The 54,657-nt window shown below is 65.5% G+C and carries 44 protein-coding genes, 2 tRNA genes and 1 pseudogene (1 of these 47 cut by a window edge); 10 read left to right on the top strand and 37 right to left on the bottom strand.

Annotated elements, in window-relative coordinates:
- From K5880_RS09525 to aceE, 3 genes are all read right to left on the bottom strand, one after another.
- Positions 1 to 1,561 (bottom strand): FAD-dependent oxidoreductase (locus tag K5880_RS09525; RefSeq protein WP_297651097.1); only part of this gene is annotated, 1,561 nt, incomplete at its 3' end.
- Positions 1,562 to 1,621: 60 nt separating this feature from the next.
- Positions 1,622 to 3,295 (bottom strand): dihydrolipoyllysine-residue acetyltransferase, encoded by a 1,674-nt coding sequence (gene aceF, locus K5880_RS09520; protein WP_297651095.1) that lies wholly within the window; start codon positions 3,293 to 3,295, stop codon positions 1,622 to 1,624.
- A 15-nt stretch (positions 3,296 to 3,310) separates the two neighbouring features.
- Complete coding sequence (aceE, locus tag K5880_RS09515; protein ID WP_297651094.1) at positions 3,311 to 6,022, bottom strand: pyruvate dehydrogenase (acetyl-transferring), homodimeric type; 2,712 nt, start codon at positions 6,020 to 6,022, stop codon at positions 3,311 to 3,313.
- Between the two features lie 215 nt (positions 6,023 to 6,237).
- Here aceE and K5880_RS09510 point away from each other — a divergent pair, with 215 nt between their 5' ends.
- The 3 genes from K5880_RS09510 (at position 6,238) to folD (ending at position 10,354) form a co-directional block, all read left to right on the top strand.
- A complete protein-coding gene (locus K5880_RS09510) occupies positions 6,238 to 8,793 on the top strand; it encodes a PAS domain-containing sensor histidine kinase (protein ID WP_297651092.1) in 2,556 nt (851 codons plus the stop codon).
- Complete coding sequence (locus K5880_RS09505) at positions 8,790 to 9,416, top strand: response regulator transcription factor (RefSeq protein ID WP_297651090.1); 627 nt, start codon at positions 8,790 to 8,792, stop codon at positions 9,414 to 9,416. Before K5880_RS09510 ends, K5880_RS09505 begins: the two co-directional genes overlap by 4 nt.
- Positions 9,417 to 9,502: 86 nt before the next feature.
- Entirely contained in the window at positions 9,503 to 10,354 is an 852-nt protein-coding gene (gene folD / locus K5880_RS09500; protein WP_297651088.1) for a bifunctional methylenetetrahydrofolate dehydrogenase/methenyltetrahydrofolate cyclohydrolase FolD, read from the top strand.
- On the opposite strand, the gene K5880_RS09495 is transcribed toward folD, so the two are convergent.
- The 22 genes from K5880_RS09495 to rpsB form a co-directional block, all read right to left on the bottom strand.
- Complete coding sequence (locus K5880_RS09495; RefSeq protein ID WP_297651086.1) at positions 10,351 to 10,791, bottom strand: DUF4149 domain-containing protein; 441 nt, start codon at positions 10,789 to 10,791, stop codon at positions 10,351 to 10,353. The two genes, folD and K5880_RS09495, sit on opposite strands and share 4 nt — an antisense overlap.
- Entirely contained in the window at positions 10,791 to 11,267 is a 477-nt protein-coding gene (gene greA, locus K5880_RS09490) for a transcription elongation factor GreA (RefSeq protein ID WP_297651084.1), read from the bottom strand. The genes K5880_RS09495 and greA overlap by 1 nt, the downstream gene beginning before the upstream one ends.
- A gap of 132 nt (positions 11,268 to 11,399) precedes the next feature.
- The gene (locus K5880_RS09485; RefSeq protein ID WP_297651082.1) at positions 11,400 to 12,128 is read right to left on the bottom strand and encodes an alpha/beta hydrolase; all 729 of its coding nucleotides are present in this window, start codon (positions 12,126 to 12,128) and stop codon (positions 11,400 to 11,402) included.
- 129 nt (positions 12,129 to 12,257) lie between these two features.
- Positions 12,258 to 13,232, bottom strand: coding sequence for a helix-turn-helix domain-containing protein (locus tag K5880_RS09480; protein WP_297651080.1), 975 nt, complete (start codon positions 13,230 to 13,232; stop codon positions 12,258 to 12,260).
- Between the two features lie 85 nt (positions 13,233 to 13,317).
- Complete coding sequence (gene carB / locus K5880_RS09475; RefSeq protein WP_297651078.1) at positions 13,318 to 16,575, bottom strand: carbamoyl-phosphate synthase large subunit; 3,258 nt, start codon at positions 16,573 to 16,575, stop codon at positions 13,318 to 13,320.
- Positions 16,576 to 16,599: 24 nt separating this feature from the next.
- Positions 16,600 to 17,766 (bottom strand): glutamine-hydrolyzing carbamoyl-phosphate synthase small subunit, encoded by a 1,167-nt coding sequence (carA, locus tag K5880_RS09470; RefSeq protein WP_297651076.1) that lies wholly within the window; start codon positions 17,764 to 17,766, stop codon positions 16,600 to 16,602.
- A 198-nt stretch (positions 17,767 to 17,964) separates the two neighbouring features.
- Complete coding sequence (locus K5880_RS09465) at positions 17,965 to 18,738, bottom strand: RNA methyltransferase (RefSeq protein ID WP_297651074.1); 774 nt, start codon at positions 18,736 to 18,738, stop codon at positions 17,965 to 17,967.
- Positions 18,738 to 19,385 carry a ribonuclease HII gene (gene rnhB / locus K5880_RS09460; protein ID WP_297651072.1) on the bottom strand — a complete coding sequence of 216 codons (648 nt, stop codon included), beginning with the start codon at positions 19,383 to 19,385 and terminating at the stop codon, positions 18,738 to 18,740. Before rnhB ends, K5880_RS09465 begins: the two co-directional genes overlap by 1 nt.
- Positions 19,357 to 20,502 (bottom strand): lipid-A-disaccharide synthase, encoded by a 1,146-nt coding sequence (gene lpxB, locus K5880_RS09455; protein WP_297651071.1) that lies wholly within the window; start codon positions 20,500 to 20,502, stop codon positions 19,357 to 19,359. Before lpxB ends, rnhB begins: the two co-directional genes overlap by 29 nt.
- Positions 20,503 to 20,509: 7 nt before the next feature.
- Positions 20,510 to 21,304, bottom strand: a complete 795-nt coding sequence (gene lpxA / locus K5880_RS09450) for an acyl-ACP--UDP-N-acetylglucosamine O-acyltransferase (protein ID WP_297651069.1) — start codon at positions 21,302 to 21,304, stop codon at positions 20,510 to 20,512.
- Between the two features lie 19 nt (positions 21,305 to 21,323).
- Complete coding sequence (gene fabZ, locus K5880_RS09445) at positions 21,324 to 21,764, bottom strand: 3-hydroxyacyl-ACP dehydratase FabZ (protein WP_297651068.1); 441 nt, start codon at positions 21,762 to 21,764, stop codon at positions 21,324 to 21,326.
- Positions 21,761 to 22,813: a UDP-3-O-(3-hydroxymyristoyl)glucosamine N-acyltransferase gene (gene lpxD / locus K5880_RS09440; RefSeq protein WP_297651066.1), complete on the bottom strand. Its 1,053-nt coding sequence runs from the start codon at positions 22,811 to 22,813 to the stop codon at positions 21,761 to 21,763. Before lpxD ends, fabZ begins: the two co-directional genes overlap by 4 nt.
- A 14-nt stretch (positions 22,814 to 22,827) precedes the next feature.
- Positions 22,828 to 23,346 (bottom strand): OmpH family outer membrane protein, encoded by a 519-nt coding sequence (locus K5880_RS09435; protein ID WP_297651064.1) that lies wholly within the window; start codon positions 23,344 to 23,346, stop codon positions 22,828 to 22,830.
- Complete coding sequence (gene bamA, locus K5880_RS09430; protein WP_297651062.1) at positions 23,346 to 25,670, bottom strand: outer membrane protein assembly factor BamA; 2,325 nt, start codon at positions 25,668 to 25,670, stop codon at positions 23,346 to 23,348. Before bamA ends, K5880_RS09435 begins: the two co-directional genes overlap by 1 nt.
- A 13-nt stretch (positions 25,671 to 25,683) precedes the next feature.
- Positions 25,684 to 27,048 (bottom strand): RIP metalloprotease RseP, encoded by a 1,365-nt coding sequence (gene rseP, locus K5880_RS09425; protein ID WP_297651060.1) that lies wholly within the window; start codon positions 27,046 to 27,048, stop codon positions 25,684 to 25,686.
- Positions 27,049 to 27,105: 57 nt separating this feature from the next.
- Entirely contained in the window at positions 27,106 to 28,290 is a 1,185-nt protein-coding gene (gene ispC / locus K5880_RS09420) for a 1-deoxy-D-xylulose-5-phosphate reductoisomerase (RefSeq protein ID WP_297651058.1), read from the bottom strand.
- A 10-nt stretch (positions 28,291 to 28,300) separates the two neighbouring features.
- Complete coding sequence (locus K5880_RS09415) at positions 28,301 to 29,122, bottom strand: phosphatidate cytidylyltransferase (RefSeq protein WP_297651056.1); 822 nt, start codon at positions 29,120 to 29,122, stop codon at positions 28,301 to 28,303.
- Positions 29,115 to 29,885: a polyprenyl diphosphate synthase gene (gene uppS / locus K5880_RS09410; protein ID WP_297651054.1), complete on the bottom strand. Its 771-nt coding sequence runs from the start codon at positions 29,883 to 29,885 to the stop codon at positions 29,115 to 29,117. Before uppS ends, K5880_RS09415 begins: the two co-directional genes overlap by 8 nt.
- Before the next feature lie 20 nt (positions 29,886 to 29,905).
- Positions 29,906 to 30,466 (bottom strand): ribosome recycling factor, encoded by a 561-nt coding sequence (gene frr / locus K5880_RS09405; protein WP_297651052.1) that lies wholly within the window; start codon positions 30,464 to 30,466, stop codon positions 29,906 to 29,908.
- 40 nt (positions 30,467 to 30,506) lie between these two features.
- A complete protein-coding gene (gene pyrH, locus K5880_RS09400; RefSeq protein ID WP_297651050.1) occupies positions 30,507 to 31,217 on the bottom strand; it encodes a UMP kinase in 711 nt (236 codons plus the stop codon).
- Between the two features lie 150 nt (positions 31,218 to 31,367).
- The gene (tsf, locus tag K5880_RS09395; protein WP_297651048.1) at positions 31,368 to 32,255 is read right to left on the bottom strand and encodes a translation elongation factor Ts; all 888 of its coding nucleotides are present in this window, start codon (positions 32,253 to 32,255) and stop codon (positions 31,368 to 31,370) included.
- Between the two features lie 115 nt (positions 32,256 to 32,370).
- Positions 32,371 to 33,126, bottom strand: coding sequence for a 30S ribosomal protein S2 (gene rpsB / locus K5880_RS09390; RefSeq protein ID WP_297651046.1), 756 nt, complete (start codon positions 33,124 to 33,126; stop codon positions 32,371 to 32,373).
- A gap of 358 nt (positions 33,127 to 33,484) precedes the next feature.
- Between rpsB and K5880_RS09385 the strand changes: the two genes are divergently transcribed.
- Both K5880_RS09385 and K5880_RS09380 read left to right on the top strand, forming a co-directional pair.
- On the top strand, positions 33,485 to 34,783 hold the full coding sequence (locus K5880_RS09385) for an FAD-dependent oxidoreductase (protein ID WP_297651044.1): 1,299 nt from the start codon (positions 33,485 to 33,487) through the stop codon (positions 34,781 to 34,783).
- Positions 34,784 to 34,892: 109 nt separating this feature from the next.
- Complete coding sequence (locus K5880_RS09380; RefSeq protein WP_297651042.1) at positions 34,893 to 36,488, top strand: NAD(P)H-hydrate dehydratase; 1,596 nt, start codon at positions 34,893 to 34,895, stop codon at positions 36,486 to 36,488.
- Between the two features lie 9 nt (positions 36,489 to 36,497).
- Here the strand turns inward: K5880_RS09380 and K5880_RS09375 are convergent, their stop codons facing one another.
- The 3 genes and pseudogenes from K5880_RS09375 to rnr form a co-directional block, all read right to left on the bottom strand.
- Complete coding sequence (locus K5880_RS09375; protein WP_297651040.1) at positions 36,498 to 37,049, bottom strand: YggT family protein; 552 nt, start codon at positions 37,047 to 37,049, stop codon at positions 36,498 to 36,500.
- 74 nt (positions 37,050 to 37,123) lie between these two features.
- Positions 37,124 to 38,053, bottom strand: a complete 930-nt coding sequence (locus K5880_RS09370) for a gamma-glutamyl-gamma-aminobutyrate hydrolase family protein (protein WP_297651038.1) — start codon at positions 38,051 to 38,053, stop codon at positions 37,124 to 37,126.
- A gap of 23 nt (positions 38,054 to 38,076) precedes the next feature.
- Positions 38,077 to 40,374 (bottom strand): annotated as a pseudogene (gene rnr, locus K5880_RS09365) (ribonuclease R); the annotation flags it as partial.
- 31 nt (positions 40,375 to 40,405) lie between these two features.
- Between rnr and K5880_RS09360 the strand changes: the two are divergent.
- Positions 40,406 to 40,490 (top strand) — tRNA-Leu (locus K5880_RS09360).
- Positions 40,491 to 40,578: 88 nt separating this feature from the next.
- On the opposite strand, the gene rimO is transcribed toward K5880_RS09360, so the two are convergent.
- The 5 genes from rimO to K5880_RS09335 all read right to left on the bottom strand — a co-directional run bounded on the left by rimO (position 40,579) and on the right by K5880_RS09335 (position 46,121).
- Positions 40,579 to 41,964 (bottom strand): 30S ribosomal protein S12 methylthiotransferase RimO, encoded by a 1,386-nt coding sequence (rimO, locus tag K5880_RS09355; RefSeq protein ID WP_297651036.1) that lies wholly within the window; start codon positions 41,962 to 41,964, stop codon positions 40,579 to 40,581.
- A gap of 44 nt (positions 41,965 to 42,008) precedes the next feature.
- On the bottom strand, positions 42,009 to 42,551 hold the full coding sequence (gene phaR, locus K5880_RS09350) for a polyhydroxyalkanoate synthesis repressor PhaR (protein ID WP_297651034.1): 543 nt from the start codon (positions 42,549 to 42,551) through the stop codon (positions 42,009 to 42,011).
- Between the two features lie 216 nt (positions 42,552 to 42,767).
- A tRNA-Val gene (locus K5880_RS09345) sits at positions 42,768 to 42,844 on the bottom strand.
- A gap of 43 nt (positions 42,845 to 42,887) precedes the next feature.
- Entirely contained in the window at positions 42,888 to 45,182 is a 2,295-nt protein-coding gene (locus K5880_RS09340; RefSeq protein ID WP_297651033.1) for a RelA/SpoT family protein, read from the bottom strand.
- A gap of 18 nt (positions 45,183 to 45,200) precedes the next feature.
- Positions 45,201 to 46,121: an alpha/beta hydrolase gene (locus K5880_RS09335; RefSeq protein ID WP_297651032.1), complete on the bottom strand. Its 921-nt coding sequence runs from the start codon at positions 46,119 to 46,121 to the stop codon at positions 45,201 to 45,203.
- A gap of 91 nt (positions 46,122 to 46,212) precedes the next feature.
- On the opposite strand from K5880_RS09335, the gene K5880_RS09330 reads away from it, so the two are divergent.
- Entirely contained in the window at positions 46,213 to 46,983 is a 771-nt protein-coding gene (locus K5880_RS09330; RefSeq protein ID WP_297651031.1) for a 3-hydroxybutyrate dehydrogenase, read from the top strand.
- 18 nt (positions 46,984 to 47,001) lie between these two features.
- On the opposite strand, the gene K5880_RS09325 is transcribed toward K5880_RS09330, so the two are convergent.
- Positions 47,002 to 47,652 (bottom strand): SIMPL domain-containing protein, encoded by a 651-nt coding sequence (locus tag K5880_RS09325; RefSeq protein WP_297651029.1) that lies wholly within the window; start codon positions 47,650 to 47,652, stop codon positions 47,002 to 47,004.
- A 92-nt stretch (positions 47,653 to 47,744) separates the two neighbouring features.
- Entirely contained in the window at positions 47,745 to 48,209 is a 465-nt protein-coding gene (locus K5880_RS09320) for a hypothetical protein (RefSeq protein WP_297651027.1), read from the bottom strand.
- Here K5880_RS09320 and ompR point away from each other — a divergent pair.
- Complete coding sequence (ompR, locus tag K5880_RS09315) at positions 48,208 to 48,939, top strand: two-component system response regulator OmpR (protein ID WP_297651025.1); 732 nt, start codon at positions 48,208 to 48,210, stop codon at positions 48,937 to 48,939. The two genes, K5880_RS09320 and ompR, sit on opposite strands and share 2 nt — an antisense overlap.
- Complete coding sequence (locus K5880_RS09310; protein ID WP_297651023.1) at positions 48,939 to 50,342, top strand: sensor histidine kinase; 1,404 nt, start codon at positions 48,939 to 48,941, stop codon at positions 50,340 to 50,342. Before ompR ends, K5880_RS09310 begins: the two co-directional genes overlap by 1 nt.
- A gap of 17 nt (positions 50,343 to 50,359) precedes the next feature.
- On the opposite strand, the gene ispF is transcribed toward K5880_RS09310, so the two are convergent.
- Both ispF and ispD read right to left on the bottom strand, forming a co-directional pair.
- Positions 50,360 to 50,857, bottom strand: coding sequence for a 2-C-methyl-D-erythritol 2,4-cyclodiphosphate synthase (ispF, locus tag K5880_RS09305; protein WP_297651021.1), 498 nt, complete (start codon positions 50,855 to 50,857; stop codon positions 50,360 to 50,362).
- Positions 50,854 to 51,576, bottom strand: a complete 723-nt coding sequence (gene ispD / locus K5880_RS09300) for a 2-C-methyl-D-erythritol 4-phosphate cytidylyltransferase (protein ID WP_297651019.1) — start codon at positions 51,574 to 51,576, stop codon at positions 50,854 to 50,856. The genes ispF and ispD overlap by 4 nt, the downstream gene beginning before the upstream one ends.
- Before the next feature lie 123 nt (positions 51,577 to 51,699).
- On the opposite strand from ispD, the gene mfd reads away from it, so the two are divergent.
- On the top strand, positions 51,700 to 54,657 hold the 5' portion of the coding sequence (mfd, locus tag K5880_RS09295; protein WP_297651018.1) for a transcription-repair coupling factor. It continues 528 nt past the right edge of the window; the window shows 2,958 of its 3,486 coding nt (coding positions 1–2,958); its start codon is at positions 51,700 to 51,702; the stop codon falls past the right edge of the window.

The raw sequence follows: 54,657 nt of genomic DNA, 5'->3' as shown, positions 1-54,657 counted from the left end.
TCTTCACCTTGATGCCTTGCGCCTTGGCCTGGTCTTCGGTGAGACCCACCCAGGCGACCTCAGGATCGGTGTAGGCCACGCTGGGGATCACGCGCGCGTTGAAAGCAGCCGCGGCCAGTTCCTTGTTGCCCTGCAGCTCGCCGGCGATCACCTCGGCCGCAACATGCGCCTCATGCACCGCCTTGTGCGCCAGCATGGGCTGGCCCACGATGTCGCCGATGGCGAAGATGTGCGGCACGTTGGTGCGCATCTGGATGTCGACGTTGATGAAGCCCCGGTCCGTCACTGCCACGCCGGCCTTGTCGGCTGCGATCTTCTTGCCATTGGGCGTGCGGCCCACGGCCTGCAGCACCAGGTCGTAGGTCTGTGGCGGTGGCGCCGTGCCGCCCTCTTCCGCCGCAGCAAACGTCACCTCGATGCCTTCGGGCGTGGCCTTGGCCCCCACCGTCTTGGTCTTGAGCATGATGTTGTCGAAGCGCTTGGCGTTCATCTTCTGCCAGATCTTGACCAGGTCGCGGTCTGCGCCCTGCATCAGGCCGTCGAGCATCTCCACCACGTCCAGGCGGGCGCCCAGCGTGCTGTAGACGGTGCCCATCTCAAGTCCGATGATGCCGCCGCCCAGAATCAGCATCCGCTTGGGCAGGTCTTTCAGTTCCAGGGCGCCAGTGCTGTCGACCACGCGCGGGTCGTCGGGCATGAAGGGCAGGCGCACGGCCTGCGAGCCGGCGGCGATGATGGCCTTCTTGAAGGCGATCACCTGCTTCTTGCCCGTCTTCTCCTGTGCCGTGCCACTGGTTTCCTCCACCTCCAGGTGGTTGCCGCCGACGAAAGCGCCGTAGCCGCGCACCGTGGTGACCTTGCGCATCTTGGCCATGGCGGCCAGGCCGCCGGTGAGCTTGCCGATCACCTTTTCCTTGTGGCCACGCAGCTTCTCGATGTTGACCACCGGGCGACCGAACTCGACGCCCAGGTCGGCCATGTGGCTGACCTCGTCCATCACGGCGGCCACGTGCAGCAACGCCTTGGACGGGATGCAGCCCACGTTCAGGCACACGCCGCCCAGCGTGGCGTAGCGCTCGACCAGCACGACCTTCAGGCCGAGGTCGGCCGCGCGGAAAGCCGCGCTGTAGCCACCGGGCCCGCCGCCGAGCACGAGCACGTCGCAGTCGAGGTCGGCGCTGCCGGCGAAGCTGGTCGCTGCGGGAGCTGCAACTTCGCTCCCTCTCCCGCTGGCGGGCGAGGGTTGGGGTGAGGGCTTGGGCGCCGAGGCTCCCTCACCCCGGCCCTCTCCCGCCGGGACGGGAGAGGGGGAAGGAGAAGAGACAGCCACCTCCAAGGTCAGCACCACGCTGCCCTGCCTGACCTTGTCACCCAATTTGACCTTGAGCTCCTTCACCACGCCGGCGGCACTCGATGGAATCTCCATCGAAGCCTTGTCGGACTCCACGGTGATGAGCGATTGCTCGGCCTTGACGGTGTCGCCCGGCTTCACCAGCAGTTCGATCACCGCCACTTCGTCGAAGTCGCCAATATCGGGAACCTGAATGTCGATCAGTGCCATAAATTTCCTTATTCGGTTGGGGTCAGAGCACCGCTACGCGGTGGTCTGACCCGCAAGGCTTCAGAGGAGCACACGACGGAAGTCGCCGAGGATCTGGCCCAGGTAGGCGTTGAAGCGCGCCGCGGCGGCCCCATCGATCACCCGGTGGTCCCAGGTCAGGGACAGCGGCAGCATCAGGCGCGGCACAAAGGCCTTGCCATCCCACACCGGCTCCATCTGGCTCTTGCACACGCCCAGGATGGCCACCTCGGGCGCGTTGATGATGGGTGTGAAGTAGCGCCCGCCGATGCCGCCCAGGCTGGAGATGGTGAAGGTCGCCCCGCTCATCTCGGCCGGGCTGAGCTTGCCTTCGCGCGCCTTCTTCGCCAGTTCGCCCATTTCCTGGCTGATCTGCAGCACGCCCTTCTTGTCCGCGTCCTTGAGCACCGGCACCATCAGGCCATTGGGCGTGTCGGCGGCGAAGCCGATGTGCCAGTAGTTCTTCAGGACCAGCGCGTCGCCGTCGAGCGAGCTGTTGAACTCGGGAAACTTCTTGAGTGCGGCCACGCAGGCCTTGATCAGGAAAGCCAGCATGGTCACCTTGACGCCGCTCTTCTCGTTCTCCTTGTTGGTGGCAACGCGGAAGGCTTCGAGATCGGTAATGTCGGCATCGTCGTGGTTGGTGACGGCCGGGATCATGACCGCATTGCGCAGCAGGTTGGCGCCGCTGATCTTCTTGATGCGGCCCATCTCCTTGCGCTCGATCGGACCGAACTTGGCGAAGTCGACCTTGGGCCAGGGGATCAGGCCCAGGCCTGCACCGTCGCCGCCTGCGCTGGCCGGAGCCCTGGCGGCCTGCGCCCGGGTCTGCGTGGCGCCGGACATCACCGCCTTGGTGAAGCCCTGCACATCGTCCAGCACGATGCGGCCCTTGGGCCCGCTGCCCTTGACTTCTTCCAGTGGCACACCGAGTTCGCGCGCGAACTTGCGCACCGAGGGCGAGGCGTGCGGCAGGCCCACAGGGGCCGACGCGGTCGGGTTGTGCGCCGGGGCGGCAGGCGCCGAAACGCTGGCTGCCTGGGGCGCGGCCGCGGCGGGGGCGGCAGGGGTGGCAGCAGCGGCCTTGGCTCCCTCGCCCCCCTGAGGAGAGGGCTGGGGTGAGGGGCTCGCGGCCACGGCGCCTTCCAGGACCGCCAGCAGATCGCCGATGTTGACCGTATCGCCCACCTTGACCTTGAGCTCCTTCAGCACACCGGCGGCCGACGAAGGAATTTCCATCGACGCCTTGTCGGACTCCACGGTGATCAGGCTTTGTTCAATCGCGACTTTGTCGCCCGTCTTGACCAGTACCTCGATCACCGCCACGTCCTTGAAGTCCCCGATGTCGGGCACGCGCACTTCGACCGGGCCTGCCGCAGCAGGTGCTACCACCTGTGCGGGTGCAGCAGCAGGCGCGGTTGCTGGCGCTGCTGCGACGGGCGCAGGAGCCGCTGACGCCGGGGCTGTTGCGGCTTCACCCGCCGCCTCCAGCACCAGCACCACCGACCCCTCCTTCACCTTGTCGCCCAGCGCGACCTTGAGTTCCTTCACCACACCCGCAGTGCTCGATGGAATCTCCATCGAGGCCTTGTCGGATTCGACCGTGATCAGCGACTGCTCGGCCTTGACCGCATCGCCCACCTTCACCAGCAGCTCGATCACCGCCACCTCATCAAAGTCCCCGATATCCGGGACCTTCACATCAATCAGTGCCATGTTGTTGTCTCCGGTTCAAGCGTACAGCGGGTTCACTTTGTCGACATTGATGCCGTACTTTCTGATCGCCTCGGCCACCTTGGCCACGGGCAGCTTGCCGTCTTCGCTCAATGCCTTGAGCGCGGCCACCACGATGTAGTGCCGGTTGATCTCGAAGTGCTCGCGCAGCTTGCCGCGGAAATCGCTGCGGCCGAAGCCATCGGTGCCCAGCACCTTGTACGTCCTGTCCTTCGGGATGAACGGCCGGATCTGCTCGGCGTAGTTCTTCATGTAGTCGGTGGACGCGACCACGGGACCGCTGGTGCTGGCCAGTTGCCGGGCCACGAAGGGCACGCGCGGCGTCTCGGTGGGATGCAGGAGGTTCCAGCGATCGGCGTCCTGGCCGTCGCGCGCCAGTTCGTTGAAGCTCGGGCAGCTCCACACACCGGCACTCACGCCCCAGTCCTTCTCCAGCAGATCCTGCGCGGCAATGCTCTCGCGCAGGATGGTGCCGCTGCCCAGCAGTTGCACGCTGGGCGCGTCCTTCTTCAGGGCTGGCGCCTGCTTGCAGTAGTACATGCCCTTGATGATCTGCTCTTCGGTGCCCGGTTGCAGGCCCGGCATGGCGTAGTTCTCGTTGAGCAGCGTCAGGTAGTAGAAGACGTTGTCCTGCTTCTCCACCATGCGCTTCAAGCCGTGGTGCAGGATCACGCCCACCTCATGCGCGAAGGTCGGGTCGTAGCTGATGCAGTTGGGGATGGTGCCGGCCAGGATGTGGCTGTGGCCGTCTTCGTGCTGCAGGCCTTCGCCGTTGAGCGTGGTGCGCCCGGAGGTGCCGCCCAGCAGGAAGCCGCGCGCCTGCATGTCGCCGGCCGCCCAGGCCAGATCACCGATGCGCTGGAAGCCGAACATCGAGTAGTACACGTAGAACGGCACCATGATGCGGTTGCTGGTGCTGTAGCTCGTTGCGGCCGCGATCCAGCTGCTCATGCCGCCCGCTTCGTTGATGCCTTCCTGCAGGATCTGTCCGGCCTTGTCTTCCTTGTAGTACATGACCTGGTCCTTGTCGACCGGGGTGTACTGCTGGCCTGCGGGGTTGTAGATGCCGACCTGGCGGAACAGCCCTTCCATGCCGAAGGTGCGGGCCTCGTCCACCAGGATGGGCACCACGCGCGGGCCCAGGGCCTGGTCACGCAGCAGTTGCGTCAGGAAGCGCACGTAGGCCTGCGTGGTGGAAATTTCGCGACCCTCTGCGGTCGGGTCCAGCACCGCCTTGAAGGTCTCGAGCGACGGCACCGTGAAGCTCTCGTCGGCCTTCACGCGGCGCTTGGGCAGGTAGCCTCCCAAAGCTTTGCGCCGCTCGTGCAGGTACTTCATCTCCGGTGTGTCGTCCGCCGGCTTGTAGAACGGGATCTTCGCAAGTTCGCTGTCGGGAATCGGCAGGTTGAAGCGGTCCCGGAAGATCTTGATGTCCTCGTCGGTGAGCTTCTTGGTCTGGTGCACCGTGTTCTTGCCCTCGCCCGACTTGCCCATGCCGTACCCCTTGACGGTCTTGATCAGCAGCACCGTGGGCTGGCCCTTGTGGTTCACCGCCTTGTGGTACGCCGCGTAGACCTTCTGCGGGTCGTGACCGCCGCGCTTGAGGTTCCAGATGTCGTTGTCGCTGAGGTGGGCCACCATCTCCAGGGTCTTGGGATCGCGGCCAAAGAAATGCTTGCGCACGTAGGCACCGTCATTGGCCTTGAAGGCCTGGTAGTCGCCGTCGACCGTATCCATCATGATCTTGCGCAACGCGCCATCCTTGTCGCGCGCCAGCAGGTTGTCCCACTCGCTGCCCCACAGCAGCTTGATCACATTCCAGCCGGAACCGCGGAATTCGCCCTCGAGTTCCTGGATGATCTTGCCGTTGCCGCGCACGGGGCCGTCCAGACGCTGCAGGTTGCAGTTCACCACGAAGATCAGGTTGTCCAGGTTCTCGCGTGCGGCCAGGCTGATCGCCCCCAGCGACTCCACCTCGTCCATCTCGCCGTCACCGCAGAAGACCCAGACCTTGCGGTTCTCGGTATTGGCGATGCCGCGGGCATGCAGGTACTTCAGGAAACGGGCCTGGTAGATCGCCATCAGTGGGCCCAGTCCCATGGACACCGTGGGGAATTGCCAGAACTCGGGCATGAGCTTGGGGTGCGGATAGCTCGACAGGCCCTTGCCGCCGACTTCCTGGCGGAAGTTGAGCAACTGCTCTTCGGTCAGGCGGCCTTCCAGGTAGGCACGGGCGTAGACGCCGGGCGAGACATGGCCCTGGATGTACAGGCAGTCGCCGCCGTGGTTTTCGCTTTCGGCATGCCAGAAGTGGTTGAAGCCGGCACCGAACATGTGGGCCAGCGAGGCAAACGAGCCGATGTGACCGCCGAGGTCACCACCGTCTTCGGGGTTGTGGCGGTTGGCCTTGACGACCATGGCCATGGCGTTCCAGCGCATGTAGGCGCGCAGGCGCTCTTCGATCTCGATGTTGCCAGGGCAGCGCTCCTCCTGGTCGGGCTCGATGGTATTGACGTAGCCCGTGGTGGCGGAAAACGGCAGGTCGATGCTGTGCTGGCGCGCCTCTTCGAGCAGTTGCTCCAGCAGGAAGTGCGCCCGTTCCGGACCTTCCCGCTCGATCACGGCGCCCAGCGCCTCCATCCACTCACGGGTTTCCTGTGCGTCCAGATCACCCGCGCCACCACCATTGAGTGCGTCGTTCGCTGACATCGTTGTCTCCTGTTGATTGAATCGAGCTTACGGATGTGTTTCCGCAGTGTCACGGATTCTTCCATAAAAGTTTTCGTTTTTCAACATATGCTTTTTAGTTTCATATTACAAAATTGAAATCAAGTCATGTCGTTGCCACGACGCCATGAAGGCTGCGGTTTTCTCCGCCGTGACAAGGACTTGCGAGGCACCCGCTCACGTAGACTCGTGGTTTCATGATTCCGCAGCCCCACTCCCAGACATCGCCCCCATCGCCCCCGAAGGCGGTGTGGTGGAAACGCTGGTGGCGACGCCTCCCGCCATCGCGTCAGGATCGCTTCGCCACCCTGGGTCCATTGCTGGCGGTTCTGCTCTTTCTTTCTGCCATCGTGGTGGCCATCACCTACCTTCGCTACGAGGAACTGGAGCGCGAGCAGGAGGCGGTGACGCGCGATGTCGAATACGCCCAGCAACGCCTGCGCCTGCGCCTGCTCGAGCGCCAGGAGCAACTCATGCGCCTGGCGCGCGAGGTCGGCAACAAGGACATCGAAGGCGACGAGTTCGAGTTCCAGGTGGAGTCGCTGGTCAGTCAGTTCCCGGAGATGTTCGCCATCAGCTGGATCGACGGGCGGCGCAACGTGTTGGCCAGCTACGCCTCCCCCAGCGCGCCTGCGAGCCTGGTGCGCCCTGTCGGGAGCACGCTCTCACCCGGTGAGACCGATGGTTCGTTTGAGCTCGCACGAGACCTGCGCCAGCCCATCTATTCCCGACCGCTGGGGGAGGAACCCCGCAACGCCACGCTGATGCTGCATGTGCCGTTCACCGAGCAAGGGCGATTCGCCGGCACGATCATGGGGGAGTATTCGGTCGATGGACTGATGCGCTTCGGCATCCCTCCCGAGATCATGGCCCGCTACGCCGTGGCCTTGATGGATGATCGTGGCCACGTTCTCGCGGGCAACCTGCAGACGCCCACCCCCGTGCTGCGCCTGCTGCCCTGGTCCAATCCGCCGCTGGAGCACGAAGCACCGGTCTCACCTGTGGGCAACGGCCTGATCCTCAAAGCCCAGGGCTACCGCACCTCGCAGGACATCGTGGGCAGTGGCTTCTTCTGGGTCATCGGTGCGCTGTCCGCGCTCACCGTCTGGATGCTGCTCGGAACCTGGCGGCACACCCGTCGGCGCGTGCAGGCCCAGCAGGCGCTGGTGGCCGAGACCAACTTCAGGCGCGCCATGGAGAACTCCATGCTCACCGGCATGCGCGCACTCGACATGCAGGGGCGCATCACCTACGTCAACCCGGCCTTCTGCTCCATGACAGGCTGGACCGAAGGCGAGCTTGTGGGCCGCACCGCGCCCTTCCCCTATTGGCCCGAGGAAGAGCACGACCAGCTCGCTGCCCGCCTGGAGGACGAACTGCGCGGCCGTTCCACGCCCGGTGGCTTCGAAGTGCATGTGAAACGCCGCGATGGCAGCATCTTCGACGCCCGCATGTACGTCTCGCCGTTGATCGACCCCAAGGGTCATCAGACCGGCTGGATGACGTCGATGACAGACATCACCGAGCCCAAGCGCATTCGAGAGGAACTCTCGGCCTCCTACGAACGTTTCACCACCGTGCTGGAGAGCCTCGATTCGGCGGTCTCCGTCGCGCCGCTGGGAAGCGACGAGATGTTGTTCGCCAACAAGATGTACCGCCTGTGGTTCGGCACCCGCGGTGCCGGCCACCGGCATCTGGTCGATCTGGCGGGCAATCAGCCCTCTCCCAGCCCGGACGACGGCGACGCGGTCGATTCGTTCGCCGGCATGCCCACCGACACCCTCACCGACGCGGGCGCCGAAAACGCCGAGGTGTTCGTCGAGGAACTCGACCGCTGGCTGGAGGTGCGCACGCGCTACCTGACCTGGGTGGATGGCCGCCTGGCGCAGATGGTGATCGCCAGCGACATCACGCCGCGCCGCTATGCCGAGGCCCAGGCATCGCGTCAGGCCGAGCGCGCGCAGACCGCCAGCCGTCTGATCACGATGGGTGAAATGGCCTCGAGCGTGGCGCACGAACTCAACCAGCCGCTGACCGCCATCACCAACTACTGCAACGGCATGATCACGCGCTTGAGCGAGCAGCGCATCAGCACCGATGAGTTGCTTGGCGCACTGGAGAAGACGTCCCGCCAGGCACAGCGCGCCGGCCAGATCATCCAGCGCATCCGCGCGTTCGTGAAGCGCAGCGAACCCAATCCCAGTCCGTCGGACGTGGCCCAGATGGTGAGCAATGCCATCGAGCTGGCCGACATCGAGTTGCGGCGCCAGCAAGTGAGGCTCTCGCCCTACGTGGCCGCGCGCATGCCCAGCCTCATGGTCGACCCGATCCTGATCGAGCAGGTGCTGATCAACCTGCTGAAGAACGCGGGCGAGGCCATTGCGCAGGCCGGGCGCGCGCCCGGCGAGCGGTACGTCGAGCTGCGCGTGGGTCCACGCCGTCTGGACGAGATCGACGTGGTGGAGTTCTCGGTGCGCGATTCGGGCAACGGCGTGCCCGACGAGATGATCGAGCGCATCTACGAGGCTTTCTACAGCACCAAGAGCGAGGGGATGGGCATCGGTCTCAAGCTGTGCCGCAGCATCGTCGAGTCACACCACGGCAGGATGCAGGTACAGAACATCTACAATGGCGAGGAGGTGGTGGGCTGCTGCTTCAGCTTCTGGATCCCTGTGGTCTCGCGGCTGCAGAACCACAGCGCCGCGGCTGGGCCCGCCACAGAGCCGCTGACGGACACAGAAAGAGCGAGATGAGTTTGATCCCCAAAAAAGGCAGCGTCTACGTGGTCGATGACGACGAGGCGGTGCGCGACTCTCTGCAATGGCTGCTCGAAGGCAAGGACTTCCGGGTCCGCTGCTTCGAATCGGCCGAAGCCTTTCTCAGCCGCTACGACGCACGCGAAGTGGCCTGCCTGATCGCTGACATCCGCATGGGCGGCATGACCGGCATGGAGCTGCAGGAACGCCTGATCGAACGCCAGTCCCCCCTGCCGATCGTATTCATCACAGGCCACGGCGACGTGCCCATGGCGGTGGAATCGATGAAGAAGGGTGCGCTGGACTTCATCCAGAAACCGTTCAAGGAAGACCAGTTGGTGGCCCTGGTCGAGCGCATGCTCGAACATGCGCGCGAGGCCTTCGCCACCCACCAGCAGGCCGTCAGCCGCGATGCCCTGCTCTCCAAACTCACCAGCCGCGAAGCCCAGGTGCTTGAACGCATCGTTGCCGGCCGCCTGAACAAGCAGATCGCCGACGACCTGGGCATCAGCATCAAGACGGTGGAGGCCCACCGGGCCAACATCATGGAAAAGCTCGGCGCCAACACGGTGGCCGACCTGCTCAAGATAGCGCTCGGACAAACGCCAGCCAAAGCCTGAAGCCTCGTCGCCGTTGAGCGTTCGGCGTTGTGCGTTGTGCGTGACCCCGAACACGCTCACCACTCCTTCCTCCACGCCCAACAACCATGACCGCCCAGCTCATCGACGGTAACGCCCTCTCCCGCCAGCTCCGCGCCGACGTCAGTGCGCGTGTCGCCGCGCTCAAGGCCAAGGGAATCACACCGGGCCTTGCGGTGATTCTGGTGGGCGACAACCCCGCGTCGCAGGTCTACGTGCGCAACAAGGTCAAGGCCTGCGAGGACACCGGCATGCACTCGGTGCTTGAGCGCTGGCCGGCCACGTTGAGCGAGAACGAGCTGCTGGCGCGAGTGGACGCGCTGAACCGCGACGCCTCGATCCACGGCATCCTGGTTCAATTGCCCCTGCCCGCGCACATCGATGCGCAGAAGGTCATCGAAGCCATTTCGCCCGCCAAGGACGTGGACGGCTTCCACATCGCCAGCGCTGGCGCCCTCATGACGGGCATGCCGGGCTTCTGGCCTTGCACGCCCTACGGCTGCATGAAGATGCTCGAGAGCGTCGGCTACCAACTCAAGGGCAAACATGCTGTGGTGATCGGGCGCAGCAACATCGTCGGCAAGCCGATGGCGCTGATGCTGCTGCAACAGAACGCCACGGTCACCATCTGCCACAGCGGCACGCGGGACCTGAAGGCCATGACCCTGCAGGCCGACGTCATCGTGGCCGCAGTGGGCAAGCGCAATGTGCTCACGGCCGACATGGTCAAACCCGGTGCGGTGGTGCTCGACGTCGGCATGAACCGCAATGACGAAGGCAAACTCTGCGGCGACGTGGACTTCGACGGCGTGAAGGAAGTGGCCGGCTGGATCTCCCCGGTGCCCGGGGGCGTGGGACCCATGACCATCACCATGCTGATGGTCAATACACTCGAATCGGCAGAGCGGCTCGTCGCCTAGGCCGGGCGCGGCGCGCTCAAACGCCAGAGCACCGCGCCCGCGCACAACCACTGTCCCAGCACCATCGCCGATCCCACGCCATGCCACAGGCGCAGGTTGCCGCCGCTGGCGCGCGCGGTGACGATGTTCTGAGCCACGCCAAACTCCTGCAGCAGGGCAAGCAGCATGGCGAACAGCACAAAGCCCATGGTGGTGAGTGCGGATGCAGAAATGGACGAGCCCGTCTCACCACGCCACCGGCGCAGGATCACCAACAGGGCCATGCCGAGCACCAGCCCCGCCCAGCACTGCAGGCTGAAAATGCGGGCCGCCACAGGCCCGGCAACGGCCGGGCTGCCCAGGCTGGCGAACAGCAGCGGCACGGCCAGAAAACTCAATGCGCTGATGCCGCCCCACCACAGCGCGGCGACGATGACAGCAAGGCGTTGCGACGGCATCAGGCGTAGCGCACTGCCACGATTTCGTAGTGCCGCACGCCGCCCGGCGCCTGCACTTCGGCCACGTCGCCCTCCTCCTTGCCGATCAGCGCGCGCGCAATCGGGCTGCTGATGTTGACGAGGCCCAGCTTGAGGTCGGCCTCGTCCTCGCCCACGATCTGGTAGGTGACGGCGGCGCCGCTGTCCTCGTCCTCCAGCTCCACCGTGGCACCGAACACCACGCGTCCGCCCGCATCCAGCGTTGCGGGGTCGATGATCTGGGCGGCGGAGAGCTTGCCCTCGATCTCGGCAATGCGGCCTTCGATGAAGCCCTGGCGGTCCTTGGCGGCGTCGTATTCGGCGTTCTCGCTCAGGTCCCCCTGCGCGCGCGCCTCGGCGATCGCGTTGATCACCCAGGGGCGGTCCACGGTCTTGAGGCGGTTGAGCTCTTCCTTGAGCTTCTCTGCGCCGCGTTTGGTGATCGGAATGGTGGCCACGGTGACGTTCTCCTACAGACATGCGGCGCTTCGCCGGCACAAAAGCAAACCGCCGGGCGTTGCCGCTCGGCGGTGTTCATGAAAAGCCATTATGCCGCGAAAGAATCCGTCGCCCAAGCCGGCGAAGACGCCTCAATCGCGCCCGGCTTCCTCGATCTTGCGCGCCAGCAATTCGGGGTTGGTGAAACACAGCTCGTGGCTGCCCTGGCAGGCCACCAGGCGGTACAGGCCCAGCCGCTCTGACAACCGCGGGTGCCAGGGATGGCTGTGTGGCATCGCCGTGTCTTCGGTGCACAGCAGATAGCTTTTTCCCATGGGCATGTTCGCCAGCTCGTTCTGCAATCGAACTGGCTCGGTGAAGGTTTTGTAAGGCTGGAGGTTGAGCGAATCGAAGGCGCGTTGCGCAAGGGCCGCGTCGGCGTCGTTGATGAAGGCTTCACGCCAGATCGGGTACGGCAGCATCACCGCGTTCCCGTTCGCCGCGGCAATCCCGTCGAACAGGGCTTTGTAGTGCGGCGGCACCATGTCGTTGAGGCACTCGCCGTTCAGAGGCACGAAGGCGTTCCAGTACACCAGGCGCGCAATGCGCTCGGGCACCACGTCGGCGGCCTTGCTGATGACCATGCCGCCATAGCTGTGACCCGTCAGGCGAACACCGCGCAGGTCGTTTTGCACCAGGTAGTCCACCAGCGACTGGGCGGCCTCGCTCAGGCCGATCGTGGCACGGTCGTCGCCGGCGCGATTGCCAGCCAACGTGGGGCAATGCACAACGTGGCCACGCTCGCGCAGGTGCCGGGCAACCGGCTCCATCTCCGCGCCGGTGTGCCAGGCTCCGTGCACCAGCACATAGGTATCTGCCATGGTTTGTCTCCTCGGGTTGTCGGCCCCGACAGGAGGTCGGGACACCGGGGAAAAGCATATGCAGGCGTAGGCGGGAGAAATGGCCTGCCAGTGCCACCGGGATGGCCCGGGCGTGTCAGGCTCAGGACCTCAGTGCGACAGGCGTTGGCGGCGCCAGCGCGCGGGCGTGGTGCCGAACTGGCGCTGGAACTCGCGCACGAAATGCGAGGCGTCCGCAAAGCCGCAGCGGCGCCCCAGTTCGGCCACCGTGACACCGGACAACCGGGGCTGCGCCAGCAGTTGCGCGGCACGCAACAGCCGCAGCCGCCGCAGTTCCAGCGCGAAACTGGTGGCGCCTGCCGCCAGAGCCCGGTGCAGCGTGCGAGCGGAAACGCCCAATTCTGCGGCCACCCCTGCCGCAGCGAGACCGGGGACGTCAAGGCGCTCCTGCAGCAGGCGCCGTGCCCGCGTCAGCAGGTCGTGCGCAGCCGGCGTGGCCTTGACCTCCTGCGGTTCCATCGCCGCAGCGAGCATGGCACCGAGCTGATCGCTCAGCAGGTCTGCCGGGTAATGCGCCGCCAGCAGCGGCTCGTGCGCAAACTGCAGGGTCAGCCCTGACAGGGCGCGTCCCCAGCCCTGATCGCGCCCCGCCACGCGTGGCAGGGGGTCGTCCACTCTGGCCAGCCATTGCCCGACCCAGGCGCGTGGCAGCTGGATGGACATCACCGTGACCGATTCCGGGAAATGCAGCTCGTACAACTGGGCCGAATCGACCAACACGGCATCACCTGGCCGAAGCCCCACCCGATGGCCACCCTGTCGCACGTGCCAGGGCGTCTCGCGCTGTGTGATCAGGTAGAACGGATGCTGCGCGCTGCGCGCAATGCCGGCACGGGTACGGTAGACGTCCTGTGTCGAAGCCTCGACCTGGTTGAACGAAAGAGCCCCGGCGTCCACACTCGTCAACTGCCCTTCAAAGACTGGGGCCTGCCGGGAGCTGCAGTCCATTTCCAGGAACGCTTCGCAAATGGCACCGACCCAGTAGTCAAGCCGCTGCGACGCGGCCACCCGCTCGGTGGACCAGCTGCGTGCAATGCCGCGATCAGGAAATTGGCCCATGTTCATGGGCCGCAATGTAGCGCGCGCACCTGACGCCCGGCGTTGGAGCAAACCCGCAGACCGGATGGTCGGCGGGCCACCAGGGACAGGCTCAGAGCTGCGCGTGCATCTCCTGCACCGAGATCACGCCCAGGCTGTCCAGGTACTTCATGCCTTCCACCGCGGCTTCCGCGCCGGCGATGGTGGTGAAGGTGGTGACACGCGCCAGCAGCGCAGAGGTGCGGATCGCACGCGAGTCGGCGATGGCGTTGCGGCGCTCCTCCACGGTGTTGATCACCAGCACAATATCGCCGTTCTTGAGCGCGTCGACGATGTGCGGGCGGCCCTCGGTGACCTTGTTGACCGTCTGCACGGCAATGCCGGCGGCGTCGATCGCCGCAGCCGTGCCTCGCGTGGCGACCAGCTCGAAGCCCATGGCAACCAACTCCCGGGCGATCTCGACCGCACGCGGCTTGTCGCCGTTCTTGACGGTAAGGAACACCTTGCCGGACGTGGGCAGGCGCGTGCCCGCGCCCAGCTGACTTTTGACAAAGGCCTCGCCAAAGGTTTTGCCCACGCCCATCACCTCGCCGGTGGACTTCATCTCTGGGCCAAGGATGGTGTCCACGCCCGGGAACTTCACGAACGGGAACACCGCTTCCTTGACGCTGAAGTACGGCGGTGTGACTTCGGCGCCAATGCCTTGCGCGTCGAGCGATTGGCCGGCCATGCAGCGCGCCGCGACCTTGGCGAGTTGAATGCCGGTGGCCTTGGAAACGAAGGGCACCGTGCGCGAGGCGCGCGGATTCACTTCGAGGACGAAGATCAGGTCTTTCTTCACCCCGTTCTCCTCCACCTCCTGGATCGCGAACTGCACGTTCATCAAACCGATAACGTTCAGGCCTTCTGCCATGGCTGCGGTCTGTCGCTTGAGCTCGTCCACCGTGGCCTTGCTCAGGTAATACGGGGGCAGCGAGCACGCGGAGTCACCACTGTGCACGCCAGCCTGCTCGATGTGTTCCATCACGCCGCCGATGAACACACGGCCAGTGTGGTCGCGCACTGCATCCACATCGCACTCGATCGCGTCGTTGAGGAAGCGGTCCAGCAGTACGGGCGAGTCGTGGCTGACCTTGACCGCTTCGCGCATGTAGCGCTCAAGGTCGCGCTGCTCGTGCACGATCTCCATCGCCCGCCCGCCCAGCACATAGCTCGGACGCACCACCAACGGGTAACCCAGTGCGGCGGCTTTCTCCAGCGCTTCGGGCTCGGCGCGCGCGGTGGCGTTGGGCGGCTGGCGCAGGCCCAGCGCGTGCAGCAATTGCTGGAAACGCTCGCGGTCTTCGGCCGCGTCGATCATGTCCGGGCTGGTCCCGATGATGGGAACGCCCGCAGCCTCCAGGCCGAGCGCGAGCTTGAGCGGCGTCTGTCCACCGTACTGCACGATCACGCCCAGGGGCTTTTCCTTGTCGACGATCTCCAGCACGTCTTCCAGGGTGAGCGGCTCGAAGTAAAGGCGGTCGCTGGTGTCGTAGTCGGTCGATACGGTCTCGGGATTGCAGTTGACCATGATGGTCTCGTAGCCATCTTCACGCATGGCGAGCGCGGCGTGCACGCAGCAGTAATCGAACTCGATGCCTTGGCCGATGCGGTTGGGGCCACCGCCCAGCACCATGATCTTCTTGTTGTTCGTCGGCTCGGCTTCGCACTCACCGTCCCCATGGCCTTCGTAGGTGGAGTACAGATAAGCGGTATCGGTGGCGAACTCGGCGGCGCAGGTGTCCACGCGCTTGTAGACCGGACGGATGTTCTCCGCAACGCGGCGCTCGCGCACGGCCTGATCGTTGGTCTTGAGCAGCTTGGCCAGGCGGCGGTCCGAGAAACCTTTTTTCTTCAGGCCACGCAGCGTCTCCGTGTCAATGGCGTCCAGGCTGGTCTTCTCCAGCGCCAGTTCGATCTTCACGATCTCTTCAATCTGCACCAGGAACCAGGGATCGATCTTGGTGAACTGGTGCACCTCCTCCATCGTCCAGCCGGCGGCGAAGGCGTCTCCCACGTACCAGATGCGGTCCGGGCCAGGCTCGCCGAGCTCTCGCTCGAGCGTCTCGCGGTCCTGCGTCTTTTCGTTCATGCCGTCCACGCCGACCTCCAGGCCACGCAGGGCCTTCTGGAAGGACTCCTGGAAGGTGCGCCCCATGGCCATGACCTCGCCCACGCTCTTCATCTGCGTGGTCAGGCGGCTGTCGGCGGTAGGGAATTTCTCGAACGCAAATCGCGGGATCTTGGTGACCACGTAGTCGATGCTCGGCTCGAAGCTCGCCGGCGTGGCGCCCCCGGTGATCTCGTTGCGCAGCTCGTCCAGCGTATAGCCGACGGCCAGCTTGGCCGCGACCTTGGCAATCGGAAAACCCGTGGCTTTGGAAGCCAGCGCCGAGGAGCGCGAGACACGCGGGTTCATCTCGATGACGACCATGCGGCCGTCCTTCGGGTTGATGGAGAACTGAACGTTGGAGCCGCCTGTGTCCACGCCGATCTCGCGCAGCACGGCCAGCGAAGCGTTGCGCAGGATCTGGTATTCCTTGTCGGTCAGCGTCTGGGCCGGCGCCACGGTGATCGAGTCACCGGTATGCACCCCCATCGGGTCCAGGTTCTCGATCGAGCACACGATGATGCAGTTGTCCGCCTTGTCGCGCACCACCTCCATCTCGTACTCTTTCCAGCCCAGCAGCGACTCCTCGATCAGCAGCTCGTTGGTGGGCGAGGCTTCGAGGCCGCGCTTGCAGATGGTCTCGAACTCTTCCGGGTTGTAGGCGATGCCACCACCGGTGCCGCCCAGCGTGAAGCTGGGGCGGATCACCACGGGAAAGCCCACCGTCTTCTGCACACCCCAGGCCTCTTCCATGCTGTGCGCGATGCCCGAGCGCGCCGAGCCCAGACCGATCTTCGTCATGGCGTCCTTGAACTTCAGGCGGTCCTCGGCCTTGTCGATCGCCTCGGGCGTGGCGCCGATCAGCTCCACGTCGTGCTTCTCCAGCACGCCGTGGCGCCACAGATCGAGCGCGCAGTTCAGTGCGGTCTGGCCACCCATGGTGGGCAGGATCGCGAAGCCACCGGGAGTCAGCGGGCGCTCCCTGGCGATGATCTTCTCGACCGTCTGCCAGGTGATGGGTTCGATGTAGGTGACGTCGGCCGTGGCCGGGTCGGTCATGATGGTTGCCGGGTTGCTGTTGATCAGCACCACCCGGTAGCCCTCTTCGCGCAGTGCCTTGCAGGCCTGCACGCCAGAGTAGTCGAACTCGCAGGCCTGACCGATGATGATCGGGCCGGCGCCGATGATGAGGACGGTTTGTATGTCGGTTCTTTTGGGCATGGTTCGCGGTGAGTGTGCGCCGGCTCAGGCGGTGGCGGGCACGCGGGCCTGCATCAAGTCGATGAAACGGTCGAACAGATAACCGATGTCGTGCGGGCCGGGCGAGGCCTCGGGGTGACCCTGGAAGCAGAAGGCAGGCTTGTCAGTGCGGGCAAGACCCTGCAGCGTGCCGTCGAACAGGCTCACGTGCGTGGCGCGCAGCGTGGCCGGCAGGGTTTTCTCGTCCACCGCAAAGCCGTGGTTCTGGCTGGTGATGCTCACACGGCCGTTGTCGAGGTCTTTCACCGGATGGTTGGCGCCGTGGTGGCCAAACTTCATCTTGAAGGTCTTCGCCCCGCTGGCCAGTGCCAGGATCTGGTGGCCCAGGCAGATGCCGAAGGTGGGCACGCCCGCCTCGATGATCTCGCGTGTGGCGGCAATCGCGTAGTCGCATGGCTCGGGATCACCCGGGCCGTTCGAGAGGAACACGCCGTTGGGCTTGAGCTTGAACACATCGGCAGCGGGCGTCTGCGCCGGCACGACGGTGATCTTGCACCCGCGCGCACTGAGCATGCGCAGGATGTTGTGCTTGACGCCGAAGTCGTAGGCCACCACATGGAAACGCGGCGCGATCTGCTCGCCATAGCCGAAGCCGAGCTGCCATTCGGTCTGCGTCCACGCGTAGGGCGCGGTGGCCGAGACCACTTTGGCCAGGTCGGTGCCGGCCATGTTCGGCGCGGCCTTGGCGGCAGCCAGGGCGGTGGCGCGGTGCGCATCGGTGATGGCCTCGCCGGCGGGCAGCGCGAGGATGCAACCGTTCTGCGCGCCGTGCGTGCGCAGACGGCGCGTGAGCGCGCGGGTGTCGAGGTCGGCGATCGCCACCGTGCCCTCGCGCTGCAAGTACTGCGAAAGTGTTTCGCTGCTGCGGAAGTTGGAGGCGAGCAGCGGCAGGTCTTTGATGATCAGGCCGGCGGCGTGAACGCGGCTTGCTTCCACGTCTTCGGCATTGGTGCCGGTGTTGCCGATGTGCGGATACGTGAGCGTCACGATCTGCCGGCAGTAGCTGGGATCGGTGAGGATTTCCTGGTAGCCGGTGAGAGCGGTGTTGAACACCACCTCGCCCGTCGTCTGGCCGGTGGCGCCAATGGAAATGCCTGTAAAGACCGTGCCGTCGGCGAGCGCGAGAAGGGCTTTCGGGTGGACGGGAAGCACGGAATTCTCCAGAGTGGGGCTGCGACGATCTGGCGCCGGCGGCAGGTGCCGCGCAGGCCTCGCGCCCGCCTCGCACCAGGCCTGTGCCGGTCGGAAACGGATCGAGAAACCTGGGGTGAAAAGCCGGGGCGCGCAGGGTTTGCGCCGATTGCGGGTAAACCCCGGAATTATAGCCCGGCGCAAATGCGCAACAGGCGCTCAGGCGCCCCGCGAGGAGGCACTTGCATGCAAACAGATCGCGGCGGCCGCGGCCACGTTGAGTGACTCCTCTCCCCCGGGTTGGGCAATGCGCACGAAGGCGCCAGCGCGCGCCATCAGGGCCTCGCCCACGCCCTGACCTTCGTGCCCGAGCACCCAGGCGCAAGGCCATGGCAGGCGCGCCTGATGCAGCCAGTCGCCCTGGTGCGAGCTGGTCACAAGCAGCGGAAGCTCGAGCGCGGCCAGTTCGTCCGCCGACAGACCTTCGATCAGCCGCAGACCAAAATGCGAGCCCATGCCGGCGCGGACCACCTTGGGCGCCCACAGCGCTGCAGTACCCTTGAGCGCGACCACCTGGCCAAAGCCAAAGGCCGCCGCGCTGCGCAGAATGGAGCCGACATTGCCCGCATCCTGCAGCCGGTCGAGCACGACGGTTGGCGTGCCAGCCTGCATCGCCACTGCGCCGGGCAGATCCCATACGAAGCCCACACCTGCAGGCGATTCGAGCCCGCTGATGCCAGCCATCAGCGCAGCGGACACGGTGACGACGTGGTCGGCCGCATCGCGCAGATCGTGCGGGGCGATGGGCCAGAAGCTTTCCGAGAACACAGCCGTGACGGGCCGGTGTCCGCGCGCCAGCAAGGCGCGGCAGAGGTGGTCGCCCTCCAGCCAGACCTGGCCCTGCTTGCGGTAGGCAGTGCTGTCGTACGCCAGCAGCCGCAAACGCTTGAGCAGCGGGTTGTCGCGCGAGGTGATGGTGTTCGGCGTGCCCATCAAGGTGTGGCGTCCGGGTCGGCCATGGGCGCGGCCAGCGCGCGCGCCACAGGCGCGAACGAGCGGCGGTGCACGGCCAGCGCGCCATGCACCCTGAGCGCCTGCATGTGCTGCGCCGTACCGTAGCCCTTGTGGCGGTCAAAGCCGTATTCGGGATACTGAATGTGCAGTTCGCACAGCATGCGGTCGCGCGTGACCTTGGCCAGAATGGACGCGGCCGAGATCGCAGGCACCAGCGCATCGCCCGAGACGATGGCTTCGGCCAGCACGTCCAGCGGTGGCAGGCGGTTGCCATCGACCAGGACTTTCGTTGGCTTGAGGCGCAGACCGAGTACCGCGCGGCGCATGGCCAGCAGGGTGGCCTGCAGGATGTTGAGCCGGTCGATTTCCTCGACCGAGGCCTGGGCTACGCAGCAGCACAGCGCCTTGGCGCGAATCTCGTCGTACAGACGATCGCGGCGCGCCGCGCTGAGCTGCTTCGAATCGCCAAGGCCCTTGATGGGCGCGCGGTCATCCAGGATCACGGCGGCCGCGACCACCGGTCCCGCCAGGGGCCCTCGCCCGGCCTCATCCACGCCCGCCAGCAACCCGGGCGCATCCCAGACCAGGGGCGCCTGCTCAGCCTTCAAGAACTTGTTCGATCGCATCGGTCGCCAGTTGAGCGGTGTCGCGTCGCAGCGTGTGGTGCAACTCGGTGAAACGCTGCTGCAATGCATTGATTTTCGCAGGCGCGCCGAGCCAGTCGGCCACAGCCCGGGCCATGGCCTGTGGCGTGGCCTGGTCCTGCAACAGCTCGGGCACCACGAACTCACCGCACAGGATGTTGGGCAGGCCGACCCAGGGCTGCAACTGCTTGCGCCGCATGATCTGCCACGAGAGCCAGTTCATGTTATAGGCGATCACCATCGGCCGTTTGAACAGCGCGGCCTCCAGCGTCGCCGTGCCACTGGCGATCAGGGTCACGTCGCAAGCGGCCAGCGCCGTGTGTGATTGCCCGCCCAGCACCACGAGCGACCCGCCCAGCCCCGCGGAGCGGGCTTCGGCTTCGATGCGCGCGCGCAGCGCCGGCACCGCCGGCACGACGAATCGCAAGTGAGGGCGCTCGCTCAGCAACAGCATCGCCGCCTTGAAAAAGCGCTGCGCCAGGTAATGCACCTCGGACGCCCGGCTGCCCGGAAGAATCGCCACCACCGTGTCTTCGTCACGCAGCCCCAGTGCGGCCCGCGCAAGGGCACGGTCTGGCATCAGGGGAATCACGTTCGCAAGGGGATGCCCTACGTAGGTGGATGCAATGCCGTGCAGCGCCAGCAACTCCGGCTCGAACGGGAAGATGCACAGCACATGATCGACGCTGCGGCGGATCTTCTCCACGCGCTCGGCACGCCAGGCCCAGATGGACGGGCACACAAAATGCACGGTGCGCACGCCACCCGCCTTCAGGCCCGCTTCGAGGTCGAGGTTGAAGTCAGGCGCATCCACGCCAATGAATACGTCAGGACGCGATGGACCCAGCAGGCGCTCCTGCAGCCGTGCGCGGATGCCGACGATCTCGCGGTAGTGTCGCAGCACCTCGACGTAGCCGCGCACGGCCAGCTTCTCGCTGGGCCACCAGGCGTCGAATCCCTGCGCGGCCATCCGGGACCCACCAATGCCGAACGACTGCAGATCGGGCCAGCGCTGCCTCATGCCACCAAGCAGCAAGCCTGCCAGCAGATCGCCCGACGTCTCGCCCGCTACCAGGGCAAAACGCTTGGGAGGGTTCATGCCGGGCCTAGCGGACGATGCCGCGCTGGGGCGACACCTGCCCGAGGAAGTCCAGCATCATGCTCACGTCCGGCGCGACCTCGGAGGACCTTTCACCCAGCCCGCGAATGCGCTCGAGCGACTGTTCCAGAGTGAGATCGTCCCGGTAGAGCGCCTTGTGCATGGCTTTCACAGCGGAGATGCGCTCGGGCGTAAAGCCCCGGCGGCGCAGACCTTCGAAATTCATCGAGCGTGCCTGGGCGGGCTGGCCCTGGCACATCACGAAGGGCGGAAGATCGGCGAACAGCAGCGAGCACATGGCCGTCATGGCATGGGCGCCGATGCGCACAAACTGGTGCACCACGGTGAAACCGCCCAGGATCACCCAGTCGTCCACCACGACGTGGCCCGCCAGTTGCGAGTTGTTGGCGAAGATGGTGTGGTTGCCAACCACGCAGTCGTGTGCCAGATGCACGTAGGCCATGATCCAGTTGTCATTGCCCACTCGCGTCACGCCGCGGTCACCGGGCGACCCGATGTTGAGGGTACAGAACTCGCGGATGGTGTTGCGGTCACCGATGACCAGCTCGCAGGGCTCGCCCGCGTACTTCTTGTCCTGCGGTATGGCGCCGAGCGAATTGAACTGGAAGATGCGATTGTCACGGCCAATGGTGGTGTGGCCCTCGATCACACAGTGAGCACCGACGCTCGTGCCCGCCCCGATCTTCACATGGGGCCCGATCACCGAGTACGGCCCGACACTCACCGTGCTGTCAAGTTCCGCGGCCGGATCAACCAGCGCAGTGGCATGGATCAGAGACACGATGCGCCCTCCCCCGTGGTCACGCGACGGTGCGCATCGTGCACATCAGCTCGGCCTCGCACGCCACCTGTTCGCCTACCCGGGTGACGCCCCTGAACTTGAAGATGCCGGCCTTCATGCGTTCCAGCGTCACATCCATGACAAGCTGGTCGCCGGGTTCGACTGGTCGCTTGAAGCGCGCCCCATCGATGCCAGCGAAGTAGTACACCGTCTTGTCATCAGGCGTGACTCCCAGCGTATCGAAAGCCAGGAGGGCAGCCGCCTGCGCCATCGCTTCGAGCATCAGAACGCCCGGCATCACGGGGCGGTGCGGAAAATGACCGACAAAGAACGGCTCGTTGATGGTCACGTTCTTCAGCGCCCTGATGCTCTTGCCCTTGTCCAGCTCGAGCACGCGGTCGACCAGCAGGATCGGGTACCGGTGCGGCAACTTCTTGAGAATCTCGTGGATGTCCATCATGGCTTGGAATCGTTTTGAAGGGCCTGTCCGATCGCCTGTTCCGCGGCCTTGAGGCGCTCGCGCAAGCGGTTCAGCTGTTTGAGGGAGGCGGCATTCTTCTCCCAGACCGCATTGTCGTCGATGGGGAACATGCCGGTGTAATGGCCGGGCTTGGGCAGCGAACGCGTAACCACCGACGCTGCCGACACATGCACACCGTCGGCCAGGCTCAGGTGTCCCAGCACCACGGCACCACCTCCGATGGTGCAATGCGCACCGATGGTGGCGCTCCCCGCCACGCCCACGCAGCCGGCCATGGCCGTGTGTGCGCCCACGTGCACGTTGTGACCGATCTGGATCAGATTGTCGAGCTTCACGCCGTCTTCAATCACTGTGTCGTCCAGCGCACCACGGTCAATGCAGGTGTTGGCACCAATCTCCACATCGTCGCCGATCCGCACGGCGCCCAACTGCTCGATCTTGACCCATTCGCCCTGATGCGGCGCAAAGCCGAAGCCGTCGGCGCCGATCACCACCCCGGGGTGGAGCACGCATCGCGCGCCCACCGTGCAGCGGTCCCCGATCGTGACGCGTGGACCCAGCATGGTGTCCACGCCAACACGCGCGTCTGCACCCACCACACTGTGCGCTCCGATGCACGCGCCCCGTGCGATGCGCGCGTTGGCACCCACCACCACGAACGGTCCGATGCTCACGCCCGCCTCCAGCCGGGCGCTGGCGTCAATGCGGGCCGAAGGATCAACGCCCGCTGTTGGCAAGGCCTCGTGCTCGCGACGCCACCACTGCGTCAGGCGCGCGAAGTACAGATACGGGTCGTCGGAAACGATGCAGGCGCCACGCGCGAGGGCCTGGGCCTGAAGAGCAGGCGGGACGATCAGGACGCTCGCGGCTGTGGTCTCGATCTGGCTCGCATAGCGGGCCTGCGCCACAAAGGCCAGTTCCCCGGGGCCGGCGGTGGCCAAGGGTGCCAGCCGCTGGATCAACAGGTCGGCCGCCCCGTGTCGCGTGCCACCGAGGGCTTCAACGATGTCGCCCAGTGGTTTCGACACGTGAGACCCAGGTCCTACTTGGCACCGTTCAAGCCGCTGAGCACCTTGTCGGTGATGTCGTGCTTGGGATTGATGTAGACCGCTTCCTGAATCACGAGATCGTACTTCTCGGCTTCGGCGACCTGCTTGATCACGCGGTTGGCGCGCTCGAGCACACTTTGCAGCTCCTCGTTCTTGCGCAGGTTGAGGTCTTCCTGGAATTCGCGCTGCTTGCGCTGGAAATCGCGGTCCTGCTCCACCAGCTGGCGCTGTCGCGCCACGCGTTGTGTATCCGGCAGCGTGGGCGATTCGCGCTCGAATTTCTCCGATGCGGCCTTGAGCTGGGCTGCCAAACCCTGGATTTCCTTCTCACGACGGGAGAATTCCTGCTCCAGCTTGGTCTGTGCCGCCTTGGCCAGGTTGGCCTCGCGGAAGATGCGGTCGGTGTTCACGAAACCAATCCGCAGATCCTGTGCCGTTGCCACGAGAGCGCTCAGACCCATTCCGGCGGCCAGCAGGACGCGAGGATTGAATAGGCGAAAAAAAGTCTTCATCAAAAGGAGGTTCCGATCTGAAACTGGAATTTCTGGATTCTATCGCCAGGGAACTTGCGAATGGGATTGGCGAGAGCGAAGCGCAGGGGGCCGACGGGTGAGATCCAGCTCAGGCCAACGCCCACCGAAGCGCGCAGATCCGTTGCATAGGGTCGGGTGTCATTTTCGCCGTACACGTTACCGACGTCGACAAAGCCGAACATGCGCAGGGTGCGGTCATTGCCTGCTCCCGGGAAAGGGGTGATGAACTCGGCGCTGAGCGCGATGCTGCGGTTGCCACCGATGTTGACCAGTTCGCCTGCAGAAAGACCGGCAGTGATAGGCGAGGTCGGGCCCAGGGTGCCCTGGTCAAAGCCGCGCACCGACCCCAGGCCACCACCATAGAAGTTCTTGAAGATCGGATACGGTCTGCCGCCCAGACCCTTGCCATAACCCACCTCGGCATTGAATGCCAGGGTGTACTGCTTGCTCAGCGGGTAGTACTGCTGCAGCTGGTAGTTGGCTTTGAGGTAGCGCGTGTCGCCGGCCACACCCAGTTCGGTATTGAAGCGCTGCAGACGCCCCTGCGTTGGCACCAGGGCACTGTCGCGGCCGTCTCGCGCCCAGCCAATGGTCAATGGCACGGACGTGCTGCTCGCGCCGAACGTGTCCGAATACGTCTGATACGCCTGCGGCAGGCCGTTGCCCGGTTCGATCTTGGTCTGCTCGGCACCAATTCCGAAGTAAATCGTATCCTGCTCCGAGAAGGGCACGCCGAACTTCACGCTTGCGCCCGGGGTGACCAGACGGTAGTCGCCGCCCTGCTCGGTGTATGGCGTGGTCGTCCGGTAATAGACGTCAAGGCTGCGCGAGATGCCGTCTGCCGTGAAGTAGGGGTCCACCGTGCTCACGACGATCTGGCGATTGAACTTGCTGGTATTGACGTCGATGCCCAGGTAGTTGCCAGAACCGAACACGTTCTCCTGCCTGATCCCCGCGATGATCGACACCTTCTCGGACTGGGAGTAGCCCGCGCCCAGCGTCAGGTTGCCGGTGGGTTTCTCCGCCACCGTGATGGTCATGTCCACCTGATCGGGTACACCGGGTACCTGCTGGGTGCCCACCTCCACCGACGTGAAAAAGCCAAGGCGGTCCACGCGGTCACGCGAGAGTCGGATGCGGTCACTGTCGTACCAGGCCGATTCGAGCTGCCGGAACTCGCGACGAATCACTTCATCCCTCGTGCGGTTGTTGCCTTCGACGTTGATGCGGCGCACATACACGCGGCGCGCGGGCTGCGACCGGAACACGAAGGAAACCTGCTTGTTCACGCGATCGATGTCGCGCGCCGGCTCTACCTGTGCAAAGGCGTAGCCGAACGCGCCAAAGTAGTCGGTGAAGGCCTTGACGGTGCTCGCCTCGTCCTCCGCGTTGTAGGCCTCCCCAGCGCGCAGCGTCACGAGCGACTTGAACTCCGCCTCCCGGCCCAGGTACTCGCCCTCGAGCGCCACCGACTTCACCACATAGCGATCACCTTCGGTGATGTTGACGGTGATCGACATGTCTTCCTTCTCAGGCGAGATGGCGACTTGCGTGGAGTCGATGCGGAATTCCAGATAGCCGCGTGTCAGGTAGTAGGAACGCAGGGTTTCAAGGTCGGCATTGAGCTTGGCGCGGGCGTATCGGTCGGACTTGGTGTACCAGCTCAGCCAGCCACCGGTGTCCAGGTCGAAAAGGTTGCGCAGGGTCGCTTCGGAAAACGCCTGGTTGCCCACGATGCGGATTTCGCGAATCTTGGCCACATCGCCCTCGACCACGCTGAAGTTGAGGTTGACGCGGTTGCGTTCGCTCGGAGTGACCGTGGTGACCACCTGCGCGGCATACATGCTGCGGTTGATGTACTGGCGCTTGAGCTCCTGCTCGGCGCGGTCCGCCAGCGCCTTGTCGAATGGGCGCCCCTCGGTCAAGCCGATGTCGCGCAGTGCCTTCTTGAGCACCTCCTCCTCGAACTCCTTGATTCCGGAGAAGCTCACATCGGCCACAGTGGGCCGCTCTTCGACAATCACCACCAGCACATCGCCGTTGACCTGCAGGCGCACGTCGCTGAACAGGCCCAGGCCGAAAAGAGAGCGGATGGCGGTCGAGCCCTTGTCGTCGTTGTACTGGTCGCCAATGCGGAACGGCAGTGAGGCGAACACGGTGCCGGGCTCCACGCGCTGCAGGCCTTCGACCCGGATGTCACGCAGGGTGAACGGGTCGACCGCCCACGCAGGCAGGGCCGACAGCAAGGTCGTCGCGAGCACGGAAAGGGTGAGGCCGCGAAGACCGAAGTTGTTTTTTTTCATGGAAAGGAAGCGTTCAGCCAGCCAGGCGGGCCACATCATTGAACAAGGCGATGGACATGAGCGCCATGAGAACCACGACACCCCCTCGCTGCAGGCGCTCCATCCAGGCATCAGACACGCTGCGCCCAGTGACACCCTCCCAAAGATAATACATCAGGTGCCCCCCATCGAGGACCGGCAGCGGCAGCAGGTTCAGCACCCCCAGGCTCACGCTGATCAGGGCGAGAAACAGCAGGTAAGACGTGATACCGAGACTGGCCGATTTGCCCGCGTAGTCGGCAATCGTGAGCGGACCACTGAGGTTCTTGACCGAGGCCTCGCCAATGAGCATGCGCCCCATCATCTTGAGTGTGAGCCAGGAGACCTCCCAGGTCCGCACCACGCCTTGTACCAGTCCGTCCAGCGCGCCCAGACGCACCGTCATCATCTCGGGCATGGCACCGATGTAGGCGCCGACACGTCCAACCCAGACGCCCGCCTGCTGCTCGGGCGCAGGCTTGACCATCAGGGTCATCATCTGTCCATCACGCGCTATCTCCCAGCGCTGCTCGACCGGTTCACCGGCTGCGCCTGCGGCAGCCCGGATGCGGGCCCGAAGGTCCTGGCCATCGCTCACAGGCTTGTCGTCCACGCGGCGCACCACGTCTCCAGCACGCAATCCAGCGGCAGCGGCCGCCCCTCCTTCCATGACCTCGCCCACCACCGGCGCGCTCCAGGGGCCCGTGATGCCGATGCGCTGAAAAAGTGCGGCGTCCGCCTCGCGCACGTCCAGCTCGCTGAGCGCCATCCGCACCGGGCGGGTATTGCCGCCCTCGCGCGCCGCCACCCACAGGGTCATGTCCTCGCTGGACAGCGCAGCCTGGGTCAGGCGCCAGCGCAGGTCCTCGAACGACCCGATCGCACGGGGTTCGGCCTCGGCGGTGGCGGCTTCGGCCACCCATTCGCCCCCTTTCAGGCCGGCGCGCTCGGCCACAGAGCCTGCCACGGGACTGGCCAGCACCGGCTTGGGCTCCTGCACGCCGGTCCAGTTGATCAACGCGTAAATCAGGACCGCCAGCAGCAGATTGGCAGCGGGTCCTGCCGCCACAACGGCCGCACGTGAGCGCAGTGGCTGCGTGTTGAACGCCAGATGGCGCTCGGCCGGGTCTACCGGGGCTTCGCGCTCGTCGAGCATGCGCACGTAGCCACCCAGGGGCAGCACACAAATCACAAACTCCGTGGGACTGCCCTTCTTTCGCCAGCTCAGCAGCGGCTTGCCAAAGCCTACCGAGAAGCGCAGCACCTTCACACCGCACGCCACCGCCACGCGGTAGTGGCCGTATTCGTGCACGGCGATCAACAGGCCCAGGGCCACGACGAAAGCAACAAGTGTGAGCATGACGGATTCGCTTGCCAATGGAAGGACGGTGAGCGCGTGGCCCGACCCCGCCGGGGATCAGACCGCCAGCCGGTCGACACCGGCCTGCGCGACAGCGCGGGCCTCGGCATCAATCGCCAGCAGGTCCTCGAGATCGTGAGGCTTGGAGGGGCTCAACGCCTGCAAAGTTGCAAGATTGACGGCATGGATCTGGTCAAACCGCAGACGGCGGTCCAGAAAGGCTGCCACCGCCACCTCGTTGGCCGCATTGAGCACCGCGGTTGTGCCCACCGGTCCTCCCAACGCGTCCCAGGCCAGGCGCAGGCCCGGAAAGCGCCGGTCATCCGCCTCTTCGAAGCTCAACGCACCGAGTCGGGCGAAGTCCAGCGCAGCGGCACCCGACTCGATGCGCTCTGGCCATGACAGGCCGTACGCGATGGGGCCGCGCATATCCGGCGTGCCCAGTTGCGCAACGACCGAACGGTCGGTGTACTGGACCATCGAGTGGATCACGCTTTGCGGATGGATCACCACCTCGATCCTTTCGGCAGGCAGGCCGAACAGGTAGCTGGCCTCGATGACCTCCAGCGCCTTGTTCATCATGGTGGCCGAATCCACCGAGATCTTGCGCCCCATCACCCAGTTGGGATGGGCACAGGCCTGTTCGGGCGTGACCTCGCACAAGGTGGCGGGATCGCGGGCACGAAAAGGTCCACCGGAAGCCGTCAGTACGATCTTTTCCACCCGCCGTACCCAGGTGCCGGGGTCTTCCGGCAGGGACTGGAACACCGCCGAATGTTCGCTGTCGATCGGCAGCAACGTCGCCCCGCCTTCGCGCACCGTCTGCATGAACAGCGCCCCGCCAACCACCAACGCCTCCTTGTTGGCCAGCAGCAGCTTCTTGCCGGCGCGGGCGGCGGCCAGACTGGGCGCCAGGCCAGCGGCGCCAACGATGGCGGCCATCACCGCGTCCACCTCGGGCGCTTCGCTGACCTCGCACAAGGCCTTGGCACCCGACAGCACCTGCACCGGGAGGCCGAGTTCGCGCACGCGCTCGGCGAGACGTTGCGCATGTGCCGGACTGGTCATCACGGCATAGCGCGGGGAAAACTGCTGGCACTGCGACAGCAAGGTGTCGACCTGCGTGGCCGCGGTCAGCGCAAACACGGTGTAAAGCCCTGGATGCCGCGCAATGACGTCCAGCGTGCTGGTGCCGATCGAGCCGGTGGAGCCCAGGATGGTGACGAACTGCGGACGGGTCATGGCGCTGGTTTTACAGGGTGACAAGCATCATGGCCAGTGGCAACACGGGCAGCAGCGCGTCGACTCGGTCCAGCACGCCGCCGTGTCCGGGCAGGAGCTGGCTCGAATCCTTCGCACCGGCACTGCGTTTGACCAGGGACTCCACGAGGTCGCCCACCACGCTCATCGCCACCAGGAACACCAGCGAGAGCACGGCCAGCGCGGGCCCGAGCGCCCAGAGCCGGGCGTACAGGCTGCCGCCCTGGGGATCGAATACGAGCCATGCGCCTGCGAGCAGGAACACGCCCAGCAAGCCGCTCACCGCGCCTTCCCAGCTCTTGCCGGGGCTGATGGCGGGAGCCAGCTTGCGCCGGCCCAACGCCTTGCCACCGAAATAGGCAGCGATGTCGGCCATCCAGACCAGTAGCAGCACGGACAGCAGAAAACCCAGGCCCTCCAGACGCGCATGCACCATGGCCAGCCAGGCACAGGCGATCAGGGCCAGGCCGATCCACAGGCGCAGGCCGGCAGGCCAGGCCGCCCAGCCGGATACGCCGCGACGCAGCATCACCAGCGCAAGCACCACCCAGACCATTCCAACGGCCATCCAGAGCGGGCGCAGAGGCAGAAACAGCCCGCCCAGCGCCCAGAACAGCGCCATCAGCGCTCCCAGTCCGCCTCCCAGCCCCAGCGACAAGGTCGGGCCGCAACCATTGAGCCGCGCCCACTCCCAGCCACCAGCCACGATAAGCAGCAGGGTCAACGCGGCAAAGGGTTCGATCGACGGGTAGAACAGCGCGGGCAGCAGTACGGCCAGCAACAGCAGGGCCGTGATGACGCGTTGCCTAAGCATGCCGCTGGCCCGCTTCGGCGGACTCCGTATCGCCCCCCGCCCGCTGCTCGGAGGTCTGTCCGAAACGGCGCTCGCGCCGCGCGAACTCGGACAGGGCAAGGTCCAGTTCGGCGGCATCGAAATCCGGCCAGAGACAATCGGTGAACACCAGTTCAGAATAGGCCGCCTGCCAGAGCAGGAAATTGCTGATGCGCAGCTCTCCACCGGTGCGGATCAGCAGATCCGGGTCTCCCACATGAGCCAGCGCGGTTGCACCTGACAGCGTCTCTTCGGTGATTTCGATGCCCTGCTGCGCCAGGCGCCGCGCGGCCTGAACCACGTCCCATCGCCCTCCGTAGTTGAAACACACGTTAAGGATCAGGGTGTCGTTGTGGGCGGTGTCGCGCGCGGCGGCCTCCAACCCCTGCACCACGCGCGGCGACAAGCCGCTGCGGTCGCCCGGGAAATGCAGTCGTACGCCACTCTTCTCCAGGCTGGGCACCTCGCGCGACAGTGCCATCACCAGCAGATCCATCAGGCCGGATACCTCCTCGGCCGGGCGGCTCCAGTTCTCGGACGAGAAGGCAAACACGGACAGCACGGGCACGCCGCGCTCGACGCACGCCCTGACCACGCCGCGCAAGGCCTCCACCCCCTGCTTGTGCCCCGCGACACGAGGCAACCAGCGCTTCTGCGCCCACCGACCATTGCCGTCCATGACGATGGCCACGTGGCGGGGCAAGCTGGCAACCGGCATCGGGTGGAGCGACGTTGAAGCGGCCATGGCAGGAACCAGCAGGCCGTTCAGACCGCCAGGATGTCCTGCTCTTTGGACGCAACGAGCCGGTCCACCTCGGCAATCATGCGGTCGGTGAGCTTCTGGATATCTTCCTGCGAGCGACGATCATCGTCCTCGGACGCGAGCTTGTCCTTCACCAGCTTCTTCACCGCCTCGTTGGCATCGCGCCGCAGGTTGCGAATGGCAATCTTGGCGGCCTCGCCGTCACCGCGGACGACCTTGGTGAGCTCCTTGCGACGTTCTTCCGTCATGGGCGGCATGGGCACCCGGATCAGGTCACCCTGGCTCGATGGATTCAGGCCCAGGTCGGATTCGCGAATGGCCTTCTCGATCTTGGCTCCCATGCCCTTTTCCCAGGGTGCCACGCCAATGGTCCGCGCGTCCAGAAGGGTCAGGTTCGCCACCTGCGAAAGCGGCAGCATGGAGCCGTAGTACTCGACGTGCACGGTGTCGAGCAACGCCGGGTTGGGACGACCGGTACGCACCTTCGTCAGGCCGTTCTTTAGCGATTCCACCGATTGAAGCATCTTGTGCTCAGCGGTTTTTCGGATGTCGTCGGTGCTCATGAAAACTCCTCAATCAACGGGAAAGGATGCCGTGACGGCATCAGACATGAACCAGCGTGCCTTCGTCGCCGCCCTGCACCACCTTGCGCAGCGCACCGGGCTTGAAGATCGAGAACACCTTCACCGGCAGCTTCTGGTCGCGGCACAGAGCAAAGGCGGTGGCATCCATCACCTGAAGATTCTTGCCCATGGCCTCGTCGAACGAGATCGTCGTGTAGCGCGTGGCGCTCGGGTCCTTGTTCGGATCCGCGGTGTAGACGCCATCGACCTTGGTGGCTTTGAGAACGATCTCGGCGCCGATCTCGGCGCCGCGCAGGGCGGCCGCCGTGTCTGTAGTGAAAAATGGGTTGCCGGTGCCGGCGGCAAACACCACCACCTTGCCCTCCTCAAGGTACTGCAGCGCCTTGGGACGCACATAAGGCTCGACCACCTGCTCGATGCCGATGGCCGACATCACGCGGGCCACCAGGCCAGCCTTCTCCATGGTGTCGGCCAGCGCAAGCGCGTTCATCACCGTGGCCAGCATGCCCATGTAGTCGGCAGTGGCGCGATCCATGCCGACCGAGCCGCCGGCCACACCGCGGAAGATGTTGCCGCCACCAATGACGATGGCCACCTGGACGCCCAGTCGGGTAACTTCGGCGATCTCTTCCACCATGCGCACGATGGTGGCCCGGTTGATGCCGAATGCGTCGTCGCCCATCAGGGCCTCCCCCGACAGTTTCAGCAGAATCCGTTTGTAGGCTGGCATGGGACAACTTTCAGGAAATCGGTAAACAAAGATTCAACCGGCAAGTGTAGCGAGGACACTGCGCCTGCCCGCAGCGTTGGCCCACGAAAGCACGGGCCCACACGGCACAACGGGCCTTGCGGCCCGTTGCTTCACGTCAGCCCGACAGGATCACGCACCCTTGGCGGCCGCGACCTGAGCCGCCACTTCAGCAGCAAAATCATCGACCTTCTTCTCGATGCCTTCACCCACCACATAAAGCGTGAAGCCCTTGACCGTGGTGCTGGCGGCCTTGAGCATCTGCTCGACGGTCTGCTTGTCGTTCTTCACGAACGGCTGGTTGAACAGCGAGACCTCCTTGAGGTATTTCTGCACCGAGCCTTCGATCATCTTGGTGGCGATATCGGCAGGCTTGCCGGATTCTGCGGCCTTGGCCGTCGCCACCGAGCGCTCCTTCTCGATCAGATCGGCAGGCACGTCGGCACTGGTCAGGGCCACGGGCTTCATGGCTGCGATGTGCATCGCGGTGTCCTTGGCCGGGGTTTCCTCGCCGTCGAAGGCGACCACCACGCCGATGCGGGTGCCGTGCAGATAGCTGGCCAGCTTGCCCGCGCCGCTGTAGCGCTTGAAACGACGGAAACTCATGTTCTCGCCGATCTTGCCAATCAGGCCCTTGCGCACGTCTTCCAGCGTGGGGCCAAAGCCGTCCTGGCTGTAGGGCAGCGCGCCCAGGGCATCCACGTCGGCCGGGTTGTGCTCGGCCACCAGCTTTGCAGCGGCGTTGGCCAACGCCAGGAAGCTGTCGTTCTTGGTGACGAAGTCCGTTTCGCAGTTCACTTCGATCAGGGCACCGGTATCGCCGTAGATGAAGCTGGCCACGACGCCTTCGGCGGTGACGCGGCTGGCGGCCTTGCCGGCCTTGGTGCCGAGCTTGACGCGCAGCAGTTCCTCGGCCTTGGCCATGTCGCCGTCGGCCTCGGTCAGGGCCTTCTTGCATTCCATCATGGGCGCATCGGTCTTGGCGCGCAGTTCGGCGACCATGCTTGCGGTAATTGCCATTTTTCGGTTCTCCTGTGGCTGGCACGGTCCCGGAAGATCGGCCAGCGGGTCAAAAATTGCGATCAGCTTGTGAAAAAGGGGCTACACGAGCCCCTCTTGCATGCGGAAACGGGGCTCAGGCGGAAGCATCTTCCTTGACTTCGACGAACTCGTCGGAGCCTTCGGCGGCCACGGCCTTGACAACGTCATTCACGGCGTTGCTGCGGCCTTCAATGATCGCGTCGGCGATGCCACGGGCGTACAGAGCCACGGCGCGGGCCGAGTCATCGTTGCCGGGGATGACGTAGTCAATGCCCACGGGCGAGTGGTTGGTATCTACCACACCCACCAGCGGGATGCCCAGCTTCTGGGCTTCAAGCACGGCGATCTTGTGGAAGCCCACGTCAATGACGAAGATGGCGTCGGGCAGCGCGGCCATGTCCTGGATGCCGCCGATGTCCTTCTCGAGTTTTTCCATCTCGCGGGCGAACATCAGCTGTTCCTTCTTGCTCATGCTCTCCAGGCCGGCTTCTTTCTGTGCCTGCATGTCCTTGAGGCGCTTGATCGAGGTTTTGACCGTCTTGAAGTTGGTCAGCATGCCGCCGAGCCAGCGCTGGTCCACGAAGGGCACGCCGGCGCGGCGGGCTTCCTGGGCCACGATGTCGCGCGACTGGCGCTTGGTGCCCACCATCAGAATGGTGCCGCGGTTGGCGGAGAGCTGGCGCACGAACTTGGCCGCCTCTTCAAACAGGGGCAGCGTCTTTTCGAGGTTGACGATGTGGATCTTGTTGCGATGGCCGAAGATGTACGGTGCCATCTTGGGGTTCCAGAAGCGGGTCTGGTGACCAAAGTGGACACCGGCTTCCAGCATTTCGCGCATGGAGATAGACATGAGTTAACTTTCCAGAGGTTGAGTCTAAAATCCAGCCCCGATCACCTTGACATTGCGGACCGCTGAAGGTCCGGATGCTGCAGGCGACACCCGGTTGGGCTGGTTTGCGATTTCGCCTTGCAAGGCGCCGCCCGAACCACCGTTCGGGTCTTCCACCTGCAAAGCCTGTCAATTATAGCAGTCTGGCCAATCTCGTCCCACCCCTGACCGCCTGGAATGGCGCCTGTCCGCAGGCCTGCTTCCAGACGCCACCTGTGCCCAGCTCCATGCCCGATGCCCGATCTCCCGACGTTGTTCGTTCCGCCGGCCTTTCCATCCCGAACAGGGTGACGTGCAAGGCCACCACCGGGGGCCGCTCTTGAGGCTCGCCGTGGTGGGTGCGGGCGTTGTGGGCACCACGACCGCTTTTGAACTGACACTGGACGGCCATGAGGTCACCGTCTTCGAACGCCGCAGCACCGTGGCCGAAGAAGCCAGCTTCGCTACCGGGCCTATCGTCGCCGCGGGCTGGACCGCGCCCTGGAACCGGTCCGAGCGAAGCCTGTGCATGCCCTGGACGTCCCGATCAAGCGGGATGACGCTCAATCGCCTGCCGCGCGGGAGTGAATGGCGTTGGCTATGGCACTGGTTGCAGGCTGGCAGGCATGAGCGCCAGACCGAAAATCATCGGCAGATGTACCAGTTGGTGCGTTACAGCCAGGAGCGCTTGCTGTCCATCACCGAGGACCATGCGCTTGAGCACGACCGCAGCGAAGGCATGCTGGTGCTCTGGCGCGGTCCGCGCGATGCGGAACAGGCACGGCCCGCGCTGCTGCAGATGAAGGATCTGGGTATCGGATTCAGGGAACACTCGGCCGATCAGGCGCGCGCGCTGGAACCCGCGCTGAACCCTGAAACCCCGCTCCATGGCGCGGTCGAGCTGATCGGCGAAGCGGTGGCCAACTGCCGGGAGTTCACGGTCTCCATCCGCGCCCGGGCGCAGCGGCTAGGTTGCCGCTTCGAGTTCAACACCCGGGTGGAGTCGATCGACTCCGCCAGCTCGACGACCGTTGACCTGCGTCTGGCCTCCGCGGGCGCGCCCCCGTCCCAGAACGCCCTACGCACGCATGCCGAGACCGAGCGCTTCGATGCGGTGATTGTGTGCGCGGGCGCGCACAGCGCGTCGTTGCTGCACCCGCTTGGTCTGCGCGTGCCGTTGCAAAGTGTCCAGAGCCACTCCATCAGCGCCGCCATGCGCGAACCGCTGGACGCGCCACTGTCCGCCGTCTTCGATACCCGGCATGGTGTGTCCATCGCCCGCCTCGGACAACGCATCCGCGTGGCCGGTGGCTGCGATTTCGGCCACCCGCCGGGCCAGTTGTCCCGGTCCACGCTGCGCCGACTGTACGGTGCGCTGACCGACTGGTTTCCTGGTGCGGTGCGGCTCGGCGGTCCGCATGGCAGCCTGCAGGAATGGCAGGGCGCGCAGGCCACCTTGCCCGATGGTCCCCCACTGCTGGGCGCCACGCGGGTGCCTGGTGTGTGGCTCAACCTGGGCCACGGCAGTGCCGGCTGGTCCATGGCATGCGGCAGTGCGCGCGCGTTGACCGACCAACTGGCAGGCCGGAACACGGACATTGAACTCCACGGCTGCTCGCCCCGCCGGTACAACCTCTGATCCGGGTCCGGCGCCGTGCCAGCACGGGCGGACATGGTGAAATGGGGTGCGGTGTTTCGGCCTTGGACAACGCGGCTACCGCCCTCACCCCACCTTCAGGAGCGACACCGTGAGCACGCCCCGCTTCGCCACGCAGACAGGCACGCGACCGATCACACCTGCACACCGCGAGGCTTTGTATGGCAGCGCGGGGACGCGCGCGATCGAACAGCAGGCTGCGGCCAGCCTGCCGCACCACACGTTGATGGCGCGCGCCGGACTGGCGGTGGCGCGCTTGGCTCTGGCCCTGCAGCCGCACGCGCGCTGCATCTGGGTGGCGTGTGGGCCGGGCAACAACGGCGGCGACGGTCTGGTCGCGGCCACCCACCTCCACCGTTGGGCGAAGGCCCGCGCAGGCGCAGTGCGTGTGGTGGTCACGCACCTGTGCCCGGACGAGTCTCGCCTGCCCCGGGATGCGCACCGGGCCCTCGATACTGCGCGCCAGGCCGGCGTCGTGTTCAGCACGGTCCCTCCCGACGATTTCGATCTGGCCATCGATGCGCTGCTGGGTATCGGCCCCGTGCGCGCCTTCGACGACACCATGGCCTCCTGGCTGGGCACGATGCGCCGCACTGGCCGGCCGGTGCTGAGCGTCGATCTACCCAGCGGGCTGCATCCCGACACCGGGGCGCTGGCGCCGCTGGAAGGCGCCACCGCGCGCGCGCCTGGCCCACGCCACACCCTGGCGCTGCTTACCCTCAAACCCGGTCTGTTCACCGGCATGGGGCGCGACGCCGCTGGCAGCGTGTGGTTCGATGATCTCGGGGTCTCACCGGGCATTGGCGTGCCGTTGGTGGCCTGGCTGGAAGGCCAGCCCCAGGCGGGCGCACCGATTTCGCAACGGCCTCACGCCAGTCACAAGGGCAGCTTCGGCGATGTTGCGGTGATCGGAGGGCAAGGGATTTCGCAGCACGGTGTGGGAATGACCGGAGCTGCAGTGCTCGCCGCGAGGGCAGCCCTGCATGCGGGCGCAGGCCGAGTGTTCGTAGGCTTGCTGGAAGGCTCGGAACCACAAGACACGTCTTGGGATCCGGTTTGCCCGGAACTCATGTTCCGCAGCCCGGCCTTGCTGCTGGAGCGGGAAATGCTGCACGCGGCCAGCGTGGTCTGTGGTTGCGGTGGTGGCGCCGCCGTCGCGGCGCTCCTGCCACGCGTGCTGTCGGGTGCCGCCACGCTGGTGCTCGACGCCGACGCACTCAACGCCATCGCGGCCGACACAGCGCTGCAGACCCAGCTCGGCCACCGGCGCGGCCGAGGCTGGACGACGGTGCTCACACCCCACCCCCTCGAGGCGGCCCGCCTGCTTGGCAGCAACACCGGCATCGTGATGGCCGATCGCCTGCTCGCGGCGCAAGCCATCGCAGAACGCTTCGGTGTGTTGTGCGTGCTCAAAGGTTCGGGCACGGTACTGGCCACGCCGGGCGAGGTGCCCCGCATCAACCCGACCGGCAACGCCGCGCTGGCCACGGCGGGCACAGGCGATGTGCTGGCCGGCATGATCGGCAGCGCGCTGGCGCGGCCCGGTAGTTCAGGCCACCATACGGCCGCCCGCGTGGCCGCCGCGGTGTTTCAGCACGGCTGGCTGGCCGATCACTGGCTGGACGATGGCGGAACGTCGGGCTTGTGCGCCAGTCGCCTGGCAGAGCGAGTGCAGGCCCTCGACTGACGCGCCGGCTCAGCCCAGCAGCATCAGACCGACCTGCAAGAGGATGATGAGCACCAGCACCGACAGGTCCACCCCACCCACCAGAGGCACGACACGGCGCACCGGGCGCAGGATGGGGGCACACAGCCGCTCAAGCGTGGACATCACCGGCGAATGTGGCTGCACCCAGGACAGGATGGCGTAACCCAGCAGCAGCACCATCAGGCCCTGCAACAGGGTGCGCACCAAGATGCGCACCGCCATGCTGGCGACGGTGGTGATCCCCACCTCCGTGGACAGCGGCGCTGACGACACACTGGTGGCCAGCAGCAGCCACAGCACGCCATACCCCAGCGAAAGCAGCACTGCCGCGACAAGGCTGCCCCAGTCGATGCGGCTCTGCGAGAGTGAGCGCGGCAGCAGACGCCGCAGCGGCGCAACCAGCCAGTCGGTCAGCGCGATCACCAGCCGACCAGGCTGGGCCGACATGTGGATGCGCAAGTGGTTCATCCAGGCACGCAGCAGAGCCGCTGCCACCAGGAAGAAGAAGAGCGTTTCAAGCAGAAAGAAGACGATGCGCATGGCGTGGGAATGTCTGGAGGCAATGCGCGAGTTTAGAGGCGGATGCCGTGTGCCGGAAGTGACCTGCGAATTGCTCAGGATCCGGCCAGATGCAGCGGCGCGCGAGGGGTGCGGGGATCAGGCTCGAGGCCGCTGGCCAACCTGTGCAGCGCTGCGGCACGCGAGGCATCCAGAAAATCCAGCATGATCGGCGAGCTGTCGGCCAGTGCATCCCGGCCATGATGGAACTCGGGGTGCCATTGCACGCCCCGCGCATAGGTTTCACCCGTCCAGCGGATGGCTTCCACCAGGCCATCCAGCGTCGAGACAGCTTCCACCACAATGCCCTTGCCCAGTTCAGCCACGGCTTGGTGGTGGATGCTCGTCACACGCAACTGCGAGGCTTTGGGATACAGCCGCGTCAATGCCGTGCCCTGCAGGAAGGTCACGTCGTGTTCGAGCTGGTCGTACAGGTCGGTATCCACGTGGGCATGCGCTGCCGCGCATTGCGTCGTGATGTCCTGGTACAGCGTGCCGCCGAAGGCCACGTTGAGCAGTTGCGCACCACGGCACACGCCAAGCACCGGCTTCTTCTGTGCCAGGAAGGTGCGCAGCAGCGCCAGCTCGTAGCGGTCGCGCACCACATCACCCTCCCAGCGGGGGTCGATGGGCTTCTGGCGATAGGTCTGCGGCGCGACGTCTGCACCTCCTTGCAGCACCAGGGCGTCGAGCTCCTGCACCACCTGATCGACCTTGAGGTGGCGCGCCGCGTGCTTGCTGTCGTGCGACACCGCCGGCACCATGAACGCCACGGCCCCATGCTCCATGATCCAGTGCGCCAGCGACTGCTCGATGTACTGCAGAACCTTGTTGCGAAACCCGAGTTCATGTGGCGCCTCGTGCAACAGGCGTGCCGACACGCCAATGCGCAAGGCGCGCTCGGCGAACTGCGGTGCCTTCTTGGGCCGAGCTGACACCGCGGGTTTGATGGCGGGTGCGGCGACGGCAGACAGCGCACGGGGCATGTGCAAGGCCCTCTTTCCCGGGTTCAGCGCCGGCTCTTTCGGGACTGGCTTGCCGTGCTGCGAGCGCCACCTCGCTCCGTCTTCTTGCCTGCTGCTTTGCGCGCTGCCGATTTCACCTCGGGCGCAGGCGTCGGCTGGCCACCATGACGCCCTGCCGGCGCGGCCTCCCGACCGCGTCGGCCCTTGTTGCCAGGGCGGGCAGGCGCTGCGCCGTTCTCCGGGGCACCAGGCAAACCCGTCTTGTCACGCATGGCCCGCAGCACGAGATCGTCGTTACCGCTGACGAGCCTGAAGTCGATGCGCCGCCCGTCCAGGTCGACACGGCTCACCTGCACCTGCACGCGGCTGCCCAGCGCGTAACGGATGCCCGTGCGCTCGCCGCGCAGTTCCTGGCGCGCTTCGTCAAACCGGAAGTACTCGCCGCCCAGCTCGGTGATGTGCACCAGGCCTTCGACATACATGGCATCCAGCGTGACGAACAGCCCGAAGCTGGTGACCGAGCTGACCACGCCGCTGAACTCCTCGCCCAGGTGCTCACGCATGTACTTGCACTTGAGCCAGGCCTCCACGTCGCGGCTCGCCTCGTCGGCCCGGCGCTCGTTGGCACTGCAGTGCAGTCCCGCGGCCTGCCAGGCCAGCGTGTCTGCGGACGGCTTCTTCGCCACTTCGCCCGCTGCAAGAGGTTGCGCACGGCTGGCCAGGCGCTTGCTGAGCTTGGCATGCGCTTCTCCAGGCGTGGGAAGAGTCGGCAACTCGTAGCGCTTGCGCGCCAGGATGGCCTTGATGACCCGGTGCACCAGCAGGTCGGGGTAGCGGCGAATCGGGCTGGTGAAGTGCGTGTAGGCCTCGAAGGCCAGGCCGAAGTGGCCGCTGTTGATCGGCGTGTAGATGGCCTGCTGCATGGAGCGCAGCAGCATGCTGTGGATCTGCTGGGCTTCAGGACGGTCCTTGGTGGCGTTGGCGATTTGCTGGAAATCGGCCGGCCTGGGGTTGTCGCCGATGGTCTGCGGCACGCCCATGGCTTTGAGGTAGTTGCGCAGGATTTCCTGCTTTTCGGGAGTGGGGCCTTCATGCACGCGGAACAGGCCGGTGTGCTTTCCTTCGCTGATGAAATCGGCCGAGCACACGTTCGCCGCGAGCATCGCTTCTTCGATCAACTTGTGCGCATCGTTGCGGGTGCGGGGAATGATCTTCTCGATACGCCCCGATTCGTCGCACACGATCTGGGTTTCGACGGTCTCGAAGTCCACCGCACCCCGTTCACCTCGCGCAGTCAGCAACGCGCGGTAGACGTCGTGGAGGTTGAGCAGGTAAGGTACGAGCGCCTTGCGCTGCGCGGCCTCCGGGCCGCGTGTGTTCTGAAGGATCGCAGCCACCTCGGTGTAAGTGAAGCGTGCGTGACTGAACATCACCGCTGGGTAGAACTGGTAGGCATGCACCTCGCCCCTGGCGTTGACCAGCATGTCGCAGACCATGCACAGGCGCTCGACACCCGGGTTGAGCGAGCACAGGCCGTTGGACAGCTTCTCCGGCAGCATGGGGATGACCCGACGCGGGAAATACACCGAGGTCGCGCGGTCATAGGCGTCAACGTCGATCGGTGAGCCGGTCTCCACATAGTGGCTCACGTCGGCAATGGCCACCAGCAGTCGCCAGCCCTTGCCCTTGCCGACTTTGGCCGGCTCGCAATACACCGCATCGTCGAAGTCGCGCGCGTCTTCACCGTCGATGGTCACCAGTGGCACGTCGCGCAGATCCACCCGGTGCTTGTGGTCGCCAGCCCGCACATGGTCTGGCAGTGCGCGAGCCTGGGCCATCGCGGCCTCGGAAAACTCGTGTGGCACACCGTACTTGCGCACCGCGATCTCGATTTCCATGCCAGGGTCATCGATCTCGCCCAGCACCTCCTTGACGCGCCCGACAGGCTGTCCGTACAGCGCGGGCGGCTCGGTGAGCTGCACCACCACGACCTGTCCCGGCTTGGCCGATCCGGTGGCTCCTTTGGGTATCAGCACGTCCTGTCCGTAGCGCTTGTCCTCCGGAGCCACCAGCCACACACCACTTTCCTGCAGCAGGCGTCCGATGATGGGTGCATCCGAGCGCTCCACGATCTCGGTGACACGCCCCTCGGGACGGCCCTTGCGGTCGAGCCGCACGATGCGGGCCTTGACCCGGTCCTTGTGCAGCACCGCGCGCATTTCATTGGACGGCAGGTAGATATCGGCCTGCCCATCATCGCGAACCACAAATCCATGTCCGTCGCGATGACCGGAAACGACACCTTCATATTCGGCCAACAGGCTGCTTTTTTCGTTCACTTTTTCTCTGCTATAATTTCGGTTTTCCTGAGATGCCCAGGTGGCGGAATTGGTAGACGCACTAGTTTCAGGTACTAGCGCCGAGAGGCGTGGAGGTTCGAGTCCTCTCTTGGGCACCAATCATAAGGGCCAGCAAACGCAAGTTTGCTGGCCTTTTCTTTTGCGACACCGAAGCGCTGCCCGATGCCTGGCCGGGCGCAGCTTCCGTCAAAACGGAACTGCCAGCAAATCGTGCCCCTCGGCGGCCACGATACGGGCTTTGGTGAACTCGCCAACCTTCAAGGTCTTGCTGATTTTCTCTGGTGGCAGCAGGCGCACGACGCCATCGATCTCGGGTGCGTCCGCGTAGCTGCGCCCGACGCCCCCCTTCTTGCCCATGCCCGGTGCCGAATCCACCAGCACCTGCATGGTCGCGCCCACGCGCTCGCGCAGTCTGGCAGCTGACACGGCTTCGGCAACTTCCATGAAGCGCGCGCGACGCTCTTCGCGAAGTGCATCGGACACTGGGTCGGGCAATGCATTGGCGGTCGCCCCCGGCACAGGCGAATAGGCAAAGCAACCGGCGCGATCAATGCCGGCTTCGCGGACGAAGTCCAGCAGGTGATCGAATTCCTGTTCGGTCTCACCCGGAAAGCCGGCAATGAAGGTGCTGCGCACCACGATCTGCGGACACAGTTCGCGCCAGCGCGCGATGCGCTCCAGGTTTCTCTCGCCGCTGGCCGGTCGCTTCATGCGACGCAGCACGTCCGGATGGCTGTGCTGCAGTGGCACATCCAGATAGGGAAGGCACAGGCCGTCGGCCATCAGCGGGATGATCTCGTCCACATGGGGGTACGGGTACACGTAGTGCAAACGCACCCATGCGCCAAAGCCCCGCGCCAGCTCGCCGAGCGAGCGCACCAGATCGAGCATGCGCGTCTTCACCGGCTTGCCATCCCAGAAGCCGGTGCGGTACTTCACGTCCACGCCGTAGGCCGACGTATCCTGGCTGACCACCAGCAGTTCCTTCACGCCGGACTCGAACAGCTTGCGCGCCTCGGTCAGCACGTCGCCGATCGGCCGACTCACCAGGTCGCCGCGCATCGACGGGATGATGCAGAAGGTGCAGCGGTGGTTGCAGCCTTCGCTGATCTTCAGGTACGCGTAGTGGCGTGGCGTGAGTTTGATGCCCTGCGGCGGTACCAGGTCCACGAAAGGGTCGTGCGGCTTGGGCAGATGTTCATGCACGGCGGTCATCACCTCGTGCGTGGCGTGCGGGCCGGTCACAGCCAGCACGCTCGGGTGCATCTGGCGCACCAGGTTGCCGCCGCCCTCGCCTTCGCGTGCGCCCAGGCAGCCGGTGACGATCACCTTGCCGTTTTCCGCCAGGGCCTCGCCGATGGTGTCCAGGCTTTCGCGCACGGCATCGTCGATGAAGCCGCAGGTGTTGACGATCACCAGATCGGCGCCAGCAAAGGTCTTGGAGGTTTGATATCCCTCAGCGCTGAGTTGCGTGAGGATGAGTTCGGAATCGGTCAGCGCCTTGGGGCAGCCCAGGCTGACAAAACCCACCTTGGGCGCCATGGTGGCCGATGGGGCAAGAGTTTCAGACATGCCCCGATTGTCTCAGACCGGCCTGAGGACCGCAGATTCGAGGGCTAACGCTTGAGGCCCAGCGCCGCCAGCATCTGTTCGCTGTTCTTCTGCATCTGCTCCTGCATCTGGGTGAATGCGTTGCGTGACTGCTCCAGATAGGTACCCATCATGCCCTGCATCATGGGCGACTGCACGTTCATGAACTGCTTCCAGGCTTCCGGGTTGACGCCCGTCGACTGCTCGGTCATCTTGTGCTGCAGGTCCATGAAAATCTGCACGTTCTTTTCGAGGTAGGACCCCATGAAGTCCTGCATGGCATGGCCGTAGAAGCGGATGATGTTGGCCAGCACCTGTTCGGTGAAGATCGGCACACCGGCCGTTTCTTCCTCCAGGATGATCTGCAACAGGATGCTGCGCGTGAGGTCATCGTTGCTCTTGGCGTCACGCACCACAAAGGGTTCGTTGTCCATCACCAGTGCCTTGACTTCGGCCAGCGTGATGTACGACGAGGTGTCCGTGTCGTACAGACGCCGGTTCGGGTACTTCTTGATCACGCGCACGGCACTGGAACGCTCGCCGCCACTACCGGCCTTGGATTTTTGCACTGCAGGACTTTCAGGGTTGAATGGGCCAGAGAGGCCAGGGACCGCTCCGAGGATACGGCACATTCTAGAAAGCCCCTGCGGGGTCGCGAGCATGGGTTTTCCCTGTGCGGGAGCCCCGGGTGACACCCCGGAACCCGAGAGCGCGGCTCAGGCGAAAAAAAAGCAGACCACAGGATCTGCCTTGTTTCAACGGGTGCAACTGAGCCCCGAAAAGCTTGGTAGGCGCGATTGGACTCGAACCAACGACCCCCACCATGTCAAGGTGGTGCTCTAACCAGCTGAGCTACGCGCCTACAAACGATTCGAAGCCTCGCAGTATATCAGTGTTCAGCCGTGCTATTTGCGCCGCACCACCCGCACCCCGGTCACGTCACCCACCACAGCCATGGCCCGCATGACCTGGCGGGCATCGGAGACCTCGATCGTGAATGTCATCCAGGCCACGTCCCTGACCGACTGCGTCTGCACGCCGATGACGTTCATCTTCTCGCGGGCAAACACGTCGGAGATGTCGCGCAGCAGGCCTTGCCGGTCCTGCGCCTCGATCGCCACATCCACCGGATAGACCGCCGGCCTGCCATCGCGGTCTGGCGTCGCCTGCCCACTCCACTGCACTTCGATCACGCGGTCCGGATTCTTGCGCTGCAGGTGGGCGAAATCGCTGCAGTCGGCTCGGTGGATGCTCACCCCCTTGCCACGCGTGACAAAGCCGCCGATCTCGTCCGGCGGCGCGGGCTTGCAGCATTTGGCCAGTTGCGTCATGAGCGACTCCACGCCGACCACAAGCACGCCACCACCGGTCTGGCTGGACGGCTTGCGCGGCTTCTTCAGCCACGCGGGCACCTCGGAAGGCGCCTCGGGCTCGGGCGGACGCAGGTGCGTCTCGATCGCCCTGAGCGACAGCTCGTCCTTGCCCACCTGCTCGAACAAGGCCTGCGCGGACGACAGCCCCATCGCCACCGCGAGATCGTCCAACTTCAACGCGGTCTTGCCTTCGCGCTGCAACAGCTTCTCGACCGCTTCCCGCCCCCTGGCCACAGTCTCCTCCATGGCCAGTGCATTGAACCAGGCGCGCACCTTGCTTTTGGCCCGGTGGCTCACCAGATACCCCAGATCGGCATTGAGCCAGTCGCGCGACGGCCCGCCTTCCTTGGCGGCAGTGATCTCCACCGTCTGGCCGTTCTGCAGCGGCGTGTTGAGAGTCACCATCGCGCCATCAACCCGTGCTCCTCGGCAGCGATGACCGAGATCGGTGTGCACCGTGTAGGCAAAGTCGACGGCCGTGGCCCCCTGCGGCAACTCCACGATCGCGGCGTCTGGCGTGAGCACGTAGATGCGGTCGTCGAACAGGCCCTGTGCGGCGCCGCTCAGATCGCGCTCCCAGGCCAGCAACTGGCGCAGCACCGCGATCTTGGCGTCGTAGTCCGAACTGGCCGACACACCCGCATAGCCTTTGGACCCCGCCTCCTTGTACGCCCAGTGCGCCGCCACTCCATGCTCGGCATGGTCGTGCATGGCCTGCGTGCGGATCTGGATCTCGAATGCCCGGCCCTGATCGTCGCGAACCACGGTGTGCAGCGACTGGTAGCCATTCGCCTTGGGTTTGGCAATGTAATCGTCGAACTCATCGGCCACTGGCGCATGCTTCGCGTGCACGTGGGCCAGCACGGCGTAGCAGTCGTCCACACCGGGCACGATCACGCGCAGGGCGCGGATGTCGAACACCTGGTCGAAGTCGAGCGACTTGCCGCGCATCTTCTTGACGATGCTGTAGATGTGCTTCGGGCGCCCCTGCACCGACGCCGCGATCCCCTGTCGCAGCAGGTCGACCTCGAGTTGCTGGCGGACCTGCTCCACATGGGCTTCGCGCTCGACGCGCTTTTCGTCCAGCAAGCGAGCGACGTCCTTGTAGGTTTGCGGCTCAAGGAAGCGAAAGGCCAGGTCCTCCATCTCCCACTTGATCTGCCAGATACCCAGGCGGTTGGCCAGCGGGGCGAATACCTGCAGCGACTCGGCGGCCAGCGCCTCGCCGGGGTCGCCTTTGATGGCGGCGAAGTAGCGCAACGTCTGCAGGCGCGAGGCCAGTTGCAGCATGACCACGCGCAGATCGCGCGAAAACGCCAGCAGCATCTTGCGCACGTTCTCGGACTGACTGGCGGCGAGCTCCGACAGCGCGGCCTTGCCGGGCGCCGCTGCGGCTTCCTCCTTCCTGGCGATAGCGGCCGCGGCCTTGATGCGCGCCTGGCGCTGCAGTTGCACCAGTTTGGTGGTTTCGATGGCCAGCGCCGCGAAGTTGTCGCCAAAGGCCTTGGCGATCACCTCCTGGGGGCGGTTGAGGTACTGGCAGGCATACACCAGATAGGCGGCGGCCTGCATGGCTTCGGAGCCGCCAATGTCGTTCAGCACGCCAGCGACCGCGTCGGCGTGCGCCAGCGTGTTCTCCCCGGTGTCGAGCTGCTCGCTGTCCAGCAGGGGTTCGGCAAAGGCCCTCGCGCGCGCCAGTGCCTGGGCCTGTCTGGGCAGGCTGTCGGAAGTGGCCGCAACGATGGCCGAGGGGGCGCCCAGCGGGCGCTCATCGGCAATCACGGGCTCTGCGGCCTCGGTCGCAGACGAGGGGGTCGTTCTTTTCATGGCTCGCTCAACGCATGCTCACTCGGACCAGAGAAAGTCCCGGACAGCGGCCACCTGTTCATCGGCCACCAGCGTGGGCGCATGGCCCACACCGTCAAAGACCACGCAACGGGCCCTGGGACCACGCCGCCCCATCTCGGCGGCCGTGGCATCGGTCAGCAGGTCCGATACCTGGCCACGCAGCAACAGCGTGGGCGCCGTGATCGCGTCGTACAGCCTCCACAGCGCGGCTTCGCCATCGCGTGCGACCTGGCGTGCGGCAACCTGGTCGGCCATGCCGGTCAGGGCCTTGAGGGGGGTGGCGATCGCGGGGTCGTAATGCAGCCACCAGCGCCCCTCGCGCACGCGCAGCAGCGGCAGGGACAGCGCCCGCCATTGCGCGGGCGTGTGCGGCCCGAAGCCCGTGGAAATCGAGGCCAGGTAGTCACAGGCCGCCTGCTCGCTGTCGAACGACGGGTTCAGCCCCAGGTAGGAAGCGATGCGCTGCAAGGCGTCCCACTGGATGGCGGGCCCGACATCGTTGAGCACAAGCCGGCGGGGTGCGAGCGCCGGCTGGGCCGCCACCGCCATGCCGATCAGCCCACCCATGCTGGTGCCGACCCAGTCGATGACTGCCTCCGGGTCCTGCGTGCGCAGGTGCATCAGCAGCGCCGCGAGATCAGCCGCGTAGGTCGGCACCTGATAGGCCATGGGATCGGCCAGCCAGTCGCTGTGGCCGCGTCCGGCCACGTCGACGGCAACCACGCGCGAGCGCTCGCTCAATGATCGCGCCAGCGTGTCGAAGTCGCGACCCTGGCGCGAGAGGCCGTGCACGCAGACCACCACGTGGTGGCTGTCGCGCGCGGCACAGGGCCAGTCCCAGTACGCCATGCGCCGCGGGTCGCCGGTGCGGGCCGCGGGACCCGTGACAGGAAGGTACTGAAGGTTCGGTTCTTGCATGCGGTATGACGGACAGGGGTGGGCGCAAAAGGCGTCCGTGATAATGCCTCGGATACTTTTCAACCCATCGTACTGGAACTGGAGTTCACCCATGCTTGCCAACAAAACCGCCCTCGTCACCGGCTCCACCAGTGGGATCGGCCTGGGCATTGCCAAGGCCCTGGCGCGCCAGGGTGCCAACATCGTGCTCAATGGTTTTGGCGATGCCGAAGTCCCCAGGTCGGAGATCGCCGCGCTCGGTGCCCAGGTCGCCTACCACGGCGCCGACATGAGCAAACCCGACGAGATCGAAGCCATGATGGCGTTCGCGGCAAGCACCTTCGGGCAGGTGGACATCCTGGTGAACAACGCGGGCATCCAGCACGTCGCCCGGGTGGAGAACTTCCCGGTCGAGCGGTGGGACGCGGTCATCGCCATCAACCTCAGCAGCGCCTTTCATGCCAGCCGCCTCGCGCTGCCTGCGATGCAGAAGGCGAACTGGGGTCGCATCATCAACGTGGCGTCGGTGCATGGCCTGGTGGGTTCGGCCGAAAAGTCGGCCTACGTCGCCGCCAAGCACGGCATCGTGGGCCTGACCAAGGTCACGGCACTGGAGAACGCCACCTCGGGCGTGACCTGCAATGCCATCTGCCCGGGCTGGGTGCTCACCCCCCTGGTGCAGAAGCAGGTGGACGCCAAGGCCGTCGCACAGGGGATTTCCAATGCCGAAGCCACCCGGCAACTGCTGGGCGAAAAGGAACCTTCCATGCAGTTCACCACGCCCGAAGAGCTGGGTGAACTGGCGGTGTTCTTCTGTTCGCCCGCCGGCAACAACGTGCGCGGCGTGGCCTGGAACATGGATGGTGGCTGGGCCGCGCAGTGAGCGCCTCTTCGGGTGGCCCTATTTCAGCTGGATCGACCCTGAGACCGTCACGTTGACCATGGACTTGCCCGCCTCGATCGGCACGGGCGCGTCCGACATCGCGGCCTTGGCCTCCATGGCCATCACGCGCGGCTGATAGGGCCGAACGTCCTGGTCTGACGAACTCACCGACACCTCGCGCAAGCTGTAGCCGGCGAAACCAAAACCCTTGCTGACTTCGTCCGCACGGGCCTTGAAGCGCTCGATGGCGATGGCCTGCACGTCGGACTCGAGCTTCTGACGCGCTTCACGCGAGAGCGAGAAGCTGGTGCCGGACATGGTGAGGCTCTGGATCTTGCCTGCCGTGGTGCTGATGAGGGCGAAATCACGGCCCTCGAGCACCAGTTCGGTGCTGCCCTGCCAGCCATTGATCTTGCCGTTGCTGCCATGGCGCGGGTACAGGCTGAACTGCCCCGTGCGCACTTCCAGCTGCTGCGGCCTGGCGCTGGCACGGGCCACGGTCAAGGCGGCATCCAGCGCCTGCTTGAGCTGGTTCTGTACGGTGACTGCATCACTGCCTTCGCGTGTGGTGCTGAGCCGCATGCTGAGCCAGTCCTGCGGCACTTCCAGGAAGCCACTTGCGGCAATGTTCACCACATTGGCAGGAACGGCCGGGGCGACCTGGGCCATGGCCGAAGCACCGGCACCAAGCCCGAGGGCGAGAAGAGTGGAAAGGAGAAGACGGGAGGCAGGACGGGTCAGGCGATTTGTGGAGTGCAGAGTCATTGTTTGAACTTGAAGTCGTAAGGCGGCTGATCGCGAAGCTGTTCGCGCAGACGCTGGCGCTCTTCCACCGAAAGTCGGTAGGGTTTGCGGCTGTCGTCCATGTCATCGAACGGTCGCCGCAGCGCATCACGCAGGCGCATCGCACTGCGGGGCTCGCTCTCGTCGGCGGTGATCGGCAGGGCGGCCACCGGCGTCTCGGACGGCACCGCAAGAACGGCCGCACCGTCCGGCGCGGCGAACGCCGAACCCAATCCCATCAGCAACAAGCCACTCGACAAATACGATTTCATGGTGCACTCAAGTATGGTCAGTTCAGCGATTGTGTGATGTGCCGCAGGTGAAGCGGACGCCAGCACGGGCAACATCTGTAACAGGGTGTCATAAAAATAAAAAATGAGTGCTGACAAGCACTTGGCGCTGCCACAATCGCGTTTGTTACATTTACCGGAAGTTGCTGCCATGCCACAAAACCAAGTTCGTCCCAACAAGGTGCTGGTCGTTGACGACGATGTGCGCATCCGCGATCTGCTGCGGCGCTACCTCATGCAGGAAGGCTTCGAGGTCATGCTGGCTGAGGATGGCAAGGCCCTGAACCGCGTGCTCCAGCGCGACTCGGTGGACATCATCGTGCTCGACCTGATGATGCCGGGCGAAGATGGCCTGTCCATCTGCCGGCGCCTGCGCGCCAACGGCGACCGCACGCCCATCATCATGCTCACCGCCAAGAGCGAGGACGTGGACCGCATCGTCGGGCTGGAGGTCGGTGCGGACGACTACCTGGGCAAGCCGTTCAATCCGCGCGAGCTGCTCGCGCGAATCCATGCAGTCTTGCGCCGCCGCCCGCCCACCGAAGTGCCTGGTGCGCCCTCTCAGGACCAGGAGATGGTGAAGTTCGGCCCGTTCGAGTTCGACCTGAGCCTGCGCACGCTGCGCAAGGACGGCGCCGATCTGCCACTGACCACAGGTGAGTTCGCCATGCTCAAGGCGCTGGTTCGCCACCCGCGCCAGCCGCTGTCGCGCGAGAAGCTCGCCCAGCTCGCGCGTGGCCGTGAGTTCGAGCCGTTCGACCGCAGCCTGGACGTGCAGGTCTCGCGCCTGCGCAAGCTGATCGAGGAAGACGCGGCCTCACCGCGCTACCTGCAGACCGTCTGGGGCGTGGGCTACGTGTTCGTGCCCGATGGCAACGCCTGATGCCCGATGAGTCGCGCGTTCCTTTTGAAACCCAGCCGGCCGCGCTGGAGACCGCGCCTGCGCCTCTTGAAATGCGCCCGACGCGCGGTGTCAGCCTGTTCTGGCGCACCTTCTTCTTCCTCGCCCTGCTGCTCATTGGTTGCATCGTGGCGTGGCTGCAGACGTTTCGCGCCCTGGAATACGAACCGCGTGCGCTGCAAAGCGCCAACCAGCAGGCTTCACTGGTCAATCTCAGTCGCGCCGCGCTGGTGCACTCGGACGCAATTGCCCGTGTCTCGCTGATCAAGACCCTGGCCAGCGAGGAAGGACTGCGCATCGCGCCACGCGAGCCCACCGACACCTTCCGCCTCTACAACATCGATGCGCTCAGCCGCAACGTGGCCGAACGCCTGAGCGCTCGCCTGGGCCCGGACACGCTGGTGGCACGCGAGGTCAATGGCACGCCCGGCCTGTGGATCGGTTTCACGATTGACGGCGATCCCTACTGGCTGCTCACGGACCCCTCGCGCATCGGCCCGGTGGCCGGTACCACCTGGCTGATCTGGCTCGGCACGGCCGCCCTGCTCTCGCTTGCCGGCGCGGCGCTCATCGCACGCCTGATCAACCGGCCGCTGAAAAAGCTCTCGTTTGCCGCCGGCCGTGTGCGCGAGGGGGACTTCAACGCCAGTCAGCTCAGCGAAGCCGTGGCAACGAGCGAAATCCGCGAGGTCAATATCGGCTTCAACCGGATGGCGCAGCGCCTCTCCAAGATCGAACAGGATCGCGCCCTGATGCTGGCCGGCATCTCGCACGACCTGCGCACGCCATTGGCGCGGCTGCGCCTCGAAACCGAGATGAGCGTGGGTGACTCGCAGGCGCGCGAGCATATGGCTGCCGACATCGACCAGGTCAACGCCATCATCGACAAGTTCCTGGACTACGCGCGCCCCGACCACCTCAAGCCCGAGCGCGTGAACCTCAACCAGATCGTGGACGCTGCCATCTTTGCCACCGGGCAGGACCCGAACACCCACATCACCACCAGCATCCCGCTCGGCACCGTGGTGCTGGGCGACGCGGTGGAACTCCAGCGCGTCTTCACCAACCTGATCGAAAACGCCATGCGCTACGGGCGCAATGCCGAAACCGGCGTTGCCCGGATCGACATCGCGGCCAAGGCCAAGGACGATGCGGTGCTGGTGAAGTTGCGTGATCACGGCCAGGGCGTCAATCCGGAACAGCTCGAACAGCTCACGCAGCCCTTCTTTCGCGGCGACGTCTCGCGCACCGCAGCCACGGGCACGGGCCTGGGCCTGGCCATCGTGGACCGGGCGATCGCGCGCATGGGCGGGCGCTTCGCGCTGGCCAACAGCAGCACCGGTGGGCTTGCGGCCCACATGAAACTGGTGAAGGCCCCGTCCTGAACGCAACGGGGCAGCCGCTACCGCGCCACCGCGAGCAGCACCACGGCGCGGGCCTCGATCGACAGACCCTGCCCTACCGGCCCGATCTTTTCGGCCGTCTTGGCCTTCACGTTGACCTGCTCCGTCGCCAGTCCCAGCGTCTGCGCGATGCCCTCGCACATCGCGCCAATGTGCGGCGCGAGTTTCGGCGCCTGCGCGACCACCGTGCTGTCGACGTTGCCGATTTCGAAACCTGCCGCGCGCACGCGCCGCGCCGCCTCGGCCAGCAGCACGCTGGAGTCGGCTCCCTTGAAGCGCGCATCGGTGTCGGGAAAGTGGCGTCCGATGTCACCCAGACCGGCCGCGCCCAGCAGCGCGTCGGTGATGGCGTGCAGCAGCACATCGGCGTCGGAGTGGCCAAGCAGCCCCTGGCTGTGCTCGATGCGCACGCCGCCGATGATCAGCGCACGCCCAGGCACCAGCGCATGCACGTCCCAGCCCTCGCCGATGCGAAACGGGAGAAGATGGGTGCTCATGGGCGGCTCCTGAGAACGGCTTCGGCCAGCGCGAAGTCCTCCGGGTAGGTGACTTTGAAGTTCTGCGCGCTGCCACGCACCAGCAGTGGCTGATGACCCGCGAGCTCCATCGCGCTGGCTTCGTCGGTGACACCGGCAAAGCCGCTCGCGGCGGTGGACGCCAGCGCTGCGTGCAAGGCGCCGACGCGGAACATCTGCGGTGTCTGCGCCAGCCACTTGCCAGCGCGCTCCACGGTGACCACCACGCGACCAGCGGCTTCGGCCTTCAGCGTATCGGGCAAGGGCAGCGCGAGCAGGCCGCCCACGGGGTCGGCCCAGCAGGCGTCGATCAGGGCATCCACCTGCGCCGGCGTAACGAGGCAGCGCGCCGCGTCGTGCACAAGCACCCAGTCGCTGGCGGCGGCGCCCTGGTCACGCAAGGCCTGCAAGCCGTTGAAGACGCTCTCGGCACGCGTGGCGCCACCGCAGCGCGCCAGCGTGGTACCCACCGGTTGCGACGCCCAGAAGCTGTCTTCCGGCGCAATCACGACCAGACAGCTGTCGATCCGGGTGACCGAGCGCAGCGCGGCCAGCGTGTGCAGCACCATGGGTTGACCGGCGATGGGCTGGTACTGCTTCGGGAGTCCCGTGCCTGCCCGGGTGCCGCTGCCGGCGCAGGGAAGCAGCACATGACAGCGCGGCGTGCCGGAACGGGTCAATTCAGAGGTGGCATCGGGCATGGTGTGCGTGCATTCTAGAATCAGTGTCCACACCCCCTTCCACCCAGGTCGGGGGTTTTCGTCATGGTCGGTCCGACCCCGCATACACCCCGGTTCCCCGCGCGCCAAATCATTCCGCCTTTCATGGACTTGCCCCAGCTCACTCCCGGCAGACGCCACACCATGCCCCACCCCGGTGGATCGGCAGATGCCTTGCTGCTCTCGCAACTGGGCGTTCGAGAGAAGGCGGCCGGACGGCTCACGGCCATCGTGACCGCCGACGCCAACGATGCGCAGCGTCTGATCGATGAAATGGCCTTCTTCGCGCCCGAACTGCGCTGTGCGCTGTTTCCCGACTGGGAAACCCTGCCCTATGACACCTTCTCGCCGCACCAGGACCTGATCAGCGAGCGCCTGGCCACCCTCTGGCGCATCTCACAGCGCGACAAGGACACCGGAGCCGACGTGGTTCTGATTCCCGCCACCACCGCGCTGTACCGGCTCGCGCCGCCGTCCTTCCTGGCCGGCTACACCTTCCATTTCAAGGTCAGACAGAAGCTCGACGAAGCGAAGCTCAAGGGCCAGCTCACGCTGGCGGGCTACCAGCATGTCACGCAGGTGGTGAGCCCGGGAGAATACGCGGTGCGCGGTGGCCTGATCGACCTCTTCCCCATGGGCAGCCTCGTGCCCTACCGCGTGGACCTGTTCGACGACGAGATCGACAGCATCCGCACCTTCGACCCCGACAGCCAGCGCAGCCTCTACCCAGTGACGGAAGTGCGGCTGCTGCCCGGGCGTGAATTCCCCATGGACGACACGGCGCGCGCCAGATTCCGCAGCCGCTGGCGCGAACTGCTGGAGGGCGACCCGACCAAGAGCCGCATCTACAAGGACATCGGCAACGGCGTGGCCACCGCCGGCATCGAGTACTACCTGCCCTTGTTCTTCGAGGACACGGCCACGGTGTTCGACTACCTCGGTGCCAACGCCACCGTGGTGCTGCATGGTGACCTGGAACCCGCTTTCCAGCGTTTCTGGCAGGACACGAAAGACCGCTACCGCCTGCTCAAGGGCGATCCCGAAAGGCCGGTGCTGCCACCCGAGGCACTGTTCCTGGGCGCCGAACAGTTCTTTGTCCGTGTCAACCAGCACGCGCAGTACGTGGTGCGCCCACCCGCACAGGAGGACGCCGGGCATGACGCACACGTTCAGAAGCTGGGTGACCTCTCCGTGGTGCGTGGCGCCGAGGATCCCCTGTCCCGACTGCAGGCTCACATCCGCAACACCGCGCAACGCGTGCTGCTGCTGGCCGAGAGCGATGGCCGGCGCGAGAGCCTGCTCGACTTTCTGCGCGCCAGCGGCGTCAACCCGCCGGCTTTCGACTCGCTGGCCGAGTTCCAGGCCAGCGACGAGAAGACCGGCATCGCCACCGCCGCGCTCACCGTGGGGTTCTCGTGGCTGGACGACGGCATCGACTTCGTCACCGAGACCGAGCTGTTCGCCGCTGGCCCCATCACGCGCCGGCGCAGGAAGCAGGAACAGGTCAGCGACGTCGATGCGCTGATCAAGGACCTGTCGGAGCTCAATGTGGGCGACCCGGTGGTGCACAACGCGCACGGCATCGGCCGCTACCGCGGCCTCGTGCACATGGACATGGGGGAGAAGAACCCCGACGGAACGCCCGCACTGCAGGAATTCCTTCATCTGGAATATGCCGACAAGGCGGTGCTCTACGTGCCGGTGAGCCAGTTGCAGCTGATCGGCCGCTACACCGGCGTGAGCGCCGACGAAGCACCGCTGCACAAGCTGGGCAGCGGCCAGTGGGAAAAAGCCAAGCGCAAGGCGGCCGAGCAGGTACGCGATGCCGCAGCCGAGCTGCTCAACATCTATGCCCGCCGCGCGGCGCGCCAGGGTCATGCGTTTCGCTACTCGGCACAGGACTACGAGGTGTTCGCCAACGACTTCGGTTTCGAGGAAACCGCCGACCAGCGCGGCGCGATCCACGCCGTCATCCAGGACATGATCAGCCCGCGCCCGATGGACCGCCTGGTCTGCGGCGACGTGGGCTTCGGCAAGACCGAGGTCGCGCTGCGCGCGGCCTTCGTGGCCGTCACCGGCGGGCGCCAGGTGGCCTTTCTTGCGCCCACCACCTTGCTGGCCGAGCAGCATTTCCAGACCCTGTCCGACCGTTTCTCCAAGTGGCCGGTGAAGGTGGCCGAGATGAGCCGTTTCCGTTCCGCGAAGGAAATCACAGCCGCCGCCAAGGGCCTGGCCGACGGCTCGGTGGACATCGTGGTCGGCACGCACAAACTGCTAAGCGAAAGCGTGAAGTTCAAGGACCTCGGCCTGCTCATCATCGACGAGGAGCACCGCTTCGGCGTGCGCCACAAGGAGCAGATGAAGGCCTTGCGCGCCGAGGTCGACGTGCTCACGCTCACCGCCACGCCGATCCCGCGCACGCTGGGCATGGCGCTGGAAGGTTTGCGCGACCTCTCCGTCATCGCCACCGCGCCGCAACGCCGCCTGGCCATCAAGACCTTCGTGCGCAACGAGGGCAACGGCGTGATCCGTGAAGCCGTGCTGCGCGAGCTCAAGCGCGGCGGCCAGGTCTACTTCCTGCACAACGAAGTCGAGACGATCGAGAACCGGCGCCAGAAGCTCGAAGAGATCCTGCCCGAGGCGCGCATCGCGATCGCGCACGGCCAGATGCCCGAGCGCGAACTCGAGCGCGTGATGCGCGACTTTGTGGCGCAGCGCTACAACCTGCTGCTGTGCTCCACCATCATCGAGACCGGCATCGACGTGCCCACGGCCAACACCATCGTGATGAGCCGCGCCGACAAGTTCGGCCTGGCGCAGCTGCACCAGTTGCGCGGGCGCGTGGGCCGCAGCCACCACCAGGCCTATGCCTACCTCATGGTTCCCGATATCGAGGGCCTGACCAAACAGGCGTCTCAGCGGCTCGACGCGATCCAGCAGATGGAAGAGCTCGGCAGCGGCTTCTACCTCGCCATGCACGACCTGGAGATCCGCGGCGCAGGCGAGGTGCTGGGCGAGAACCAGAGCGGCAACATGCTGGAGGTGGGCTTCCAGCTCTACAAC

Origin of the sequence: Hydrogenophaga sp. (genome assembly GCF_025699295.1) — a bacterium.
Taxonomy (GTDB): Bacteria; Pseudomonadota; Gammaproteobacteria; order Burkholderiales; family Burkholderiaceae_C; genus Hydrogenophaga.
The sequence above is the reverse complement of the archived record's forward strand: the minus strand, read 5'-3'. Positions and strand labels throughout refer to the sequence as shown.

What these genes read in the sequence shown, in the direction of transcription:
- K5880_RS09310 (WP_297651023.1), top strand. Translation starts at nt 48,939, where the DNA reads ATGCCCGATGAGTCGCGCGTTCCTTTTGAAACCCAGCCGGCCGCGCTG.
- ispC (WP_297651058.1), bottom strand. Translation starts at nt 28,290, where the DNA reads ATGACCCGTCCGCAGTTCGTCACCATCCTGGGCTCCACCGGCTCGATC.
- fabZ (WP_297651068.1), bottom strand. Translation starts at nt 21,764, where the DNA reads ATGATGGACATCCACGAGATTCTCAAGAAGTTGCCGCACCGGTACCCG.
- lpxB (WP_297651071.1), bottom strand. Translation starts at nt 20,502, where the DNA reads ATGAACCCTCCCAAGCGTTTTGCCCTGGTAGCGGGCGAGACGTCGGGC.
- aceF (WP_297651095.1), bottom strand. Translation starts at nt 3,295, where the DNA reads ATGGCACTGATTGATGTGAAGGTCCCGGATATCGGGGACTTTGATGAG.
- carB (WP_297651078.1), bottom strand. Translation starts at nt 16,575, where the DNA reads ATGCCCAAAAGAACCGACATACAAACCGTCCTCATCATCGGCGCCGGC.
- rimO (WP_297651036.1), bottom strand. Translation starts at nt 41,964, where the DNA reads ATGTCTGAAACTCTTGCCCCATCGGCCACCATGGCGCCCAAGGTGGGT.
- ispD (WP_297651019.1), bottom strand. Translation starts at nt 51,576, where the DNA reads ATGCCCGATGCCACCTCTGAATTGACCCGTTCCGGCACGCCGCGCTGT.
- rseP (WP_297651060.1), bottom strand. Translation starts at nt 27,048, where the DNA reads ATGCTCACACTTGTTGCTTTCGTCGTGGCCCTGGGCCTGTTGATCGCC.
- K5880_RS09505 (WP_297651090.1), top strand. Translation starts at nt 8,790, where the DNA reads ATGAGTTTGATCCCCAAAAAAGGCAGCGTCTACGTGGTCGATGACGAC.
- K5880_RS09335 (WP_297651032.1), bottom strand. Translation starts at nt 46,121, where the DNA reads ATGCAAGAACCGAACCTTCAGTACCTTCCTGTCACGGGTCCCGCGGCC.
- K5880_RS09415 (WP_297651056.1), bottom strand. Translation starts at nt 29,122, where the DNA reads ATGCTTAGGCAACGCGTCATCACGGCCCTGCTGTTGCTGGCCGTACTG.
- uppS (WP_297651054.1), bottom strand. Translation starts at nt 29,885, where the DNA reads ATGGCCGCTTCAACGTCGCTCCACCCGATGCCGGTTGCCAGCTTGCCC.
- K5880_RS09370 (WP_297651038.1), bottom strand. Translation starts at nt 38,053, where the DNA reads ATGCCCCGTGCGCTGTCTGCCGTCGCCGCACCCGCCATCAAACCCGCG.
- K5880_RS09495 (WP_297651086.1), bottom strand. Translation starts at nt 10,791, where the DNA reads ATGCCGTCGCAACGCCTTGCTGTCATCGTCGCCGCGCTGTGGTGGGGC.
- K5880_RS09480 (WP_297651080.1), bottom strand. Translation starts at nt 13,232, where the DNA reads ATGAACATGGGCCAATTTCCTGATCGCGGCATTGCACGCAGCTGGTCC.
- frr (WP_297651052.1), bottom strand. Translation starts at nt 30,466, where the DNA reads ATGAGCACCGACGACATCCGAAAAACCGCTGAGCACAAGATGCTTCAA.
- ispF (WP_297651021.1), bottom strand. Translation starts at nt 50,857, where the DNA reads ATGAGCACCCATCTTCTCCCGTTTCGCATCGGCGAGGGCTGGGACGTG.
- folD (WP_297651088.1), top strand. Translation starts at nt 9,503, where the DNA reads ATGACCGCCCAGCTCATCGACGGTAACGCCCTCTCCCGCCAGCTCCGC.
- pyrH (WP_297651050.1), bottom strand. Translation starts at nt 31,217, where the DNA reads ATGCCAGCCTACAAACGGATTCTGCTGAAACTGTCGGGGGAGGCCCTG.
- rnhB (WP_297651072.1), bottom strand. Translation starts at nt 19,385, where the DNA reads ATGCGATCGAACAAGTTCTTGAAGGCTGAGCAGGCGCCCCTGGTCTGG.
- bamA (WP_297651062.1), bottom strand. Translation starts at nt 25,670, where the DNA reads ATGAAAAAAAACAACTTCGGTCTTCGCGGCCTCACCCTTTCCGTGCTC.
- K5880_RS09510 (WP_297651092.1), top strand. Translation starts at nt 6,238, where the DNA reads ATGATTCCGCAGCCCCACTCCCAGACATCGCCCCCATCGCCCCCGAAG.
- rpsB (WP_297651046.1), bottom strand. Translation starts at nt 33,126, where the DNA reads ATGTCTATCTCCATGCGCGAAATGCTGGAAGCCGGTGTCCACTTTGGT.
- K5880_RS09485 (WP_297651082.1), bottom strand. Translation starts at nt 12,128, where the DNA reads ATGGCAGATACCTATGTGCTGGTGCACGGAGCCTGGCACACCGGCGCG.
- ompR (WP_297651025.1), top strand. Translation starts at nt 48,208, where the DNA reads ATGCCACAAAACCAAGTTCGTCCCAACAAGGTGCTGGTCGTTGACGAC.
- K5880_RS09435 (WP_297651064.1), bottom strand. Translation starts at nt 23,346, where the DNA reads ATGAAGACTTTTTTTCGCCTATTCAATCCTCGCGTCCTGCTGGCCGCC.
- K5880_RS09325 (WP_297651029.1), bottom strand. Translation starts at nt 47,652, where the DNA reads ATGGCCCAGGTCGCCCCGGCCGTTCCTGCCAATGTGGTGAACATTGCC.
- K5880_RS09320 (WP_297651027.1), bottom strand. Translation starts at nt 48,209, where the DNA reads ATGGCAGCAACTTCCGGTAAATGTAACAAACGCGATTGTGGCAGCGCC.
- K5880_RS09465 (WP_297651074.1), bottom strand. Translation starts at nt 18,738, where the DNA reads ATGGGCACGCCGAACACCATCACCTCGCGCGACAACCCGCTGCTCAAG.
- aceE (WP_297651094.1), bottom strand. Translation starts at nt 6,022, where the DNA reads ATGTCAGCGAACGACGCACTCAATGGTGGTGGCGCGGGTGATCTGGAC.
- K5880_RS09330 (WP_297651031.1), top strand. Translation starts at nt 46,213, where the DNA reads ATGCTTGCCAACAAAACCGCCCTCGTCACCGGCTCCACCAGTGGGATC.
- tsf (WP_297651048.1), bottom strand. Translation starts at nt 32,255, where the DNA reads ATGGCAATTACCGCAAGCATGGTCGCCGAACTGCGCGCCAAGACCGAT.
- K5880_RS09375 (WP_297651040.1), bottom strand. Translation starts at nt 37,049, where the DNA reads ATGCGCATCGTCTTCTTTCTGCTTGAAACGCTCTTCTTCTTCCTGGTG.
- K5880_RS09340 (WP_297651033.1), bottom strand. Translation starts at nt 45,182, where the DNA reads ATGAAAAGAACGACCCCCTCGTCTGCGACCGAGGCCGCAGAGCCCGTG.